Here is a 56,724-nt window from a genome sequence, read left to right on the forward strand (position 1 = left end):
CCCACAGCACGGCCATCGCGAAGTTCGCCGCGAGGCCCGCGACGGCGACCTTGGCGAGATCGCGCTTGGGATGGCGCAGGCGCGAGAAATCGACCGGAATCGGCTTGGGCCAGCCCATCAGGAAACCACCGAGCGTGATCAGCAGGCCCGGGATCAGCAGCGTGCCGAGCGGATCGACATGGCGCAGCGGATTCGGCGACAGCCGCCCGAGCGCGGTGCCCGTCATGTCGCCACAGGCGCGCGCCGCATAGCCGTGCGCGATCTCGCGAATGGTGATCGCCAGCAGTACCGGCAACGCCCAGACCGCGAGTTTCTGGACCAGTGAAAGCTCATCGAACATGTAAGGCCAGGCCCTTATTCCGAGAAAATGCCCTGAACGGGGCCCTTGCCCTGACGCAGCACGCGAGCCTCTCCTTCCGACAGATCGACCACCGTGGTCGGCTCCAGCCCGCAGTTGCCCGAATCGAGCACCACGTCGACCTCGCGCAGCAGGCGCTCCTCGAACTCGCGCGGATCGTTCACGGGCAGTTCCTCGCCCGGGAACTGCAGCGTGCAGCTGATCAGCGGCTCCCCGAGCGTGGCGAGCAGGCCCTGGGTGACCGGATGCTCCGGAATGCGGATGCCGATGGTCTTGCGCTTCTCGTGCGCGACCCGGCGCGGCAGCTCCTTGGTCGCGGTCAATACGAAGGTGTATGGGCCCGGCGTGAGCTGGCGCAGCAGCCGGAACTGCCAGTTGTCGACGCGCGCGTAGGTCGCGATCTCGGACAGGTCGCGGCACATCAGCGTGAACTGGTGGTTCTTGTCGAAGCGGCGGATGCGCCGCAGCCGCTCGGCCGCGTCCTTGTCGTCGAGGTGACAGCCGAGGGCGTAGCAGGAGTCGGTCGGATAGGCGATCACCGCGCCCTGGCGCAGATGCACGGCGGCTTGCGCGAGCAGGCGGGATTGGGGGTTTTGCGGGTGGACTTCGATCCAGTTCGACATTCGTCATTGTACCGTCTGAGCCTGCCTGCGGCCCGGGCGCGCGCAAACCGGCCCGCGGGACGGCCGCCCGGTATACTGGCGGCTTATGAAACCCCTGCTCGATCTCGCCCCCTTCCTGGTGTTCCTCGCGGTCACGCTGTCGACCGACATCTACAAGGGAACGATGGCGCTGATGGCCTCGCTGCTCGTGCTGATCGCCTTCTACCGGCTCAAGTTCGGCGAGTGGCACAAGATGCACCTCGTCGCGGCCGGCATCACGCTCGTGCTCGGCGGCATGACTCTTTATTTCCACGACGCCAACTTCATCAAGCTCAAGCCGACGATCCTGTTCGCCGGCTTCGCGGTGGTGCTGCTCGGCAGCCAGTTCATCGGCGAGAAGACTCTCGTCGAGCGCGTGGCGGGCCATGCGATCTCGCTGCCGCCCGCGATCTGGCGCAAGGTCAACGTCGCCTGGGTGATCTTCTACGCCGCCTGTGCGGTGCTGAACCTCTACGTCGCCCACATGTACAGCGACAAGGTCTGGGCGATCTTCAAGTTCGGCGGGCTCACCGTGCTGCCGCTGCTGTTCGCAGCCGCGCACGCCCCGTTCCTGTCGCAGTACCTCAACGACTCGACCCAGGACAAGGGAACGACCTAACGTGCTTTACGCCATCATCGGCCAAGACGTCGACAACAGCCTGCCGGCCCGCAAGGCCGCCCGCCCGGCGCACATCGAGCGCCTGCGCGAACTCCAGAAACAGGGCCGCCTCGTGCTCGCCGGACCCTGCCCGGTCGCCGATGCGCCCGACCTGTCGGCCGGCGCCACCGGCAGCCTGCTGGTGCTCGAATTCGACAGCCTCGCCGAGGCCACCGAGTGGGCCAATGCCGATCCGTACGTCAAGGCCGGCGTCTACGCGAGCGTGACGATCAAGCCCTTCATCAAGGCCCTGCCGGAATGAGTTCGCCGCGCGTCGAGCGCATCCGGATCGCGCTGCAGAATGCGTTCTCTCCGCAGTTCCTAGAAGTCGAAGACCAAAGCCATCTGCATGCCGGTCATGCCGGTGCGGCGACCGGACGCGGCCACTTTCACGTGCGCATCGTCGCCCAGGCCTTCGACGGCCTGTCGCCGATCCACCGCCACCGCGCGGTCTACGCGGCGGTCGGCGATCTCATGCAGACCGACATCCACGCGCTGTCGATGGAGACGCGCTCGCCGGCCGAGGCTGCATCGTCGGCCGGCTGAGGCTGCGGTTTCTCAGCAAGCCGGCTCGCTGACCGCTAGGCCGATCTCCGACGCATTGAGCGTTCCGCTGTTGCCATTGCTGAGTTCGTAACGGGCGCTGCCGTCGGCGGCGAAGGTGATCGTCGCCAGGCCGCGGTCGGACTCGATGCGCAGGCGGCCGGCGGTGAAGCCATCGGTGCTGATCGCCAGCGGCGTCGGCGTGCTGACCTCGGCGTAGGTCCAGTCGCAGATCGAGCTGTGATAGCGGTACGGGCCGCTCAGGCTGAGCGTCTGGCTGCTGGTGTTCTCGGCGATCGTGAACGGGCCGCTGCCGTTGCCGAGGTCGAGATCGAGCAGGTAGTCGTCGCTCTCGGCATTGAGCCGGAAGCTCAGGATCGACCGCTGTTCCTGCTGGTTGGTCGCGGACCGGAACTCGAAGCGGCCGAGCGTGAAGAACTCGGTGAGTTCGGTGCGCGAACCGACCGGCTCGTAGCGGCGATACAGGTGCGGGGTGTCGCCCGAGCCGAGCAGGCTGTAATCGTAGGTTTCGTTGCTGGCGTTCGGCGTGCCGCTGCCATTCTCGACGCGGCCGTCGTCGTAGCTGGACCCGTTGCCGCTCTCGTCGTCGATAGTGCAGTCGTCGTAGTTGTAGATGCGGAAGCTGACCGCGCGCCGCGTGCCGTCGAAGTAGCCGAAAGGCTCCTGGCCGCTGCCTTCCTCGAGCGTGTACGAGCCGCTGTCGCAGTCATGGCGGGTCGCCGCCTTGAGCAGGCTCGGATTGCGCGCGGAATACCGGCCCCAGTGTCCGCTCGGAACGCCGGCCGCCTTGAACAGGGCGGAGCTCGGCTCGGCCAGCCCGTCGCCGTAGCCGAACAGCTGGGCCACGTTGGCGACGATGCTGATCTCCCGCAGCACGTCGGATTTGCCCGACAGCGGCGCCGGTTCGCCGTCGTCACCGCCATCGTCGTAATCGCGGCCGTCGCTGCCGCCGCCACAGGCGCTCAGCAACAGCGCCGAAGCCGCCAGACCGATCGCCGCCCCGAAATTCCACATGGCTTTCTCCTCCTTGAGTCGGCCGCCGGCCGGCGGCAGCCAAACAGTAGCATTGACGCCCGATTTACGGCTGCGGCCGGGGTTTTCCCGGACCGGCTCAGGGCGCCAGTGCCGGGGCGTCGGTCCTTGCTTCGCTCGGGCCGTCGGCCCGGCTCAGGTGATTGTCGCCATCGGCCGTGAAGTAGGCGGCGCCGAAGCTCTCGGCCTCCGAGCTCTCGGCGATCGTCTGCGAATACCACCATTCGCCCTGCAAACGCTCGGGCGTGACATCGAGCAGCAGATACCCCTTCCGCGCGAGGTCCACGTACTTCATGTGCGGATTCAGCAGCTGCAGCAGCGACTGCAGCGGAGCGAGCTGATCGAGCCCCGGCGAGGTCACCGAGGTGGCGACGAACTCGACCGCCAGCGAACCCGAACCGTTGAGCGGGTTGTAGACCAGCGGATTGTTCGGATCGCGCGACAGGTCCATCGCCCAGGAGGTGTGGATGTCGCCCGTCAGCACCGCCACGTTGCCGCCGGCGCTTTCGATCAGGCCGAACAGACGGTTGCGTTCGGCGCGATAGCCGTCCCATTGATCCGGGTTGAGGATGATTCCACCGGTGCTGACGACCGGCAGCGAATTGACGAGATCGCGCAGCTGCTCGATCGGCAGCCCGCTCAAGCGCGAAAGCTCGGGCAGGCCAAGGATGCGCAGCTGGCCGAACATCACCTGCTGGCCGAGCAGCTTCCATTTGGCGGTCGTGGTCGACAGCGCGTTAGACAGGAAATCGAACTGCGCCGTGCTGATCAGATGCCGATCGGCGTCGTTGATGCTCGAAGCGTCCGCCACGGCGGCCTGTTCGTCCCGCCCTTCGAGGCGCGTGTCGAGCATGACGAATTCGGCCAGGTCGCCATAGCGGAACTGGCGATAGATGCGCTGAGGATCGGCCGCGTCGGGCAGCCGGATCGGCAGCCACTCGGCATACGCCTGCACGCCCCAGGCCTTGCGCTGGGCCCAGACGCCTTCGCTGCCCTCGGTGTGGTTCTCGGCGCCGTCGCGCCAGGAGTCGTTGGCGGTCTCGTGGTCGTCCCAGACGGTGATGAAGGGGTGCTGGCGATGCACCTCCTGCAGGTCCGAATCGAGCTTGTAGTGGGCATGGCGCGTGCGGTAGTCGTCGAGCGTGGTGATCTCGTGCGAGGGCTGGTATTCGCGCGCCTCGCCGTATTCGCCGGTCCCGTATTCGTAGATGTAGTCGCCCAGGTGCAGCACCACGTCGATGTCGGCGCGCCTGGCCAATGCCTTGTAGGCGCTGAAATAGCCATGCGCGTAGCTCGAGCAGGACACCACGCCTACGCGCAGCCGGTCGAGCCCGCCGCTGGCGGCCGTGCGCGTGCGCCCGATCACCGATCGGGTCTGTCCGACCGCGAAGCGATAGTAGTAAGTCGTCGCCGGCGCGAGCCCGCCCTGGTCGACCTTGACCGTGTAGTCGCGGTCGGCGTCGGTCGAAAAGCGGCTGGTCTGCACGATCCGCGTGAACGCCGGATCGCTCGCCACCTGCACTTCGCCCCGGATCGTCCCGTCCGTGGCCGGGGTCACGCGGGTCCAGAGGATCACCCTGTCCTGCAGCGGGTCGCCCGAGGCGACGCCGTGCCTGAACTCGACGCTGCCGGGCTCGCTGCCCGGATCCGGATCGCGTCCACCGCCGCCGGCGCTGCAACTGGCGAACAGCGGAGCGGCGGCGACCGCGGTCGATGCGAAACCTGCGCGCCGCAGAAAATCACGGCGCGACCAGCCGCGCTTGCGCGGCCGCTGACGGCGGGCTCTGCCCATGGTGGAAATCCCCGAGATCGAAGCGCCGGCGAACGCGGCGCGAATCGCACAACGCTAAGGCTCGGGAGTTACAGCGGGGTTACGGGCGAAGGCGCGGCAGCTGGTAAATGTCGCTTAGGCGCGGAGCATGCGGGCGAGCCCGCCCGGGAACTCAGGCCGACTGGCGGCGCAGGTTCTTTTCCTGCAGCACGATCGCCGCGATCTCCTCGATCGACATGTTCGCCGAGTTGATGAACGGCACGTTCTGCTTGCGATACAGGCTCTCGGCCTGTCGCAGCTCGTAGGCGCACTGCGGCAGCGAGGCGTACTTGGAGCCCGGCCGACGCTCGGTGCGGACCTGGTGCAGTCGATCCGGATCGGAGGTCAGGCCGAAGCACTTCGGCGCCAGGCCCTTGAGCGAGGCCGGCAGCTTCTGCGCCTCGAGGTCTTCTTCGGTCAGCGGGAAATTGGTCGCGAAGATGCCGTACTGCAGGGCCAGGTACAGCGTCGTCGGCGTCTTGCCGCAACGCGAAGGAGCGATCAGGATCACGTCGGCCTTGGAGAGGTCGCGCGTGCTCTGCCCATCGTCGTGCTCCATGGCGTAGTTCATGGCGTCGATGCGGGCGTTGTAGCGTCGGGCGTCCGACAGCCCATGCGCTCGGCCGGTGGCATGGATCGACTTCAGACCCAATTCAGCCTCGATTGCTGGAATGTAGGCGTCGAAGAAATCCATGAACAATCCCTGGCATTGCCTCAGAATGTTGCGGATTTCATCGTTGACTGTGGTCGACAGCACGATCGGCCGGCTACCCTGAACAGCCAGGTGATTGATATAGTCGACGGTATTGCGGGCCTTGTCGGGGGTATTGATGAATGGCAAGGTCGTTTTCTTGAATTCGACGAATTCGAACTGGGTCAGCAGGGTGGCTCCCAGGGTCTCGGCCGTAATGCCGGTGCCGTCCGAAAGAAAGAAAACGTATCGCTGATCAGCCATGTCTAGGGGTGTTGCCCAAGTCGTTCGTCGTGTTGCATAGATAACAGAGTCAAGTACATCTCACCACCCGTCATTTCTGAGCCCTGACCGGGCTACTTCATTGGTCGCGCATGGAACTGCGCAGGCCGTTTTTGCTGCAACTGCCTTAGTTCGATCGATCTTCGATCCCGATATTTCGATCCTGATTTCGATCTATTTTCCGAACCACGAATCACAGCCGCCGGAGTGCAATCAAACATGGGAAGCGACCACAACCTGGGTGCCATGAGCAATAACGTCCTGTGGTACTCACAACTCGGCATGAAGGACGTCGAGATTGTCGGTGGCAAGAACGCTTCGCTCGGCGAAATGATCGGCAACCTCGCCGCTTCCGGCGTCAAGGTGCCCAACGGCTTCGCCACCACGGCGTCGGCCTATCGCGAGTTCCTGGCCTTCGAAGGCCTGGCCGATCGCATCAACGGCCTGCTCGACGCGCTCGACGTCGACGACGTGCACGCCCTGGCCAAGACCGGCAAGGAGATCCGCGAAGCCGTCATCAAGGCGCCGTTCCCTGCCGAACTCGAAAAGGAAATCCGCGCCGCCTACGACGTGCTGCTCGCCGAGAGCACTTCGGAGATTTCGGTCGCCGTGCGCTCGTCCGCCACCGCCGAAGATTTGCCCGACGCGTCGTTCGCCGGCCAGCAGGAAACCTTCCTGAACGTGCAGGGCATCGACAACGTGCTCAAGGCGATCAAGGAAGTGTTCGCCTCGCTGTTCAACGACCGCGCGATCAGCTACCGCGTGCACCAGAACTTCGCGCACAGCCAGGTCGCACTGAGCGCCGGCGTGCAGCGCATGGTGCGCTCCGACCGTGGCGCCTCGGGCGTCATGTTCACGATGGACACCGAATCGGGCTTCCGTGACGCCGTGTTCATCACCGCCAGCTACGGCCTCGGCGAAGCCGTGGTCCAGGGCGCCGTGAACCCCGACGAGTTCTACGCCTACAAGCCGGCGCTCAAGAGCGGCAAGCCGTCGGTGCTCAAGCGTGGCCTCGGCGAAAAAGCCAAGAAGATGGTCTACACCAAGGACCGCATGCTCGGCCGCACGGTCGAGTTCGTGCCGGTGTCGACCGAAGAGCGCCAGAAGTTCTGCATCACCGATTCCGATGTCGAGGAGCTCGCCAAGCAGGCGCTGATCATCGAGAACCACTACGGCCGTCCGATGGACATCGAGTGGGGCAAGGACGGCGTCGACGGTGGCCTCTACATCCTGCAGGCGCGTCCCGAAACCGTGCAGAGCCGCGCTTCGGCCAGCACGCTGCGCCGCTACAAGCTCAAGGGCAAGAGCACGGTGCTGTCCGAAGGCCGCGCGATCGGCCAGAAAATCGGCGCCGGCCCGGTGCGCCTGCTCAAGTCGATCGACGAAATGGCCCGCGTGCAGGTCGGCGACGTGCTCGTCACCGACATGACCGATCCCGATTGGGAGCCGGTGATGAAGCGTGCGAGCGCCATCGTGACCAATCGCGGCGGCCGCACCTGCCATGCCGCGATCATCGCGCGCGAGCTCGGCATTCCGGCCGTGGTCGGCTGCGGCGACGCCACCAGCGTGCTCAAGGACGGCCAGCTCGTGACCGTGTCCTGCGCCGAAGGCGATACCGGCCATATCTACGACGGCAACATCGACTTCCAGGTCGACGAAATCGCCCTCGACAAGATGCCCGAAGTGCCGGTCAAGATCATGATGAACGTCGGCACGCCCGAACAGGCGTTCGACTTCGCCGCGCTGCCGCACAAGGGTGTCGGCCTGGCCCGCACCGAGTTCATCGTCAACCGCCAGATCGGCATTCACCCGCAGGCGCTGCTCGAACTCGACCAGCAGCCGGCCGACGTCAAGCGCACCATCGATTCGATGATCGCGGCCTACGCTTCGCCGAAGGACTACTTCGTCAAGCGCCTCGCCGAAGGCGTCGCCACGATCGCGGCCGCGTTCGCGCCGGAACCGGTGATCGTGCGCATGTCCGACTTCAAGTCCAACGAGTACGCCAATCTCGTCGGCGGCAAGCGTTACGAGCCGCACGAAGAGAACCCGATGATCGGCTTCCGCGGCGCCTCGCGCTACATCAGCGAGAGCTTCCGCCCGTGCTTCGACATGGAATGCGAAGCGCTCAAGTTCGTGCGCGACGAAATGGGGCTCACCAACCTCAAGATCATGATTCCGTTCGTGCGCACGATCAGCGAAGCCAAGCGCGTGATCGAGATCCTCGCCGAGAACGGCCTCAAGCGCGGCGAAAACGGCCTGCAGGTCATCATGATGTGCGAGCTGCCGAGCAATGCGGTGCTGGCGGACCAGTTCCTCGAGTACTTCGACGGCTTCTCGATCGGCTCCAACGACATGACCCAGCTCACGCTCGGTCTGGATCGCGACTCCGGCCTCATCGCGCACCTGTTCGACGAGCGCAACGACGCGGTCAAGGTCATGCTGTCGATGGCGATCTCGGCGTGCAAGAAGCACGGCAAGTACGTCGGCATCTGCGGCCAGGGCCCGTCGGATCATCCGGACCTCGCCAAGTGGCTGCTGGATCAGGGCATCGAATCGATGTCGCTGAACCCGGACACGGTCGTCGAGACCTGGCTGTTCCTGGCCGGCCAGAACGTCAGCTAAGGGACGGCACCGATGCGCTTCGGCGCGTTGGTGGCAACGGCGCTGCTCGCATTCTGCGGCAGCGCCGTTTTCGTTGATGAGGCTCGCGCGGACGGCGTCCCGCGCGGCTTCGATGGACACTTTGATTATTGGGTACTGGCACTGTCATGGTCTCCGCAGCATTGCGCGACGACGCAGAAGCCCGATACCACCCAGTGCGGAGCCCAGCGCTCCTACGGCTTCGTCGTGCATGGCCTTTGGCCGCAGTACGAGCGCGGATTTCCCAGCAGCTGCGGCAAAGCGGCCTACGTCCCAGAGGCGCTGATCGACAGCCTGCTGCCGATCATGCCGAGCAAACCGCTGATCCTGCACGAGTGGCGCAAGCACGGGACCTGCAGCGGTCTCGATGCGCAGCATTATTTCGGCAAGCTGCGGCAGGTCTTCGAGAAGTTGAGGATTCCTTCGGTATATCGCGCTCTCGATCAACCGCTGCTGCAGGCACCGCAGCAGATCGAATCCGAGTGGATGCGCAGCAATCCCGGCCTGCGGGCCGATGGCATCGCCCTGCAATGCAGCGGGCGCTATTTTTCCGAGCTGCGCATCTGCTACGACCGCCAGATGGACCCGCGCGCCTGCGGCCGCGACCTCGACGATCGTTGCGACGCGCAGGCCTTGTTCAGGCCGCTGCGCTGAAGCGCGGTCAGTGCACCGCCGCGAGTCGCGGCACGCTCGGCGAGGTCGGCATGATGGGTTCGCGCGGCAGGCGAACATGGAACTCGGTGCCCTCGCCGACGCCGGGCGACTCGGCCCAGATTTCGCCGCCGTGGTGGCGCACGATCTTGCGGCAGATCGCCAGGCCGATGCCGGTGCCCTCGTAGTCGTCGGCGGAATGCAGGCGGCGGAACACCGCGAAGATCGTTTCGAGCTGGTCTTTCGGCACGCCGATGCCGTTGTCCTTGACCAGCAGGTGCCACTGCGAACCTTCCGGCCAGATGCTCACGTGCACCTCGGGCACCACGCCGGGCTTGTGGAATTTGGTGGCGTTGTCGATGAGGTTCTGGAACAGCTGGGCGAGCAAGCTGTGATCGGCCTTGATGCTCGGCAAGCCTTCGTCCACTTTGACCACCGCCTCGCGGCTGCGAATCACCGGATCGAGCGCGGCCAGTGCGCGATCGATCGGCGCTTTCAGCGGACCGACCGTGAACGTGGCTTCGCCGCGGCCCACGCGCGAAAGCGAGAGCAGATCGTTGATGAGCGTCTGCATCTGGCGCACGCCCTTGTCGATGAAGTCGAGGAACTCGACACCGTCGCCATCGAGCTTGTCTTTATAGCGGCGCATGAGCAGCTGCGAAAAGCCCGAGACGTTGCGCAACGGCGCCTGCAGATCGTGCGAGGTGATATAGGCGAACTGCTCGAGTTCCTGCACCGCACGCTTGAGCTCGGACAACGAACGGTGCAGATCGTTTTCGGCGCCCTCGCGCAATTTGATCTCTTCGCGCAGGCGCTGATTCGCCGCTTCGAGTTCCTGGGGCGAGCGCATCGACAACAGCTTGGGAACAAGCGGCAGAATCGCGATCGCCGTCGCGAGCGATACCAGCGCGGTCAAAGCGCGCTCCCAGCCCTGCAACCAGTACAGCGGCTTCCAGATCACCAGGATATCGAGCAAATGCCCGGTACCGCACAGAATGATGAAAGCTGCGAACAACACGATCGCCCAGTTGAACGAGAGCTTGGCGCGCGCGCGCCGCACCAGATACAACAGCGAAATCGGGATCATGAAATACGCGAGCGCGATGATCAGATCGGAGATCACGTGCAAGGCAATCAAGTCGGGCTGCCGCAGATAGCAAACTCCGTGCGGCAGAAACGCGCCAGTGTCGAGCAGGGCTCGCATGCAGATGTCCTTCTAGCGTCTGGTCTTCGGGTACGACTCTTTACTGAGTGGCGACGGCATGCACCGAGCGTTGCACCGGCTTAGCCGGCCTTATCAAAGGCCGGCCGGCGTCATTGCGAGCCTCGCAGGCAGATCACCTGCACTTTCGAATCCGCAAAAGAGCTGTCCCTGCATCAACACGCAACCCATCATCTGCAGCATGACACGATCGTCCACACTTTCGACACCCGTGGCGATCACCGGCACTCCCAGCGCGCTGGCCGCACCGAGCACCGCCGTGGTGAAGCGGCGCATCGAGCCCTGCAAGCCTTCTTCGTTGAGCGCGCGCAGCACATGGCGGCCAAGCTTGAGTCCATCGAACTGCACCGCGGTCAGCCATTTGAGCGATTGGCCGTCCGGCCCGAACTGATCGAGCACCACGCCAAAGCCCTGGTCACGCGCCCTCCGCAAATGCGTGATGATCCGATGGCTGGTCTCGCCTTCGAGCGCCGGCATCGGCACTTCGAGGCGCACTTCACCGGGCTTCACGCCAGCGGCTTCGGCGACCGCGAGCAACGAAGGCACGAGTCGGTCGTCAGCAAGTTCGATGGCCGAGAGATTGATCGCGATCTGGTCGGCGACAATGCCTTGTGCTCGCCAGGCATGCCATTGATAGAAAGCCTTTACCGCGACGTGCAGGCCGATCTCGACGAGATAGCCGCTGCTCTCGGCGCTGCGCAGGAACTCGTCCGGACGCTGCACGCCATCGCCCCGATTCCAGCGCAGCAAGGCTTCGACGCCGACGAAGCGCTGCTCGACCGCGTTGACCCACGGATGAAACAACAACAGGAACTGATCGTTTTCGAGCGCATCGCTGAGCTCGACTTTGATGTCGGCCGCGCGCGCCGGGCTGTCGACGTCCTGCGCGTCGTAGATGGCGACGCCACCGCCACCGCGCTTGGCCTGGTACATCGCGCGATCACCGCGCTCGAGCAGCTCGTCGAGCGTGTCGCCATGCTGCGGATGGAACACCACGCCGACGCTGGCATCGAGATCGATGACGTGGTCGCCGATCTGGCGGATCGCCATCACGCGCTCACGCAAGCGATGCGCAATGACGCCGGCCTCGCCGTGATCTTCGACCGGCCAGAGCAGCACCAGAAACTCATCGCCACCGACGCGCGCGACGGTGTCGGTGGCGCGCACCGATTCGTTGAGCACCTCGGCCACGCGAATCAGCAGCTGATCGCCGATCTGGTGGCCGTGCTGATCGTTGACGCGCTTGAAGCCATCCAGATCCAGATAGCAGATCGCGAACGCGCGGCCGGCACGTTGAGACTGCGCAAGCAGCTGGCGCACGCGATCGTAGAACAGCTCGCGATTCGCCAGACCGGTGAGGCTGTCGTGGCTGGCCCGATGGAACTCGCGATGGCGTTGATCCTCGAGCTCGTGCACGTGCTTGTTGCGCTCGATCGCATGGCGCAGCAGGCGAACCATCTTGGCACCATCGAGATGGCCCTTGATTAGGTACTCCTGGGCACCGAGCCGAATCGCCTCGGCGGCCAGATGCTCGTCGTCGTTGCCGGTCAGCACGATGATCGCGGCCCTGCGATCGATGGCGCGCAGCGCTTCGACGTTGCCGACTCCGCGCCCATCCGGCAGACCGAGATCGACGAGCACGCAGGTGAAGCTGTAGCGGCTCATTTCGGCGCAGGCTTCGGCCAGCGTGCGTACGGTGCGAATGACGATGTTCTCGACGCCGCCGACTTCCTTGAAACTTTCCGCGAGCAGCCGCGCGTCGGCCGGGTTGTCCTCCACCAGCAACACGCCCAATGGAGGCAAGCGGCCGCTGGCGCTCACACCGGGCTCCGCTGCGGCAGCTGCACCGCTCCGAGCCAGAAATCGCGAATCATCATCGCCAGCCGGGAGAATTCGAGCAGATCGACCGGTTTGGTCAGAAACGCATTCGCATGCGCTTCGTAGCAGGCGGCGATGTCACTTTCGGCGCGCGAGGTGGTCAGCACGATCACGGGAATGCGGCGCAGGCCCGGCGTCTGTTTGATCTGCGCCAGTACCTCGTGGCCTGACAGCCGAGGCAGGTTCAGATCGAGCAGGATCAGGTCAGGGCGCGGAAGATTGGCGTACTCGCCTTCGCGACGCACCATGCGCATGGCCTGGTCGCCATCGCGCGCCACGAGCATGCCGTCGGAGACTCCCGCCTCCTCGAGCACTTCGCAGGCCAGCCGGACGTCGGCCGGATTGTCCTCCACCAGCAGGATCACCGGCTTGCCTAGTTGAGAGAGACCCGTCATGTATTTTTAACCTCATCTGCGGGCTGAACCCGGCAGATTTACCGAGCATCGGCACGAATCGTATTCCAGGCGTCTGACGGTGAGGTCACCATCGGCCGGCCCGGCCCTGCCGTCAGTCCGCTTTCCCTTCAAAGCGCCGATTCAGGCGGAAGCGTCAAATCCTCGACGACGGCTCCGGGATGTTGCAACAGGCGTTCCCGGAACCAGCGAAACGCCCGCGCCGCCTGCTCCGGCTGGCCCTTGATGCCGAACTCGATGTGCCGAGTCCGCTCGCCGTTGCCGCGGCTCGGCAGGCTCGACAGGCTTACGCCGGGAAATTCGGCGAGCACCTGCTCCATCAGGTACAGCAGGTCGCCCTCGCCCGAGGTGCCGAGCGCCCTGAGCGTGTACTCGACGCGCGGCTGCTCGCGATGCAGGTGCTTCAGATGGGTATCGAGCACCTGCTCGAGCATCGGCCAGGCCATTTCGGGAAAGCCCGGCACGCAATAGATACCGGCGATGTGAAAGCCCGCTACCCGATTGATCGGATTGGGAATCAGCCCGGCACCCTGTGGAAACTCGGCCATGATCACGCGGTTCGGAAACGCGCGCTCTCCGTATTCGTTGACGATCAGGGCCACCGCTTCCTCGTGAGGAACCACGGGCAGATTCAGCGCCCGGGCGACTGCCTGGCGAGTGCGATCGTCCGGCGTGGCGCCGATGCCCCCGCAGGACAAAACCACGTCGCCGCGCCCGAGCAGCTGGCTCACGGTTTCGGCGATCCGGGCTTCGTCGTCTCCGACGATGCGCAGCTCGTCGAGCTCCATGCCGCGAGCCGCCAGCAATTCGCGAACCTTCGAAAAATGGCGGTCCTGTCGCTTGCCCGACAAAATTTCGTCGCCAACGATCATCAGGGTGATGGCCATCGAGCTTCTCCGTGTGCCGGACTTCCGGCGGGGCGTAAACGACGATGCCCGCGACTGGCGCGGGCATCGAAGGCGGGATCTGCGGCTTTCAGCGTCGAAGCTCAGGCGGCCTTGGCGGTCGCAGCCTCCTGCAACATCTTCTGCAACTCGCCTGACTGATGCAGGTCGAGCGTGATGTCGCAGCCGCCGACGAGTTCGCCCTTGACGTACAGCTGCGGAAAGGTCGGCCAGTTGGCGAACTTCGGGAGGGCGCGGTAGATCTCCTCGTCCTCATAGATATTCACGAAGGCGTACTCGACGCCGCAGGAATTGAGCGCCTGAGTGGCGCGGGCCGAGAACCCGCATTGCGGGAAATCCGGCGTGCCCTTCATGTAGATGATGATGGGGTTGTCGGTGACTTGCTTCTTGATGCGTTCCAGAGCATCCATGACACCCTCCAGTGAGTGCGTAGGGGAGGAATTGCGGCCGCGGATTATAAGCGGCTTGGGCGAACCCCGCTGAAAACTCGCCGGAACGCTCATGAGCAAGAACCATTCCCGCCCGCGCCGCGACAGCAAGCCTGCGTCAAGCCAGCCTGTTGAAACTGATGGAAGGCGGCTTTATCGTGTCGCCGCGCGTCCACCCGCTGTCTAGTGGTCTATCCAAGTGGGACGCTCAGGATCAACCCCATCATCGAGCCAGCTGCCAAGCACCATTGGCCCGCCAGAGACAAGGAATATCATGGCCCTCACGCTTCCCGAACTGCCCTACGCCAAGGACGCCCTCGCGCCGCACATGTCGGCCGAAACCCTGGAATATCACTACGGCAAGCACCACAAGGCTTATGTCGACAACGGCAACAAGCTGATCGCCGGTACCGAATTCGAAAACCTGAGCCTCGAAGAAATCGTCAAGAAATCCTCGGGCAAGATTTTCAACAACGCGGCCCAGGTCTGGAACCACAACTTCTTCTGGAATTCGCTGACGCCCCAGCAGACCCCGCCCGGCAAGAAACTCACCGACGCGCTCGTCAAAGCCTTCGGTGGTGTTGAAGACTTCAAGAAGCAGTTCACCGAATCCGCCATCGGCAACTTCGGCTCGGGTTGGACCTGGCTGGTCAAGAATGCCGACGGCAGCTTGGCCATCGTCAACACCTCGAATGCGCAGACCCCGATCACCGAAGGCAAGACCCCGCTGCTGACGGCCGACGTCTGGGAACACGCGTACTACATCGACTACCGCAACGCCCGCCCGACCTACCTCGAGCACTTCTGGGCGCTGGTGAACTGGGAGTTCGTCGAGAAGAATCTGGGCTAATCTCCAGAGCGTCAGCCGCTGCGGCAAGCCGCAACGACTGAGGGCCGCGCTTGATGGCGCGGCCCTTTTGTTTTTCAGCTATCAAGCGTTTTCCCTCGGTATTTTCCATTTCGGATTGCTTCACTCCGCGACAACAGGCTACGAACATGACGCGCCATTTCCTCAAGCTCAGCGATCTCTCCCCGGCCGAGGCTCTTTCGGTGGTGAAGCGAGCCCAGGAACTGCGCCGTTCCCCCGACCCCGGCTATCGCCCCTTCGTCGGCCGTACGCTGGCGATGATCTTCACCAAGAATTCCACCCGCACTCGCGTAAGCTTCGAGTCAGGCATGGCCAAGTTCGGTGGCCATGCGCTGTTCCTGCACGCGGGAACCACCCAGCTCGGCCGCGACGAGCCGATCGCCGACACCGCGCGCGTGCTCTCGCGCATGTGCGACGCGATCATGATCCGCAACAACTCGCAGGCCGATCAGACCGAGCTCGCCTTGCATTCGCGCGTACCGGTCATCAATGGGCTGTCGGACATCCACCACCCGTGTCAGCTGCTCGCCGACATCCAGACCTGGATGGAGCACCGCGGCGACATCCGCGGCAAGACCGCGGCCTGGGTCGGCGACGGCAACAACAACGTCTGCCATTCGTTCATCGAAGCGGCGCAGCTGTTCGGCTTCACGCTCAACGTTGCGGCCCCGCAAGGCTACGGGCCGCTCGAAAACATCGTCTCCGCGGCGAAGGGCTCGGTGCGCATTTGCCGCTCGGCGGCCGAGGCGGTATCGGGTGCCGACCTCATCGTCACCGACACCTGGACCAGCATGGGCCAGGAAGCCGAGCAGCAGCGCCGGCTCAGTGCCTTCGCGGACTACCAGGTCGACCTGCCGCTCATGCAGGGCGCTCATCCGGATGCGATCTTCATGCACTGCCTGCCCGCGCATCGCGGGGAGGAAGTGACCGCGGCGGTCATCGATGGCCCTCAATCGGTGGTCTGGGATGAAGCCGAGAACCGGATGTGGGCGCAAATGGCGCTGCTGGAATTCTTACTTCTGAGCTGAGGGCTCCGGCGGGCGGTCGTCCTGGCCCGATAAAATTTGCTATTACTGGTTCAAGGCTTGCTATGGTTGACTGCGGATGATCGAAGCCAGATTACCCGCCGCCGATCCGAGTCATGAGCCATGCAAGATTTCATCGTTGCCGAAGCCATCAAGGCCGCCGACACCATTGAGCGGGCTTACGCCGAATGCCGAGGCGTGGCTCAGTTGCTCGGCTTCCGACATTTCCTGCTCGGCTTCCGGCTTCCGGTCCCGCTGACCCAGCCGATGCAGCTGATCCTGAGCGGCTATCCGGCCGCTTGGCGAGCCCGCTACGACGAGCAGCGCTACATGCTCATCGATCCGGTACTCAAGCAGGTGGTGACCTCGACGCTGCCGATCGAGTGGGATCAGGTGGATCGCAGCCATCCGGCCGTGAGCCAGCTGTTCAGGGAAGCCGCCGAGCACGGCCTGGCGCATGGGCTGACGATTCCGCTACATGGGGCCCAGGGCGAATCCACGCTGCTGAGCCTGTCGCGCGACACGCCGTTGCCCGAAGACCGGATCGAACGGGCGCGCCTGGCAAGCCGGGCCCAGTGGTTCACGATGCATCTGCACGAATGCGTTCGCCGGATCGCACTGGCGCCGACCTCCGAGTTGCGCGGCGAGCCTCCGCAGCGGCTCACCGAGCGCGAGCGCCAGTGCCTGCGCCTCGCCGCGGAAGGCTACAACGCGGGCGAGATCGCCTCGGAGCTCAACATCACCGAGCGCACCGTGGTGTTCCACTTCGCGCGCTGCCAGCAGAAGCTCAGCGTCAGCAACCGCGGTCAGGCCATCGCACGCGCGATCGCGCTCGGCGAAGTGGCTCCGAACATCTACCCGGACCGGCTCTCGCACTCCAAGCGTCTGCTCGAAGACCGCGTTCACTAGCGCGGCAAGTTCGCCCGCGGCCGGATTGATGAGGATTCGCAGGCCTCGCCGGACCTGCGGCGATGAAGAAATTTTTACATTCCCGGCGTTTCGACCGTTCGTCTGCCAAACGGCTACGCAATACAAATCACTGTAAGAAATTACAGGCTACGACCTAGTTGATAAGCGGTTTCCTATGGGCCTCTTCCCGCCCATCGGAGTCACCGTCCATGTCTCAGGTCATCACCGGCTCGCTGCAGGATCCGCAGTTCGCCCAGTCCCACGCGCAGTCGATGTTCCGCATGCGCTATCGCGTTTTCCACGAGCGCCTGCAGTGGGAAGTGAAGTGCAGCGACGGAATGGAGTCCGATCAGTTCGACGACCACTACAGCCTTTACGTCGTTATCGCCGATGAAGACGGCAAGGCCCAGGGCAGCTGGCGCCTGCGCCCCACCACCCTGCCCTACATGATGGCCGACGTTCCGGCTTTCGAGCCCCTGCTGCACGGCCACCGCGCCCCCCGCGCACGCCGAATCTGGGAAATCAGCCGCTTCGCCGTCGACGCCGAAGAAGAGCGCAGCGCGTTCGGCCTGAACCGCGTCGCCCGGGCGCTCGTTGAAGCCTCGACCCAGCTCGCGGTCGACAACGGCATCGACCAGTACGTGATCGTCGTCAGCGTGGCGATCGAGCGCCTGCTCAAGAACCTGGGCCTGGTCTTGCATCGTTACGGCCCGGCCGTGCGTATCGGCAAGGTCACCACGGTGGCCTGCCGTATCGAGGTCGATGCCCACACCCGCCACGTGATCCTCGGCCACCCGATGCCGACCCCGATCGAAGACCTCAAGGTGGCCGCATGAGCCGGCTCCTGGTCCTCGGCAGCGGCGAGCAGGCCAAACGCTGGAGCAATCTGCTCGAAGGACGCCGCACCAATCGGCGCAAATCGACCACGGCCGCGGGCTGCGACGCACTGGTGGTCGTCAACGACCACTCGGCAGCGGCCGTACACAGCCTGCGCCATGCCCTGCAGTTGCGCCGCCGCCAGCCCGGCTTGTCGGTAGCGGTGCTGAATCTGGTCGAGAACGAGCCCGACGCCGACCACGGCGATGCGCATACCCTTGCGCGAGCCCTGGCGACCGAAGACTCGCAAGGGAAGCCCCATGTGTCCACCGACCAAGCCGCTGCGCTGATGAGCACCTCGTTGCCGAAGGTGCAGGTGAGTTTCAGCGACGACGTGTTGAGTTTCGAGTATGGCGCCGATTAATGCAGACCGCCGGCCGGACTGGGTCAGCCCCTCGAGGCGCGAGCGCGCCGCCGCCATGAGCGATCAATCACCATCGAGCCTCAAACGTTCGGAACTCGCACCGAACCTGCTCGCGGGCCGGGAGCTGCAAAACGAGATTCGCACGGGCGCTCGCCTGGGTGAATTCTGGCTCGCTTATCAGCCTATTCTCGACATGCACGGCGAGGTCTGGGGCGCGGAAGCCCTGATGCGGTGGGCGCATCCGATGGGCGCGCAATCGCCTGCTCTGTTCGTTCCGGCGATGGAGCAGTGCGAGCTCATCCATCAGCTCGGTGCCTGGACGCTCACCGAAGCCTGCAAACAGGCTCACGCCTGGCGCAAGACCCGGCCCGACTTCCGCCTCAACGTCAATGTCTCGCCCGTGCAGCTGCGCGATGCGGCTTTCATCGACCGGGTGATGGACGCCCTGCACGTCAGCGGCCTGTTGCCCGGGGCGCTGTCGCTCGAGATCACCGAGAACGTGCTGATCGGCCACGATGGCCATGTGATCGAGCGCCTCCATCATCTGGCCTCGCTCGGCATCGGCCTGTACATGGACGATTTTGGTACCGGCTTCTCGTCGATCGGCAATCTGCGGCACCTGCCGTTCACCGGCATCAAGATCGATCGCAGCTTCGTCCACAACCTGAGCCAGGATCCGCGGGGCCAGGCGGTGATGCGCTGGGTGGTCGGACTGGGTCGCGAACTCGGGCTCGACCTGATCGCCGAAGGTGTGGAGACCCACGAAGACGCACGCATCGTGGTCGCGCGTGGCGTCGCCAAGCTGCAGGGCTTCCTGTATTCGGAAGGACTTTCGGCGGTCGATTTCGAACGGCAGTTTTGAAGTGGTTTTAAGCGGGCATCGATGTACGGCCGGACAGCGCACAACGTGAGCATGATGGGAGGCGACTAAACTAAGCGCCCTTTTCGTCAGACGCTCACGCCCCATGTCCCACAGCGGCCCCTCGATCAGCCCCGACTGCGCAGCCGGCATCGCCGACAGCGTGCGCCTAGCACTTGCCGAAGACGTCGGCACGGGTGACGTGACCGCGCGCCTGATCGCCGCCGACAAACAAGCCAGCGCCCGCGTGATCTCGCGCGAAGCCGCCACCGTCTGCGGCCGCGACTGGGTCGATGAAGTGTTTCGCCAGCTCGATGCACGCGTGCGCGTGCAATGGAACGTCGCCGACGGAGAGCAGGTTGCGCCCGATCAAGTGCTGTTCACGCTGCAAGGTCCGGCCCGCGCGATGCTCACGGGCGAACGCACCGCGCTGAATTTCCTGCAGACGCTCTCGGGCACCGCGACCAGCGTACGCCAGTACGTCGACGCCGTGGCCGGCACCGGCTGCCGCATCGTCGACACGCGCAAGACCTTGCCGGGGTTGCGCCAGGGGCAGAAATACGCGGTGGTGTGCGGCGGCGGTTACAACCATCGCATCGGGCTCTACGACGGCATTCTCATCAAGGAAAACCACATCGCCGCGGCCGGTGGAATCGCGGCCGCGATCGCGCAGGCGCGCGCGCTCGAATCGGGCGTGCCGCTGATGACCGAAGCCGAAACCCTCGATGAGGCGCGCATCGCGATCGCCGAGAACGTCGACCTTTTGCTCGTCGACGACTTCACGCTCGACATGCTGCGCGAGGCTGTACAGCTCGTGCGTGCGCATCGCGCGGCTGGCGGCAGGACGCAGCTCGAATATTCGGGCGGCGCGACGCTCGCGACCGCGCGCGGCTACGCCGAGACGGGCATCGATCGGATCGCCATCGGCAGCCTGACCAAGCACCTGCGCGCGGTCGATTTGTCGATGCGCTTCGCCTGATCGTCGACTAGGCAGATAGATTCCAGAGCCGTCCGATCACCGGCATCACAAGCGCCGCATCACCGCTGGTCTCGAAACTCACGTCGCCGACCGCTGCGGGCGCGTTCTGCAAGCCTTCGCGCTCGAGCACGCGCGCGGTCTGCCTCGCCACCGCCGCGCCGGTGTCGATCAGCTGCACGCCCTCGCCCGCGATCTCGGCGATCGCCTCGCGCAGAAACGGATAGTGCGTGCAGCCGAGCACGAGCACGTCGGCGCCCGCCGCGATCAGCGGATTCACGTAGCGCCGCAGCAGCGCGCGAACCTCATCGCCATCGATCTCGCCGCGCTCGACGTGCTCGACGAGCCCCGGGCATGGCTGCGTGATCATGCGCACGCTGCTGGCGTGCTGCTGGATCAGCGTATGGAATTTCTGCCCCGCGAGCGCGGCGCCGGTCGCGAGTACGCCGACCACGCCGCTGCGTGTCGCCGCGACGGCCGGCTTGACGGCGGGCTCCATGCCGATGAAAGGAACCGGATAGGTCGCGCGCAAATGCTCCACGGCCGCGATCGTCGCGGTATTGCAGGCGACGACGATGAGCTTGGCCCCCCGTTGCAGAAAACGCTCGGTGATCTCGCAGGCGCGCGCCTGGATCTGCGCCTGCGTCTTGCCACCGTACGGACAATGGCCGCTGTCGGCGAAATAGCGCAGCGATTCGGCCGGCAGCTGCCGGCGCAGCTCCCGCAGCACCGACAGCCCGCCGACGCCCGAATCGAAGACGCCAATGGGATCGGCGCCCGGACCCGCGCTCGGCGCTGGACTCACCGCGTCGCTCAGTGCCGCGTCTGGCTGCTCAGCGCGGGCTCGCAGAAGCAGTAGGCGTACATGCCGCGGCGATCGCTCAGCAGCGCGAGCGCCTGGTTGACGTCCGCATGCTCGAGCCAACCCTGCAGCGGCAGGCGGATGCCGCTCGGCAGCCAGTCGAGGCGAATGCCGGCCGAGCCGAAGAACTGCGCGAGCATCGACAACGGGCCACCGGCGGGATGCTCATAGGGCTTGAGCTTCCAGCTGCCTTCGCTCAAGCCCGCGAGCAGCGCGGCCGAGGCCGCCGCCTGCTCCAGGCCGCCGAATTCGTCGACGAGCCCGATCTGCTTGGCATGCTTGCCGCTCCAGACCCGACCCCGCGCGATCTCGTCGACGCGCTTGACCTCGAGCTTGCGCCCGGCCGCCACGCCTTCGATGAAGTTGTGATAGCCCTTGTCGATCTGCGACTGGATGATGGCCTTGACGTCGTCGGACAGCGGGCGATCCATGCGGAAGGCGCCGGCCAGCGGCGTGGTGCCGACACCGTCGGTGTGGATGCCGAGCTTGGCGAACGGCTTGTCGAGCGTCGGAATCAATCCGAAGATGCCGATCGACCCGGTGATCGTCGACTCGTGCGCGAAGATGCGGTTGGCGTCCATGCTGACCCAGTAGCCGCCCGAGGCGGCCATCGAGGACATCGATACCACCACCGGCTTGCCGCCGGCCTTGAGCTCCTGCACGCCACGGCGAATCTGCTCGGACGCCCAGACGCTGCCGCCGGGCGAATCGACGCGCAGCACCACGGCGGCGACCTTGTCGTCGCGGCGAGCCTCGTCGAGCAAGTCGGCGATGGTGTCGCCACCGGCCTGACCGGCTTCGCCGGCGCCGTCGACGATCTCGCCCTGCACCGCGATCATCGCCACCTGGCTCTTCTTGCCGCTGGCGTCGGTGCCGCGCCGGTCGGAGCGGACCGAGCGCAGGTATTCGCCGTAGTGAATCTGGCGGAAGCTGCCGTGATCCTCGTCCTCGCCGACCTGCTCACCGATGCGGCGGCGGAACTCGGACAGGGTTTCGAGACGCGTCACCAGCTTGGCGTCGAGCGCGAGCTTGGCGGTATCGCCTTCGTGCGCCTTCAGCGCGTCACGGAAGCCGGCGACGTAGCGGTCCGAGAAACCAGCCTCGAACTGGCGGTTGCCCGCCACCACCTGGTCGTAGTTCTTCCAGAGATCGCCGAGCCATTCGCGATTCGCGGCGCGCGCCTCCTCCGACATGTCGTTGCGCAAAAACGGCTCGACCGCCGACTTGTATTCGCCGACGCGGAACACGTTGATCTCGACGCCGAGCTTGTCGAGGCCGTCCTTGAAGTAGTTCTGGTAGACCGACAGCCCCTCGAGCATCACGCTGCCGAACGGGTCCATTGAAATATCGTCGGCCAGCGAGGCCGCGAAATAGCCGGTCTGGTCGTAGGACGGGCCGTAGGCGTAGATCGGCTTGCCCTTGTCGCGGAATTTCTTCATCGCGGCGCCGAGCTCCTCGAGCTGCGGCATGCTCGCGGCGGTGAGATTGTCGAGCTTGAGCACGGCCAGCGGAATGCGGCTATCGTCGGCCGCGGCCTCGATGGCCTCGACCAGATCGCCGAGGCGGGTCTGCGACGGCGGTTCGCCGTTGAACTGTTCGAGCAGGCGCTGGCCCGGATCGCTGTCGAGTTGGTCGACGAGCGCCCCGCTGGGCCATAGCACCAGCGCCACGTTGTTCTCCACCTTCTTGCTGCCGCCGCCCGTGAGCGCGCTCCAGATCAGGTAGATCGAGAACAGGAAGCTGATGATGATCACGCCGCGGTAGAGGTTGACGATCAGCGACCACAGGCCGCCGAAGGCGCGGCGGATGAAGGATTTACGCTCGGGCTGGTTGTCGCTCATGGGCACCTGGAGTGGGCGAATGACGGTCGGGGTGACGCCTGGACTGGGATGGCGGCAGGCGCGGGACTAGCGATTGGGCAGGAAGGGAACCGGGTCGATCGGGCGGCCGCGCTCGCGAATCTCGAAGTGCAGCACTGGTTTGTTCTCGGGACCGACGCCGAGTTCCGCGATCTGCTGGCCGGCGACGACGACATCCCCGTCCCTGACCAGACGCTTGCGGTTGTAGCCGTAGGCCGACAGGTGCAGATCGTCGTGCTTGATGATGACGAGTTCGCCATAACCCTTGAGCGCGCTGCCGCTGTAGACCACCTTGCCGGCCGAGGCCGCGACCACCGGCTGGCCAACGGTGCCGGTGAAATCCAGACCGCGCGAGCCGCTGGCCGGGTTGAAGCCACGAGCGACGACACCGTCGACCGGCCAGCGCCAGCCGGGCTGGCCACCGGTGCCGGCCGGCGTGGCGATGATCGGCGTGGTCGCCGGTTGCGTCGGTGTCGGGGTCGGAAACGGCTCGGCCGATGAGGCGACTGGCACTGGCCCGGAACTCGGAGCCGGCATCGGCGCGACCAAGACCGGCGTGCGCTGGGTCGACAGGGCCTGCGGCCGGGCGGTCTCGTTGAGGTCGACGCCCTGCACCGCTACGCGCGTGCCGGTCGGGGCGAGTGCACCCGGCGGTGTAAGCCGGAGCACCTGGCCCGTGTAGATCGTGTAGTCGGAGCCGACGTTGTTCCAGCGCGCGAGCTCGCGATAATCGAGCTGGTTGCGGAACGCGATCGAATAGAGCGTGTCGCCCTTCTTGACCAGATGATCCGTCGGACCGACCGGGCGCTGCGGAATCGGCTGGCTTTCGCGCTGCACCGGCGCCGGAAGCTCGTTGTTGTAGCTCTGCTGCTCGGCCCCGCCATCGGTTTCCCAGCTCGCCATGCCGGCGCAGCCAGCCAGCGGCAGCACGAACGTCAAAGCCATCAGGCGCAGCGACTTGCCAATCTCGATCATCAGTCTCTAGGCGCCGGGGCTCGGCGCTTCAGCAGGAACCACGCGATGAAAACGGCCATCGCAGCCACCGCGACCAGGGTCGCCTCGTGCGTGTAAGTCTTCACGACGGCGACCACGGGTTCGCCGAAGTAATAGCCCAGAGCCACCAGAAAGCCGCACCAGAGCCCCGAGCCGACCGTCGTCAGCACGGCGAACGGTATCAGCCCCATGCTGAACACGCCCGCCGGCAGGGAAATGAGGTGCCGGACGACCGGAATGAAGCGTCCCACGAAGGTCGCCAGCCTGGCGTTGGCCGAGAACATCGCCTCGGCTTCGGCGTACTTGACCTGGTCGATCAGCAGATAGCGCCCGTAGCGCAGCAGGAACGCCCGGCCGACGTAGCGGCCGATCATGTAATTGACGCTCGCACCGACCAGCGAGCCGCCCGCACCGCACAGCGCCGCGAGCCAGGGGTTGAGGTCTCCGCGCGCGGCCAGATAGCCGGCCGGAATCATCACGAGCTCCGAAGGCACCGGAAACAGGCTCGATTCGAGGGCCATCAGCAAGGCGATCTCGAGATAGCCGAGCCGACTCACGAGCTCCTGCAACCAGATGCCGAACTGTTCCATCAAATGCGCCCGGCCAGCAGCGGGACGAAGGTCACGTCGGAGAGCACGGTTTCGCTGTAATAAGTCGCATGGCGCTCGATCAGCAGCAACTTCTGCGCCTTGCCGGCACCGACCGGAATCACCAGCCGGCCGCCGAGAGCGAGCTGCTCGGGCAGGCTCGGAGGCACCGTCTGGGCGGCCGCGGTGACGACGATGGCGTCGTAGGGCGCATAGGGCATCCAGCCCTGCATGCCGTCGGCGTAGCCGAAATGCACGTTGCGATAGCCGAGCCGCTGCAAGCGCTGGCGAGCCGATTCGGTCAGCGGACGGATGCGCTCAACCGTGAAGACCGCCTCGACGAGATCGGCGAGCACAGCGGTCTGATACCCGCTGCCGGTGCCCACTTCGAGCACGCGCCGCGGCTTGGCGGTGCCCGGCGCGCCGAGCGCGGCCTGCGTCATCAGCGCGACGATGAAGGGCTGCGAAATGGTCTGCGCATGGCCGATCGGCAGCGAGCGGTTCTTGTAGGCCTCGGACGAGAAGGCCTCTTCGACGAACTCGTGGCGCGCGATTCGCCCCATGACCTCGAGTACTTTCTCGTTGTGGATGCCGGACAGCCGCAGCTCGTTGAGCAGCTTGCTGCGCATCGACGCCGAGGTCAGCCCCAGACCACGGGCGTGATGGTGGCGCTGCACCGTCACAGACCGCGCACCCAGGTCGACAGCGATTCGAGCGCCGAGTGACGCGTGAGATCGACGAGCAGCGGGGTGATGGCGACGCGGCCGTTGTCGATCGCATGGAAATCGGTGCCCGGCCCGGCGTCGGCACCGGGGCCGGCAGCGTTGATCCAGTAGATCGTGCGACCGCGCGGATCGGCCGTCCTGGTCACCGATTCGGCCCGATGCCGATGGCCGAGCCGGCAGACTTCGAAGCCCTTGAGCTCGTCGAACGGCAGATCCGGCACGTTGACGTTGAGGATGGTGTCCTTGGGCAGCGCCTCGCGGCCCAGGCGCTCGACGAGGATCGCGGCGACTTCGGCCGAGGTTTCCCAGTGCTTGGGCGCGATCGAGACGTTGGAGATGGCGATGGCCGGAAACCCGAGCCAGCGCCCCTCCATCGCCGCGGCGACGGTGCCCGAGTAGAGCGTGTCGTCGCCCAGGTTGGCGCCCGCGTTGATGCCCGAGATGACCATCTGCGGGCGCTCGTCGAGCAGCCCGTTGAGCGCCAGGTGCACCGAATCCGAGGGCGTGCCGTCGACGCAGATCACGTCGTCGCCATGCCGGTGCACGCGCAGGGGATTGAGGATGGTCAGCGAGTTGCTCGCCCCGCTGCGATTGCGGTCGGGAGCGACGATGGTGACGTCGTGCTGTTCAGCGAGCCGCTTGCGCAGGGCCAGCAGGCCCGGCGCGGTGCAGCCGTCGTCGTTCGAAAGGAGGATCCGCATGGCCTCGATGGAGGTCAGAAGTTCGGCTAGTGTACCAACCGAGCGTGTCGATCCGCTGACCTTCTCCGATTCAATTTCCCGCAAAATCGCCGCCATGAGCGCCCACGACGATGATGAGGACCTCAGCGCCTTTCGCAAGGCGATGGAAGGCGTGCAGCGTTCGCCCGAAACCACGCGCATCGTGATCGAAAAGCCGCTGCCCTCGGCCCAGCCAAGACAGGCGCGACTCGACGAACTTGCGGTGCTTGCCGAAATGCTCGACGGCCCCGACCCCGAGACCTTCGAGAGCGGCGACACCCTGAGCTACCGTTCGCAGGGTATCCAGGACAGCGTGTTCCGCAAGCTGCGCCGCGGCAGCTACCGGCTCGAAGGCGAGGTCGACCTGCACGGCCTGAATCGGGACAAGGCCAAGGGTGCAGTCGCGGTCTTTCTGGCGCATTGCCAGGACCGCGGCTGGCGCTGTGTGCGCATCATTCACGGCAAGGGCAACGGCTCGCCGAACTCGGGGCCGGTGATCAAGAGCCTGCTCGACGGCTGGCTGCGCAAGCGGCGCGAGGTGCTCGCCTTCTGCAGCGCGAGGCCGCACGATGGCGGAACCGGGGCGATTTACGTGCTGTTGCGCGCCAACTGAAGGCGCGGCGCGAAGCTCAGCTCAGGCGGCCTGGCTGACCGCGTCGCTCCGCTTGGCCGACGCCGGCTGCAAGCCGAGCGCGATCTGGCGGAACACCTGCTCGAAACGCTCGCGGCCCGCGATGCTCGCGAACTGCAGGGCACCCTGCAGCGCAGCGGCGACTTCCATCGCCTTGTCGCGCGAATCACCCTCGTAGGCGATCGAACCGTCGCGACGGCCTTCCTGCAAGGTCATCACCATCCACTCGTAGACATCGCGCATGAGCATCTGCGCTTCCCGACGCATGAGATCGGGAATGGCGTCGAACTCGGCACCGAAGATGCCGACCGGGCAAATGCGCCAGCGGCCCTCGAGGTAATCGATATAGGTCTGCAGATACGAAACGAGTTTCTCGAATGCGCTGACCTGGGTCGCCGCCGTTTCATCGGTCCAGGACAGAAAACGCAGGCGATACCGGCGCACGAGCGCCACGCCGAGGTCTTCCTTGGTCGTGAAGTGGTAGTGAATCGCCGCGTTGCGGATGCCGAGCTTGACCGCAATGTGCTGGTAGCTGAATCCGTTGAAACCGCGCTTGAGCAACAGCTCCTCGGCCGAGGCCAGGATCTCCTCGCGGGTGTCACGACCTCCCCTCATGGGGCGACGCCGTGCCGGCTTGGTGGGCGCAGTCTGCATCCCCGGATTATAGGCAGGCCGATATGGTCAGAGCCAGCACGCTGATTTTGATCGTCATTTTTTGACGCACTGCAGCAAAACCACCGCATGGGCGGCGATGCCTTCGCGCCGGCCGAGATGGCCCATGCCCTCGTTGGTCTTGGCCTTGAGGTTCACGCGTTCGGGCTCGACCCCGAGTTCGGCCGCGAGCGTGTCCTGGATCGCGCGTGCATGCGGGGCCATGCGCGGCACTTGCGCGATCAAGGTCATGTCGGCGTTGACGACTTCGTATTGCTGCTCACGAACCCGGCGCATGACTTCGCGCAGGAAAATGCGCGAATCCATGCCCCTGTTCTGCGGGTCGTTGTCCGGAAACAGGCGGCCGATGTCTCCTCCGCCGATCGCGCCGAGCAAGGCATCGCAGAGCGCATGGATCAGCGCATCACCGTCCGAATGCGCCACCAGCCGCCAGTCGCAGGCGATCCAGACGCCGCCGAGGCGCATGCCCTCGCCCGCTTCGAGCCGGTGGGAATCGAAGCCGTGTCCGATGCGCATGCTCATGGTCTTCTCAGGGTTGCAGCTCTTGTCGTTGCAGCCAGAAGTCGGCGAGCACGAGATCTTCGGGATACGTGACTTTGAGATTGCTCTCGCGACCGCGCACCAGACGCGGCTCGTAGCCGGCACACTCCATCGCACTGGCCTCGTCGGTGACTTGCAACGAACGCTCGGAGCACTCGCGCAGCGCCGAAGTCAGCAGGTCGAGGCGGAACAGCTGCGGGGTCTGCGCGCGCCAGTAGAAGGCGCGATCGACCGTCTCCTTGACCTTGTTCTGCTTGGCTTTCTTGAGCGTGTCGCTCATCGGCAGCGCGAGCAGGCCGCCGTGCTGATCATCGGCCTCGTCGCGCAGGCGATCGAGATCGGCCCAGTCCAGGCAGGGGCGCGCCGCGTCGTGCACGAGGACCTGCACGGCTGCGGCCAGAGTCCGGGTCTTCTCGGCCACCGCTTCGAGGCCGGCCATCACCGAGTCGGCGCGCGCACCGCCGCCCTGGGCGATGACGATCTTCGGATGTCGTGCCACCGGCAAGCGGGCGAATTCGTTATCCGACTTGGCGAGCGCCACGACGACGCCGTCGATCCAGCCGCAATCGAGAAACGGAGCCAGGCTCCATTCGATCAGAGTGCGACCGCGCAGCGGCAGGTACTGCTTGGGACGCGCAAGTCCCATGCGCGAGCCCCCGCCGGCAGCGGGAACCACGGCCCAGTAACGCTGGGGACGGCCGCTCATGAGGGCTGCGGACGCTTACTCGACGACGAGATAAAAGGTTTCTTCGGGGCGGATCATGCCCATCGCCACGCGGGCGCGTGATTCGATGGCGGCCTTGCCCGAATTGAGATCCTGCACTTCGGCTTCCAGCGAAGCGTTGCGGACGCGCAGCGTCTGCAGCTCCGCTGCCGCCACTGCCGCCTGAGCCTTGAGTCGGCTGGTATGCGCGACGCCACCGTCGGCCACCCACAGCCGCCACTGCAAAACAGTGAGCAGCGCGGACAGCACGACGATGGCAACGGTTTTGCGCATTTGGGCGCGAGCTTAGCCCAGCTTCACCGGGAAAGCAGCAGCACCCGGATAACGCGCGCGGCTGCCAAGCGAACGCTCGATGCGCAGCAGCTGGTTGTACTTGGCCATGCGATCGCTGCGGCACAGCGAACCGGTCTTGATCTGCGTCGCCACCGTGCCGACCGCGATGTCCGCGATCGTCGCGTCTTCGGTTTCGCCCGAGCGATGCGAAACCACAGCCGAATAACCCGCGTCGGTCGCCATGCGGATGGCATTGAGCGTCTCGGTCAGCGTGCCGATCTGGTTGGGCTTGATCAGGATCGAGTTGGCGATGCCCTCGGCGATGCCGCGCGAGAGGATGCGCGTGTTGGTCACGAACAGATCGTCACCGACCAGCTGCACCTTGTTGCCCAGCTTCTTGGTCAGCAGTGCCCAGCCTTCCCAGTCGTTTTCGGCGCAGCCGTCCTCGATCGAGAGGATCGGATAGCGGTTGACGAGGTCGGCGAGATAGTCGACGAATTCGGCCGAGCTGAGCTTCTTGCGCTCGCCTTCGAGGTCGTACTTGCCGTCCTTGAAGAACTCGCTCGAGGCGACGTCGAGGCCCAGATAAACGTCCTTGCCGACCTTGTAGCCGGCCTTGTCGATCGCCTCGACCAGCACCTTGAGCGCGGCTTCGGTGGACGGCAGGTTCGGCGCGAAGCCGCCTTCGTCGCCGACGGCGGTGTTGTGGCGGTTTTCCTTCAGCACCTTCTTCAAGGTGTGGAAGATTTCCGCGCCGCAACGCAGGGCTTCGCCGAAGCTCGGCAGGCCCACCGGCAGGATCATGAATTCCTGGATGTCGATGTTGTTGTCGGCGTGGGCGCCGCCGTTGATGACGTTCATCATCGGAACCGGCAGCGTGTCGGCCTGGATGCCGCCGAGGTGGCGGAACAGCGGCAGATCGTTTTCGGCAGCGGCGGCGTGCGCGTTGGCCAGCGAAACCGCGAGCAGCGCGTTGGCGCCGAGGCGCTCCTTGTTCTCGGTGCCGTCGACTTCGATGAGCGCCTGATCGATCACGCCCTGATCCTGTGCGTCGAGGCCGAGCACGGCCTTGGCGATCTCGGTATGCACGTTGTCGACGGCCTGCAGCACGCCCTTGCCGAGGTAGCGCTTCTTGTCGCCGTCGCGCAGCTCGACTGCCTCACGCGTGCCGGTCGAAGCGCCGGACGGAGCCGCCGCACGGCCGACCGCGCCGGACTCCAGCACTACTTCGGCTTCCACCGTGGGGTTGCCGCGGGAATCGATGATTTCGAGTGCGGAGATTTGGACGATCTTCGACATGCGTCAGGCTTTCCTGGTTGTTTGGGACGAAAGGGGGGTGAACCCGAATAACCGGTGAATTGTAGCGGGGGGCTCCCTGTACCGCCAAAGATTGAAAGCGCGCTCGATTAACCGCTCCGCTGACTGAACCGCAGCGTCAGCGCCTGAGGCGACGCCGACGAAGATGTAGAGGTTGTTTAGCGGAGCCAAGGCGCGTCCATCAAATGCCGGCCGGGCTTCGATGCCGACGACGTCGTCGACGACATGAGCGTCGGTTGCAGCGACGCGCACGGTCAGCGTCGACTCGATCGGCAGCAGTTCGGGTGACGGAGGAATCGGCGGATCGAGCGGCGGCACCTTGAACTGCTTGCTGCTGGCTCCGCTCGCGACCGTCGGCCCGCTGCGCCCTCGCAAGCGCTGGCCACTCGCTCGGCGACAAAAAAAAGCGGCCTTCAATGCCTTATTGGTTTTGCTGTCGGCATCGAATCCGTCAGAAGTAGTGGAGCCAGATCAGCTCCGCGCTGCCGTCGTCGCTGTCCTTCGTCTGCGCGCCAGCGAGTTGCAGGCGCAGCCCCTGCGTCGGAATGAACTGCCACTGCGCACCCCAACGCAGCCGCATCACATCCATTGCACCGCCGGCCAGATCGGACAGGGCATCGAGCTCGAGCTGCTGAGTCCATCGCGTCGACCATTGCGCCGAGACGCCAGCGCGCAAACCTCCGGCCAAGGCATAGCCCTGCCCGCGATCACGATTCACATCGACCTCCACGAACGCGAATCCATAAGTCTGCACACCGACGACCGGCGCCCAGGCCAACCCACCGCCGCCATCGGCATAAGCACCCAGGGAGCCGCCGGCGCGCAGAGTCGGCAAGGCCGAGCGCCGCACCCCGGCCGAAGCCTGCCAAGACCAGGGCCTGAATGCGACATCGCGAGGGGACACCGCCTGCACGCTCAGCAAGCGAAGGCTGTCGAGATCGACACCCTGCTCATCCGCGAGCAGGCCGAGATCGAAGAACTCCAGTTCACCCCCCGCCAGATAACCGGCCGGGGGATCGAGCCGATCGTGGTAGGCAGGGCGTATCCGCAGCAAGGCCGCGCTGTCGGCTCCATCATTTCGCAGGCCCAGGCCGAAGCGGCCGCTGCCATGCCCTTCATCGGGCGAGAAGGCCGGACGGGGAACGGCCTCGAAGTCGGCCGGCTCGGCGATACGCGAACGCGCCACCAGCGCCTCGCGTGAGCGCCGGATGCCCGATTCTCGTTGCACGGCACCGCTACGAAAAAGGAAATAAAGCTCGTCCTGCGCCGTTTCCAGCATGCGAGTCCGAGCCGCTGGCTCGGCCCGGGCGAATCGCGAATCATCGAACCCGGCGTCCCCGCGCGCGTAAGCGACCGCCCATTCGCGATCGGCCCGCGGCATGCGCTGCAAGCGATAGCGCAGCTGCTGGGCCAGCGCAGCCCGATAGACCGGAGCGCCGAGCAGGTGCTGCCGGCGCAGTTCGCGTACGGTGTCGATCGGAATGGCATACGGAACGCCCCCATCGAAACGGCCGACCAGCCGCAGATCCGGCCGCGCCACTTCGAGCAGGCTCAGTAGTTGATAGGAGCAGTTTTCAGTGAAGAAGTAGTAATCGAATTCGACGCCGCGCAGCTCCCACAAATGCCGAAGCAGGCGCTGCACCGCGGCGTGGTCGAGTTGCAGCGGGTATTCCCAGAGATCGCGATGCTCGAAGCGCGCGTATTCCTTGACCTTCTCGTAATAAGGGTAGATCGAGAACGTGCCCGCATAGGAACCTCCGAGCCCGCGCACCGCGTAGGTGAGTCCGTTCTGCTCACCGGTATTGGCCGCGTAGTTCACTGCGTAAGCCAGCAGCCGATCGTCACCGCCTTGGCCATGCGCATCGACACGCAACAAGGTGTGGCCGAACATCGACGACGGGCTGTACAAATCGTTGGATGCGAACACCACTGCCAGTGCCGCCGCATCGAGCCCGCGCAACCATTCATCGAACCGCTCGCAGACCTGCTCGGGCAAGCGTCGCGAATCGAAAGCCAACTCATTCTTGAGCCATTCGTAGCGTGCCTTGGCCCGGCATTGCGCAGGCTCGCCCTCGCGCTGCCCTTCGCCGAAGAAGGAATCGAGCGTCGTATCCAGTTCGGCTCGCGGATCGTGCTTGCCGTCGGCAGCCAGAAAAAACTGGGGGAAATCGACCGTACTCTCGACACCTCCAGGCCAGCTGCTCGGCCGATAGTGCAGCAGGCGCTGCCACATCGGTGCATGGTCGAGCCGGCGCTCGTGCGCCTGCTGCTTGAGTTCGGCGAGGTAACCAGCATCGGGCACCACCACCGCAGCGTCTGCGGCCACGGCGAAAGCGGCCTGACTCAGCAGGCCCAACAGAGTCAGCAGAAAAAGCTGGCGCATAAAAAAGGCGGCGACCGAAGCCGCCGCCCATCTTCGATATGCCTCAGGCGACGTAGCGGCTCAGGCGCGCATCGCGAGCCATTACCCTTTCGACGTGCTGCAGCACATCAGCGGCGGCCACATCGGCGCTGCTGAAGATTTCGGCATAGTGCGCTTGCAGCGTCGCATTGAATGCAGCGCGATCCTGCGCATCGACGTTGTAGAGCGAGGCCAGCGTGCCGAGTGCCTCGCCCTGTCCGGCCGCCATTTCGGTGGCGAGTTGATCGAGGTTGGCACCGGCGAACATCGGCAGGCGGTCGGCCGCCGTGATCACGCCGTCCTTGGAGCAACCGAGCGTGCCGGAGCTGATGCCGAACGTCTGGTTGCCAAAGGTTCCGTTGGTGGTCGCTGCCAGAACCTTGGCGGCGAGGCCGGACTTACCCTCCCAGATCTGCGTTCCCAAGCCGCAGCCCACGTCTTTATCGGCCATCGCGCTACCGACCGGCAGCAGGAACAGGCTCGCGACGATCGCGTATTTTTTCATCATGGTGAATATCCTTCTCGTGTAGTCAGTCCACATCCGTGGCGATGGAATCGCCACGGCTCCCTAGGTCCGGCACTTCGGACCCAGTCGGACCATACCACCCCAAAAAAGAAAAAAGCGCTCTGCGAAACGGCCTAATGAAAACATCATGGTCACCGCAGAAACCAAAAGCGCCCCGAACCGGAACCGGCTCGGGGCGCCTCTGGTCGACCGCTTCAAACCGTCTTGAGCTGATGCACCAGATGCTGCTCGCGGGCCGCCTTGACGAACCCTTCGAAGAGCGGATGACCGTCACGCGGAGTCGAGGTGAACTCCGGGTGGAACTGGCAGGCGACGAACCACGGATGCTCCGGCAGCTCGATCATCTCGACGAGTTCTTCGTCTTCCGACACACCGACGATGTCCAGGCCCTTTTCGGTCAGGGTCGACCGATAGTTGTTGTTGAACTCGTAGCGGTGACGGTGACGCTCGGCGATGGTTTCGGCGTTGTAGAGCGCGCGCGATTTGCTGCCGGCCTTGAGACGGCAGTTCTGGATGCCCAGGCGCATGGTGCCGCCCATGTCCGACTTGTCGTCGCGGCGCTCGATACGGCCGGTGGCGTCGATCCACTCCGTCACCAGGCCGATCACCGGATGGGGACTGGCCGGGTTGAACTCGGTGGAATGCGCACCGGCCAGGCCGACGACGTTGCGCGCGAACTCGATCACCGCCACCTGCATGCCGAGGCAGATGCCGAGATACGGGATCCTGTTCTCGCGCGCATAGCGGGCGGCCATGATCTTGCCTTCGATGCCGCGCTCGCCGAAGCCGCCCGGAACCAGGATCGCGTCAGCGCCCTGCAGCACGCGTGTACCCTGGTGCTCGAGCGTCTCGGACTCGATATAGCGGATCTTCACGCGCGTGTGCACGTGCAGGCCGGCGTGGGTCAGCGCCTCGTTGAGCGACTTGTAGGCGTCGGCGAGGTCGACATACTTGCCCACCATCGCGATCTGCACTTCCACGTCCTGCTGATCGCGAGCTTCGACGACGCGCTCCCAGCTCGACAGGTCGGCGCGACGCGCTTCGAGGCCGAAGTGCTCGACCACGAGGTCGTCCAGGCCCTGCTGATGCAGCCAGTTCGGAATCTTGTAGATGTCGTCGAGATCGATCGCCGAGATCACCGCGTTGTACGGCACGTTGGTGAACAGGCCGATCTTGCGCTTCTCGGCGTCCGGCAACGGGCGCTCGGATCGACACACGAGGATGTCGGGCTGGATGCCGATGCCGCGCAGTTCCTTGACCGAGTGCTGCGTCGGCTTGGTCTTGAGCTCGCCCGAGGCCTTCACGAACGGAACGAGCGTCAGGTGCATGTACATCGCGTTGCGGCGGCCGAGCTCGACGCCCATCTGGCGGATGGCTTCGAGGAACGGCAGCGATTCGATGTCGCCGACGGTACCGCCGATCTCGACCATGCAGATGTCGGCGCCTTCGGCGCCGCGGCGAATCGCGGCCTGGATTTCGTCGGTGATGTGCGGAATCACCTGCACGGTGCGGCCGAGATAGTCTCCGCGACGCTCCTTCTCGAGCACGTTGCGGTAGACCTGGCCGGTGGTCAGGTTGGAATGGCGGTTGGTCTTGCCGCGCAAAAAGCGTTCGTAGTGTCCGAGGTCGAGGTCGGTTTCGGCGCCATCTTCGGTCACGAACACCTCGCCGTGCTGGAACGGGCTCATCGTTCCGGCGTCGACGTTGATGTAAGGATCGAGCTTGATCATGCGCACCTTGAACCCGCGCGATTCGAGAATCGCGGCGAGCGAGGCAGCGGCAATACCTTTACCGAGCGAGGACACCACGCCGCCCGTCACAAACAGAAAACGCGTCGAACTGGCGTTCGGCATGGATAGGGTCAGGCTGGGGGTTTCGCGAATTTTACGGCATGGGCCCTTTGCCTGCCATGCACAGTCGACTTGCTCGCATACGCGCGGGGGCATCCTGCATGCGTTTCGGGGCCTGTTGCGTATCCCCTCTCCCGCGGGCGGGAGAGGGTCTGATGGAAACGCGTCACTTCTCGCAGGCCCGCTCTCTCTCCTCGCCTCCGACGGGACGCCCGCCCGCTCGCGGGAGAGCGACAGCCAGCTCGCCGATTCGAATGCGTCCGATCGCCCCCTCAACCCGCCAGCTTGTAATCCGAAAAGCTCTGGCGAAGCTTGAGTTTCTGCACTTTCCCGGTGGCGGTGTGCGGCAATTCGTCGACAAAGGCGACGTCGTCGGGCAGCCACCATTTGGCGATCTTGCCGTCGAAATGGGCCAGAAGCTCCTCCCGCGTGACAGTCGCGCCCTGGCGCAGCACCGCGACCACGATCGGTCGCTCGTCCCATTTGGGGTGCGCGACGCCGATCACCGCGGCCTCGGCCACGGCCGGATGGCTCATGGCGATGTTCTCGAGATCGATGGAGCTGATCCATTCGCCGCCGGACTTGATCACGTCCTTCGATCGATCGGTAATGCCGATGAAACCGTCCGCATCAATGGTGGCGACGTCGCCGGTGGGGAACCAGCCGTCGACCAGCGGGCTGCCCTCGCCTTTGTAGTAGCGCTCGATGACCCAGGGGCCGCGCACCAGCAGGTCGCCGAACGCCACGCCGTCGTTCGGCAGCGGCTTGCCGTCGCCATCGACGATCTTGGCCGCGACGCCGAACACCAGCTTGCCGGCCTTGAGCGCCTGCGCCCGGCGCTGCGCCTCGGGCAGGGCCTCGTGCTTTGGGGCGAGCGAGTTCACCGAGCCGAGCGGCGACATTTCGGTCATGCCCCAACCCGGCTTCAGCAGCACGCCGAGTTCCTTTTCGAAGGCTTCGAACAGCGACGGCGGGCAAGCCGAGCCGCCGACGATGCAGCGCTCGAGCGCCTCGGGCTTGATGCCGGTTTCGCGCACGTACTGGAGCATGCCGAGCCAGACCGTCGGCACGCCGGCCGAGAAAGTCACGCCTTCGCGGTTGAACAGCTCGCAGAGGCTGGCGCCGTCGAGCGCCGGCCCCGGCAGCACGAACTTGCAGCCGACCAGGGCCGCCGAATACGGCATGCCCCAGGCGTTGACGTGAAACATCGGCACGATCGGCAGCGCCACGTCGCGCGAGGAGATGTTCAGCGCGTCGGGCAGGCAGGAGCCGTAGGCGTGCAAGAGCGAGGAGCGGTGCGAATACAGCACCCCCTTGGGGTTGCCGGTGGTGCCCGAGGTGTAGCAAAGGCCGGCGGCCTGTTTTTCGTCGAACTGCGGCCAGGCGTAGTCGTCGTTCTCGGCCGCGATCAGGTCTTCGAAGCAGACCAGGTTCGGGATCGCCTGCGTCGGCTTGTGGGCCGCATCGGTCATCGCCACCCAGGTCTTCACGCTCGTGCACTGCGGGGCGAGCTTCTCGACCAGCGGGGCGAGGTTGATGTCGAAGAACAAGACCTTGTCTTCGGCGTGGTTGATGATCCAGGCGACCTGATCGGGGAACAGCCGTGGATTCACCGTATGGATGATCGCGCCCGAACCGGAGACCGCGTAGTAGAGCTCCAGGTGTCGGTAGCCGTTCCAGGCAAGCGTGCCGACGCGGTCGTCGGCTTTCACGCCGAGCCGGCTGAGTGCATTGGCGAGCTGACGCGAGCGTTTGGCCGCCTCGCGCCAGGTGTAGCGGTGGAAGCGCGCATCGCCTTCGCCGCCTTCGACCCGCCGTGAAACGATTTCGACGTCGCCGTGGCAGCGCTCGGCATGCTCAAGCAGCGTGCTGATCAGCAGCGGCGCGTCCATCATCAATCCGTTCATGATTGTCTCCGTCCTTTATCGATCTTTCGTTGTTATGAGTGCAGCCATTCGATCCGGGCCTCGGCGGGTTGCCAGGGCAAGCCACCGACCCAGACCAGCTCGCCGTCCTCGAATACCAGCGGAGTGCGGCACCGCTTCCACGGCGGAATACCACGCTCCTGAAACAAATTCTTGAGGCTGCGGCTCGGCTGACCGGCCTCTGTCCGAAACCGCTCGCCTCCGCTCGCGAAGCGCACCGTGTAGCGGCGCTGCGCGGAAGCCCTCAACTCACCGCAGCCCGGCGGCAGGTTCAGCGCCGCGCCCCCGTCCCACTCCACTTCGAACCCTTCGGGCGCCGGCGGCAGCGGACGCATCAGATGCAGATGCTTCCGATACCGTCGCAGCTCCACTCCAGGCCAGCTCAGCAGTGGCTCCGCATCGGGCGGCGCCGCCAGCAATTCCGGCAAACGCGCGAACGCCGTCCGAGGCGCAGGCGGCAGGCCTTGCTGTTCGAGGTGCCAACGCAGCAGATTGCGCCGACGCGCAGCGCTCAGCGCCGCGAGGCCGCGCATCGACAGGCCCTGGGCTTCGATCACGCTCGCGGCATCCAGACCCGCGAGCTCGTCGAGCAGATCGTCCGCCTCGGCGCACCAATGCGCCGATTGCGCGAGCGATTCGGTCGCCGCGGGCCAGCGATGATGCAACAGCGGCAATACTTCGCGACGCAGGCGCACGCGCTCGTAACGCGGCTCGGCATTGTGCGGATCATCGACCCAGTCGAGCCCCCGTGCCGCTACCCAGTCGAGTAGTTCGGAGCGCCGCACATCGAGCAGCGGACGCCAGAGCCAGCCCTCGCCGAAGCGGCGCAGCGCCCGCATGCTGCCGAGTCCACGAACGCCCGAGCCGCGCAAGGCGCGCATCAGGAAGGTCTCGGCCTGATCGTCCCGGTGATGCGCCATCGCCAGCACCTCGCCCGGCTGCAGCGCTTGTATCAGCGCCCGATGCCGGGCTTCCCGAGCCGCGGCTTCCGGGCCCAGCGCGTCGTCAGGCTCGATGTTCACGTGCAGCACCTGCAGCGGAACCTCGAGCTGCCTGCAACGGCGCTCGCAGTGCAGCACCCAGTCATCGGCGATCGCCTGCAGCCCGTGATGCACGTGCACCGCACGTAGCGCGGGCAGGCCCAGCGTCGACAAGGCCAGCAGCAGCGCCGTCGAATCGCCGCCGCCGCTGTAAGCGACGCAGAATCGTGTCGCCCCTGTCGGGGCGGTGAGCCGCAATCGGGCAGGATCGAATGCCATGCGGTGCATCATAGCGAGCGATCCCGCGAGTTCACGCTGCGGTTCACCAAAGCGCCGCTAAGCTTGCGAAAACACCGTTGCATGAAAAATGACATGCGGCAAAGGGAGACACGATGCAGATGCGGATGCGGTTGATCACGATCACGACGCTGACCCTGATACTCGGCCTCGCAGGGCTGGCACGGGCCGCCGACAACAAGCCGCTGCCGACCAAACCGATGGCGGTCTGGTTCTATGCGGACTGGTGCATGAACTGCAAGCTCATCGCGCCGAAGATCGCCGAGGTGAAACCGGATTTCGAGCGCAGCGTCGAGTTCGTCAGGCTCGATGTGACCAACGAGGAGCGCAAGGCCAAGTCGCGCGAACAGGCGCAAAAGCTCGGCCTCTACTCGCTCTACATGAGCAACAAGGCCACCGGCTGGCTCGCGCTGATCGACTCGTCCGGCAACAAGGTGGGCGAGCTGCATCAGGAGATGACGGTCGATCAGATTCGCAAGGAGCTCTCGAAGATCGCCTTGCCGACGAGCACGCCGGCGACGCCCGATTCCGCGGCTCCGGTCGAGGGGCTTTCGCCCTGATCGCCTGACCGCGCTTCAACGAAAAAGCCCGCTTTCGCGGGCTTTTTCGTGAGCGGCGAGGCGATGCGGTCAGTGGCGCTGATCGTAGGCGCCGTACGACATCAGGCGCTGGTAGCGATCGGCGAGCAGCTTGGTCATCGGCACCGAGCGCAGGCGCTCGAGGTTGGCGACCAGGCGATTCTTGACCGCCGCCATGGTGCTTTCGTAATCACGATGCGCGCCGCCCAGCGGCTCGGGCACGATCTCGTCGATGAGCTTGAATTCGTAGAGATCCTTGGCCGTCATGCGCATGGCTTCGGCCGCTTCGCTCGCGCGCGAGGCCGACTTGAACAGGATCGAGGCGCAGCCCTCGGGCGAGATCACCGAGTAGATGCTGTGCTGGAGCATCATCACGTGATCGCCGACACCGATCGCGAGCGCGCCGCCCGAGCCGCCCTCGCCCGTCACCGTCGCGATCACCGGCGTACGCAGGTTCGACAGCTCGAACAGGTTGCGGGCGATGGCTTCGGACTGGTTGCGCTCTTCGGCGCTGATGCCCGGGAACGCGCCCGGGGTGTCGATGAAGGTGAGAATCGGCAGGTTGAAGCGCTCGGCCATCTTCATCAGGCGCAGCGCCTTGCGATAGCCCTCGGGCATCGGCATGCCGAAGTTGCGATGCACGCGCTCCTTGGCGTCGCGGCCCTTCTGCTGGCCGATGACCATGACCGCCCGGCCGTCGAGACGCGCCATGCCACCGACGATGGCCGGGTCGTCCATGAAGTGACGATCGCCGTGCAGCTCTTCCCAGTCGGTGAACAGGGTCTTGATGTAGTCGAGCGCGTACGGACGCTGCGGATGGCGGGCCAGCTGGGCCACCTGCCAGGGATTCAGGTTGGAGAAGATCTGGCGCGTGAGCTCCTTGCTTTTGAGCTCGAGACGGCCGATTTCCTCGGTGAGGTTCACTTCGCTGCCCGCGGTGGCGTAGCGCAGCTCTTCGATCTTCTGCTGCAGATCGGCGATGGGTTGTTCGAAATCCAGATAATTCAGGTTCATGCGGCAGTCCGGCCGGTGGAGACAGTTCCCGTATGTGCCGATGCTACAACGAGTTGCGCCGAGTTTCGAATCCCGGCTGAACGCCAAAACCCTACGCGAGCGCATGGCGCCGAGAGTCTGCGTCCAGTTCGACCTGTGCCTCAGTTCAGGGAATCCGGATCGGCGATGCTGGGCGCGCTGCACCGATCGAGCGCATTGCCATGATCGGGTCGGCACGGGGCCCGCATCTGCGGGGAAATTCCGGCCATCGGTCGGAACGACATCAAATTGGGGGATCAGCATGCATCGTTTCATCAAGCCCGCGTTGGGATCGACCGGTCTCGTCTTGGCTCTGGCCGCCTGTGGCGGTAGCGGTAGCGGTGGCGGCGAAGCTCCGCTCGGCAGTAAAGAGAATGTGGCTCACGAACTCGCCGTGCTCGGCTCGCTCTTCATCACCAGCTTCGACGCCGGCCCGGCAGACTTCGCGACCGGCAAGGCTTTGGCATCGAGCCCTTCGCGGGCCAAGGGCTGGTCGCACGGAACACTCCCGCGCGCGGCCGCCCGCCCGGCGAAGTCGAGGATGGGATCGGGCTCAAGACTCAAGACGTCGACTTCGAGATGCTCCGGCGACGGCACTGCGTCCCACGATGACGGGGCCAAGATCGTCAACTACGCCTTCTACGGCAATGTATCGGCCAGCACCGATTACGATCAGTTCGTCTACAGCAATTGCGTCGAAACCTATGACTCGACGACGTTGACGACCAACGGCTTCTCGGAGACCGGCGAAACGCCCACTGCCATGTCCGGCTACTACTACGCCTACGACAGGGCCGGCCAGGGTTCAACACCGCTGACTTGGCGCTACGTAGAAGAAACGGGCAACAAGACAACCACCGATATCACCCAGCGCGCACTCGGACTCATCGAGTACAGGAACGCTTCGAACGGAAGCTCCACTTCGTACAAGCAGCTCGGCTCCTTCGAGGGACAAGGCACCATCGACGGCGAGGACGGCAGCGTCGTCATCGATTACGGTCGTGGCAATACCCCCATCACCTACACTGAAACCGCAGCCGGCGAGAGTGTCGATGGCGATTACGCCTATAGCAGCGCAGGCTGCGAAGGTGCCGAAATCAACATCGCAACGCTCACTCCGATCGCCTTCGGCACCACCTACGCAACGCCGGTAGCCGGCAAAATCAAGCTCACGTCGGACGCACACAGCGTCACCATCACCTTCCAGTCCAACGGCAGTGCGACGCTGCAGTTCGGCAACGGTGACAGCGCAACGCTGACCCAGAGCGAAATCGAGCGCGCGGACCCGGACAATTGCTGATGCCCACCGCAGGCTGGGGAGAGGCGCCTGCGCCCCAGCCTTCCGCTCACTCGTCGTCGCCAGCCCCCGCGCTCGCGAACCTGGCCTTGCGCTCGGGTTGCGGGGCGACGTACTTCTTGTAGCTGACCTTGATCTGGTCGGCGGTGAACAGCTTGCCGATCGAATCGAGGCTCGCGGGCTCGATGCGCACTCGCCATTCGGGCGGGAAATCCAGCGTCGCGCGCGCGCGACCGTTGACGTAGTCGATGGTCACCGCCGCTCCGTTCTCGGAGCGGAACGGCGCAAGCGCATTGCGTAGCGCGATGACGTCGCGCGGCGGGCGCTTCCAGGCCAGCCAGATGCGCGTCGCGTATTCGGACATCAGCTGCGCGGGCGACAGGAACTCCGGGTTGTAGAGGCGCGGCTCGGGCTCGCGTCCGTCCTTGCCGGGCGACAGGCCGATTTCGGCGATCACGAAGACCAGCGTGTCGACGCGCATGAAACCCTGCAGCCTGGGCCACTTGTCGACGTCGATCCACGTCGACAGCTGGCGGCTGCCGTCGCCGATGGTGATCTTGTAGCTCGATCGGCCGAACTTGCCGTCGCCCTTGAAGAAGCGAAGATCGGTCACCCAGGCGCCGAACAGGCATTTGGTGCGCGGCGTCCATTGCGGCTTGCCGTCGGCGGAGACCGGCGTCGGCGTCGCGTATTGCTGGATCAGATCGCGCAGGTTGCCCGAGCAGACCTGGTCGATGACCTCGGCCCAGGCTTCGATCGGATGGCCCGACAGATAAAAGCCGAGCGTATCGCGCTCTTTTTCGAGCAGTTCCTGGCGCGACCAGTCGGGCACGACTTCGGCCTGCACCTGCTCGTGCGGTGTCGGCTCGCTGCTGCCGAGCCCGAACATGTCGAACATGCCGGAACTCTGGCTCGCTGCAGCTTTCTCGGCCACCTGCAGCGCTTTGGGCAAGGTCGCCATCAGCGAGGGACGATTGAGCTTGAAGCTGTCGAGCGCGCCCGAGCAGATCAGCGCTTCGAGCACGCGCTTGTTCGCTTTCTTGAGATCGATGCGCTTGCAGAAATCGAACAGGTCTTTGAACGGGCCATTGGCCGCGCGCTCGGCGAGAATGCCTTCGAGCGCGCCCTCGCCCACGCCCTTGATCGCGCCGAGGCCATAGGCGATTTCGCCCTTCGCGGGCACCGTGAAGCGCAAGAAGCAGCGATTGATGTCGGGCGAGTGCACCTTGAGCTTCATGCGCTTGCACTCGTCGAGCATCGCGACGACGGTGTCGGTGTGGTCCATGTCGCAGGACATCACCGCGGCCATGAACTCGGCCGGATAGTGCGTCTTGAGCCAGGCGGTCTGATAACTGACGAGCGCGTACGCGGCCGCGTGCGACTTGTTGAAGCCGTAGTTCGCGAACTTCTCCATCAGGTCGAAGACCTGCGTGGCAATGCTCTCGTCGATGCCGTTCTTTTGCGAGCCTTCGGTGAAGATGGCGCGCTGCTGCGCCATTTCGTCGGCCTTCTTCTTGCCCATCGCGCGACGCAGCAGGTCGGCACCGCCGAGCGTGTAGCCGGCCAGGCGCTGCGACATCTGCATGACCTGTTCCTGGTACACGAAGATGCCGTAGGTGGGCTGCAGAACGGATTCCATCTCCGCGTGCAGATATTCCACCGGCGAATCGCCGCGCTTGCGCGCGCAGTACTCCGGAATCAGGTCCATCGGGCCGGGTCGATACAGCGACACCAGCGCGATGATGTCTTCGAAGGTATCGGGCTTGAGGTCGCGCGAAGCCTTCTGCATGCCCGGCGATTCCATCTGAAACACCGCGCTGGTATCGCCGCTCGCGTAGAGCTTGTAGGTCTCGGCATCGTCGATCGGCAGTTTGAGCACGTCGATGGCCTCTTCGCCGGTGCTCTTGGCGATGTTCTCGACGGCCTCCTGGATCACCGTGAGCGTCTTCAAGCCCAGGAAGTCGAACTTCACCAGGCCGATCGATTCGACGTCCTTCATGTCGAACTGCGAGCGCATGCCGGCGCCGCCCGGTTCGCAGAGCAGCGGTGCGTAATCGGTCAGCGGATTCGGCGCGATGATGACGCCGCCCGCATGCACGCCGACACCGCGCGTCACGCCTTCGAGTTCGAGCGCCAGATCGAGCACCGCGCGCACGTCTTCCTCAGTCTCGTAGGCCTGCTTGAGTTCGGGCACTTCATCGACCGCGTCGGCCAGCGTCGCGCCGGGCGTGCCCGGAATGAGCTTGGCCAGACGATCGCCGAAACCGTAGCCGTGACCGAGCACACGGCAGACGTCACGCACCACGCCGCGCGCGGCCATCGTCGCGTAGGTGACGATCTGGCCCACGCGCTCGCGGCCGTATTTCTCGGTCACGTAGCTGATCACGCGATCGCGATTGTCCATGCAGAAGTCGACGTCGAAGTCGGGCATCGACACGCGCTCGGGGTTCAGGAAGCGCTCGAACAGCAGGTTGTACGGCAAGGGATCGAGGTCGGTGACGCCGATCGAATACGCGACGAGCGAACCCGCACCGGAACCGCGGCCCGGGCCGACCGGACAGCCGTTGTTCTTGGCCCACTGGATGAAGTCGGCCACTACGAGGAAGTAGCCCGGAAACTTCATGCGCTCGATGATGCCGAGCTCGTAGTCGAGGCGCTTGCGGTACTCCTCCTCGGTCGTCGCCGGCGTGATCACCTGCAGGCGGCGCGTGAGCCCTTCGTGCGCCTGCAGGCGCAGCCAGCTGTTGCTGTCGTGGCCTTCGGGTACCGGGTATTCGGGCAGGTGATACGTTCCGAACTTCATCGACAGCGTGCAGCGGCGCGCGATTTCGAGGGTGTTCTCGATCGCCTCGGGCAGATCGGCGAACAGCGCGATCATCTCCTCGCTGCTCTTGAGATATTGCTCCTCGGTGTAGTCGCGCGGGCGCTTGTCGTCGTTGATGACGCGGCCCTGCGCGATGCAGACACGCGCCTCGTGCGCGGCGAACTCGGCGCGCGTCAGAAAGCGCACGTCGTTGGTCGCGACCAGAGGCAGCGAACGATGCTTGGCGAGCGCGACGGCCGCGTCGACCCAGGCATCGTCGCCCGGCCGCTGGCAGCGCGAAATCTCCAGGTACAGGCGATCCGGGAACATCGCCTGCAGTTCGTCGAGCGCCGACAAGGCGAGTTCGACGTTGTCGTTCTGCGAGGCGCGGAAGGTGGTGCCGTCGCGGCCCGTCAGCGCGATGAGGCCTTCGTTGGTCGTCGCGAGCCAATCGCGCTCGACGAGCGGGTAGCCCTTGCTCTGCCCTTCGGTGTACGCACGCGAAATCAGCAGCGTCAGATTGCGATAGCCGGTTTCGTTCTGCACGAGCAGCGTGATCCGCTCGGGTCCTTCTCCCTTCAGGCGTTCGGCGAGCCACAGATCCGCGCCGACGATGGGCTTGATGCCCGCGCCTTCGGCGGCCTTGTACATCTTGACCATCGCGAACAGGTTCATGCGATCGGTCAGCGCGACGGCTGGCTGCCGGTGCGCAGCGACGGCCTTGGTCAGCGTGCCGCCGCTGCCGCCGCCCTTGCGTTTGGGTGGCTCGATACGGACGATCGAATCGGTCAGCGAGAACTCGCTGTGCAGGCGCAGGTGAACGAAGCTCAAGCGTAGGCTCCGTCGAGCACGTCGCCGCCTTCGGCGGTGAGGTCGACCAGACCCGACGCGAACAGATCGCGCTGCGCGCACGGCGCAAAACCCATGCGGTGCTGCACGCAGACGCCGAGCGCCTTGAGCGCCTGCAGATGCATCGGCGTGCCGTAGCCCTTGTGCTGGGCGAAACCGTAGCCCGGATGCTCGGCGTCGAGCCGCTGCATCTCGCGGTCGCGCGCCACCTTGGCGAGGATCGACGCGGCCATGATCGAGCTGTGGATCGCGTCGCCGCCGATCACCGCATCGGCGCTGCAGAACAGCTTGGGCAAGCGGTTGCCGTCGACGAGGCAGTGATGCGGCACCGGATTCAGCGCTTCGGCGGCGCGCTGCATCGCGAGCATCGAGGCATGCAGGATGTTGAGGCGCTCGATTTCCTCGACCGAAGCCGAGGCGATCGCAAAAGCCACCGCACGCTGCTGGATCCTGTCGAACAGCCGGTCGCGCTCGATCGGCTTGAGCTTCTTGGAATCGTCGAGCCCGCGTATGCCGTGGCGCGGTCCGAGGATCACCGCCGCGGCATAAACCGGCCCGGCCAGACAGCCGCGACCGGCTTCGTCGAGCCCGGCCACCAAACGCAGGGGCTGCGCGGGACCGGTCGAAACGGCGGACGAAACGGAGGGCGAAACGGCGGAACTCATGGCCGGCATTTTACGGTCCGCGGCCGGGCCGTGGTTATGTTAGGGACTGTCGCAAGCCCGTAGAGCTAGACGCCGGAGCGAGCCAGCAAGGCCGCGACCGCGTCTGCCGCGCGCGCCGCGGCGCAGCAGCGCAGACGCTCGCGAATGCGGTCGAATTCATCGAGCTGGCGCGCGCGCGCGGCCGCATCGGTCAGCAGCGGCAGCAACTGCTGGCCGAGCTTTTCGGGCACCGCCTCGTCCTGCAGCAACTCGGGCACCGTCGGCGTCTCGCCGAGCAGGTTCGGCAGGCTCACGTGATCGACCTTGAGCAGGCCGGCCTTGAGCATCAGCCAGGCCGTCAGCGGCGAACCCTTGTAGGCGACCACCATCGGCCGGCCGAGCAGCAGGCATTCGAGCGTCGCCGTGCCCGAGGCGATCAGCACCGCGTCGGCCGCCTGCATGACCTCGCGCGAGCGGCCGTCGACGAGTGTCCAGTCCAGCCCCGGCGCCAGCTCGGCGATGGTCTTCTGCATGCCTTCGCGCAACGACGGCTTGGCGATCGGCGTGACGAAGCGCAGCCCCGGCACGCGCGAGCTCAGCCATTGGGCGGTCTGCACGAAGGGCTCGCCGAGATAGCGCAGCTCGCTGCCGCGACTGCCGGGCAGCACCGCGAGCACCGGCCCTCGCCCGTCCAGCCCGAGTGCGGCGCGCGCCTGTTCCGGCGGGGTGCGCGCGTCGAGCTCGTCGGCGAGCGGATGGCCGACGTAGGTGGCGTCGAACGGCCGCCGGGTATCGAGCGCCCGCTGGCGAATCTGCTCCGCATAGAACGCGGGCTCGAACGGAAACAGGCACAGCAGCAGATCGACCGAGCGCACGATCCCCTTCACGCGCCCGCTGCGCCAGGCCCAGACCGTCGGGCTGACGAAATGCGCGGTGCGCAGCCCGCGATCGCGCAGCCGGCGCTCGAGGCCGAGGTTGAAATCGGGCGCATCGATGCCGATGACGATGTCCGGCCGGTCGGCGGCAAAGCGCTCGACGAGCCGGGCGCGCAGCTTGAACAGCCGGGGCAGCGCAGGCAACACTTCGGCAATGCCCATGACCGAGAGCGCTTCGATGCTGTCGATCGCCTCGCAACCGGCGGCGACCATGCGCGGCCCGGCCACGCCGTAGAAACGCGCCTGCGGGAAGCGCTCGCGCAGCGCCTGGATCAGCGCGGCGCCGAGCAGGTCGCCCGATAGCTCGCCCGCGACCAGCGCGATGGTGGGAGGAGAGGAAGCCGTCATGGCCGCGAGTATGCCAGCCGTCCGCCGCCGCGCGCTCGCAAGCGCTTGTTTCGCAAGGCGCATCGGCGGCCTCACGAAAACCTCATCAATTCCTCAGCCTGGCTCAAAGACCCAGCCGGATGTCGGCGGTAAGGTCGGCCCGTCTACACCGACCCAGGGGGATGTCATGAAGCACGAGAAGCGGAGTCGTCGTCGGCTGGCCGGGTGCCTGTTGGGAGCAGGCGCCGCGGCCTTGCCGCCATTGGCCGCGGCGCAGACCGAAGCGCCGGTTGCCGAGACCGATGCATCGGCCGAGATCGAAACCATCGTCGTCACCGGTTCGCGCATCCGCCGCACCGACGCCGAGACCGCCTCGCCGGTCCAGGTGCTCACGCGTGAGGACATCGACCGTTCGGGCAAGCAGAACATCGCCGACGTGCTGCGCAGCGTTTCGGCCGACAACCAGGGCTCGCTGTCGAGCGCCTTCAGCGGCGGCTTCGCTTCGGGCGCTTCGGGTGTCTCGCTGCGCGGCCTGGGCTTGAACTCCACGCTGGTGCTCGTCAACGGCCGGCGCATGGCCACTTATGGGCTGGCCGACGACGGCCAGCGCAGCTTCGTCGACCTCAATTCGATCCCGCTCGAAGCGGTCGAGCGCGTCGAAGTGCTCAAGGACGGCGGCTCGGCGATCTACGGCTCGGACGCGGTCGGCGGCGTCGTCAACATCATCCTGCGCAGCAATTACCAGGGCGCGCAGCTGGGCGGCAATTTCGGCAGCTCGTACATGGACGACGGCGACTACAAACGCTTCCACGGCAGCTTCGGCACCGGCGACGAGCGCTACAACATTTTCGCGACGATCGAAGGCTCGACCACGCAGGCGATCGGCAATGCGGACCGCGAAGGCTATCTGGGGACCAACGATCTGCGCCGCTACGGCTGGTACGACAATCGCCAGGGCGGCCGACCGGCCGGCGCCGGCGCCTTCACATACATCGATGCCGACGGCGAAATCGCGCACTCGCCCGCCCTGCTGTCGGCCACGCCCTGGGGCACGATGCGCCCGCTCGTGAACGGCGCGACCGACCGCGACCCGAGCCATCGCATCAACCTCAAGGCCTGTCCCGAAATCTCGGGCGACACCGGCGTCTGCCTGTTCGACACGGTGGGCTATTCGCAGATTCAGCCCGAGCAGGACCGCATCAACCTGTTCAGCCGCGGCAGTCTGTTCCTGAACGACGAAACGCAGGCCTATTCCGAGCTCGGCTGGTTCTTCGCCAAGACCCAGAGCATCGGCACGCCGGGCGACGTCATCGACAACGGCGTCTACAACGCGGCCGATCCGGGCAATCTCAAGGTGCACACGACGATCATGCCGGCGAATCATCCGGACAACCCGTATGGCGTCGCGCGCGGCTTTCGTTTGCTGACGACGGATTTCGGCGGTCGCAACGGCGAGCAGACCAGCAACGTGATCCGCGCGATCACCGGCGTGCAGGGCAAGCTCTCGGATTGGGATTGGGACGTCGGCCTCGGCTACATCCGAAGCCAGCTCGACGACGAGCACACCGGCTACATCGTCGCCGACCGGCTGCAGGCGCATCTCGACGACGGCAGCTATCGCATCATGGACCCGAGCGTCGATCGCAGCGTGCTCGATGACATTTCGCCGACGCTCAAGCGCAAGGCCAAGAGCTCGATCGCGCTCGTCGACGCCAAGCTGTCGGGCTCGCTGTTCGAGCTGCCCGGCGGCGATTTCGGCCTGGCCTTCGGCGCCGAGGCGCGCAACGAGAAAACCGACACGCCGCCGCTGCCGTTCACCGCGACAGGCGACATCATCGGCCTGGGTTATTCATCGTTCAAAGCCGATCGCGATGTCGTCGCCGGCTATACGGAAATCAACGCCCCGGTGGCGAGGTTCGTCGAGCTCAATGCGGCGCTGCGCTACGACCACTATTCGGACTATGGCCATTCGACGACGCCGAAAGTCGGCATCAAGATCAAGCCGCTCGATGAGCTCGCGCTGCGTGCCACTTACGCCGAAGCGTTTCGCGCGCCGGGGCCATCGGAGAGCGGCAACAGCTCCACGTACGGCTTCACGGGCATCGGCCTGCTGACGATCGGCAATCCGGACATCAAGCCCGAGCGCGCCAAGAGCTATACGGCGGGACTCGTGTTCGAGCCGGTTCGCGGAACCAGCGCGACGCTCGACTATTACCGCATCGAACGCCGCGACGAGATCGTCGGCGCCGATCAGGCGCTCATCATCGGCGATGCTCCTCAAAGTGGGCAGACGCCCAATTCGCAGCGTCCGGGCGAGTTGCCGAACTCGACGATCTACTACAACGAAGACGGCGACCTCAGCGCGGTCTCGGCGCCTTACGTCAATGCCAACAAGACCACGACTTCGGGCTTCGATTTCGAGTATCGGCAGAAGCTCGACCTCGGCCGTTTCGGCAGGATCAGCGGCGGCTTCATGCTCACGCACGTGATCAGCTTCGAGCGCAGTTTCGACAGCGGAGAGAGCTTCGAATACGCCGGCACGCACGGGCCTTACGTGCTCAGTTCGGCCGGCGGCACGCCGAAGGATCGCGCTCGCCTGGAGCTGACCTGGGAACGCGCGCAGGTCTCGGTCACCGGCTCGGTGAACTACGTCGGCAGCATGGACATGATCGATCACAAGGGCTCGCAACTCGTCGACAACGAGGACGGCACCTGGTCGAGCGATACCTACGAGGGCGCGTATTACAACGTCGACCCGGACGGCAAAGTCTGCGGCGTCTACCGGCCCGATGGCTCGGCCTACAGCGGCTGCTCGCTGTCCTCGTTCACGACCGTCGATCTGTACAGCAAGCTCGGCGTTGACGAGCACTGGGAGTTCACGGCGTCGGCGCTGAACCTGTTCAACCGCATGGCCCCGTTCGATCCGTACACCTACGGCGGGCTCAACTACAACCCGTCGTTCCATCAATCGGGTGCGGTCGGGCGCTTCGTCACGCTGGGCCTGCGCTACACGTTCTGAAAAAGGTTTTGAAAAAGGTTTTGAAAAGGATTCCGAACACCTGAGCTCCGCGAAGAGAGCCCGGTTCAAACCTTTCGATCAGGGGCCGTATCTGACGACCAGTCCTTGATTGAATCACTCGGCAGATGGCGATTCCCTAAGCGCCATCTGCCGTTTTTTATTGATGTGTTTTTCGCGGATCAGCCGCGCGCGAGCGGACGCTTGCCGCTCAGGATGAAATCGAGCATGAGCCTGGCGTGCGACGAGGTCTTCGCCATCTCGGCAAGCTCGGTCTTCACATCGGCCATGACCTTGCCCGAGCGATAGATGAGCTTGTACGCCGCATCGATCTCGGCGATCGCCTCGGGCGCGAAGTTGCGGCGGCGCAGGCCTTCCTTGTTGATCGTGCGCGGTTCGGCCGGGTTGCCCTGCACCATCACGTACGGCGGAATATCGCCCGCGACGCCGGCGGAAAAAGCCGTGAACGCATGCGCGCCGATGCGGCAGAACTGATAGACCAGCGTGTAGCCGCCGAGAATCACCCAGTCCTGAATCTCGACGTGGCCCGCGAGGCTCGCATTGTTCGCGAAAATGGTGTCGCTGCCGATCACGCAATCGTGCGCGATGTGGCAGTAATTCATGATCAGGTTGCGACTGCCCACGCGCGTTTCGCCGCGCTTGGTGTCGAACTCCTTCATCGTGCCGCGCTGGATGCTCACGTACTCGCGGATGATATTGCCGTCGCCGATCACGACGCTGGTCGGATCGTCCTGCCTGGCGGTCTTGTCCTGCGAGATTTCGCCGATCGAGGCGAACTGGAAGATCTGGTTGTCGCGGCCGATGGTCATCGGTCCGGACAGCACCACGTGCGGCCCGATCCAGCTGCCCTCGCCGATCGTGACGCCTTCACCGATCACCGAGTACGGGCCGACGCGCACCGACTCGTGCAGCTGCGCCTTGGGACTGATGATGGCCGTCGGGTGCAGCTTGGGTTCGGTGCTCGAAATGCTCATCGCAGGCCTCTTGGCTTCCGCTTCAATGACGCTATGCGGCTTTGCTCGTGTCCTTGAGCACGCAGAGCAGCTCGGCTTCGCAGGCCAGTTCGTTGCCGACCATGGCTTTGGCGCTGAACTTCCACAGATCGCGCTTCTGCTTGTCGAGCGTGGACATCAGCGTGAGCTGATCGCCGGGTACCACCGGGCGCTTGAAGCGCGCGTTGTCGATGCCCGCGAAGTACAGCACCATGCCACCGTCCGGACGCAGGCCTGATTTGAGCGCCGCGATGATGCCGCTGGCCTGCGCGAGCGCCTCCAGCATCAGCACGCCCGGAAACGTCGGCAGCTCCGGAAAATGGCCAACGAAGAACTGCTCGTTGTACGTCACGTTCTTGATCGCCGTGATCGACTGCCCCGGCTCATGCGCGATCACGCGATCCACCAGCAAAAACGGATAGCGGTGCGGCAGCAGCTTCATGATGTCGCGAATATCGAACGGGAGCTGCTTATCCATTGTTGTGGACGTCGTCGTCATCGTCTTGTTCTTGTCCCTTGAGTCCCACGTGTTGCTCGACCGCGCGGACGCGATCTTCGAGTTTGCCCAGGCGGCGCACGCGCGCCACGGTCTTGCGCCAATCCTTCGCCGGAGCGATCGGAAGGCCCGAGCCGTAAACCCCTTTGTCCGGCAAGGATTGCGTCACCATCGCGCGTCCGAGGATGAAGACGTCATCGCCGATTTCGATATGTCCGTTGATGCCGACCGCGCCGCCGATCATGCAGCGGGCGCCGATCCTGGTGCTGCCGGCGATGCCGGTCATCGCCGCGATGGCGGTGTGCTCGCCGATGCGGCAGTTGTGCGCGATCATGATGAGGTTGTCGAGGCGCACGCCGTTGGCGATCACGGTGTCGTCGATCGCACCGCGATCGATCGTCGTGTTGGCGCCGATCTCGACGTCGCTGCCGATCACCACGCTGCCGAGCTGCGGCACTTCTTCCCAGCCCTTGGGCCCCATCACGTTGCCGAACCCCCGCGAGCCGATCACCGCGCCGGGCTGGATCTGCACGCGATCGCCGAGCGTGACGCCCGCGTTCAAATGCACGCGCGCCTCCAGGCGGCAGGCGGTACCAAGCGTCGTGCCCGACCCGACGAAACTGCTCGCCCCGATGTAGCTGTGCGCACCGACACGAGCGCCGCTTTCGACGATCACGAGCGGGCCGATGTAAACGCCCTCGCCGATCTGCGCATCGGCCGCGACGACGGCCGTCGCATGCACGCCGGGTTCGAAACGCTTGCTCGCGTCGAACAGGCGCGCGACCTGCGCGAAGGCGTAATACGGGTCACGCGCGATCAAACCGTTTCCGGTCAAAGAGCCGGCATCCTTGCGACCGACGATGACGGCCGAAGCCTGCGTCTGCGCGAGGGTGGATTTGTAACGTGGATTGGCCAGAAAGCCGATCCGTCCCGAAACGCCAGGGCTCAAGGTGCAAACGCCGCCGATATGCACAGCGGCGTCGCCTGCTACTTCAAGCCCGAAACGCTGTGCGAGTTCGCCCAGCGAGTAATTCATCTGCAAGCCTTACCTTACTTTGCGGCCTGCAGCTTCTTGAGCACGTCTTCGGTGATGTCGATGCCGGGACCGACGTACACCGGATCCTGCACCACGACGTCGACGCCCTTTTCCTTGGCTACGGTGACGACGACATCCTTGATCTTCGCCATCATGCTTTCGCTGAGTTCGCGATCGCGCTTCTGGAAGTCTTCGCCGAACTGGCGCTGCTTGTAGTCGAAATCGATGCGGCGCGTATTGAGATCCTTCTCCATCTTCGAGCGTGCGTCGGCGCTCATGACGTCCTGCTCACGCTTGAACTTCTGCAGGTCCTCGCCGAGCTTCTTGGCTTCGGCTTCGAGGTCGCTCTTGCGTTTGTCGAACTCGGACTTCATCTGGGCCTGGCCGGACTTGAATTGAGGCGAGCTCTGCACGAGTTCGGCTGCGCGGATGGTGGCGATCTTCGACTGCGCCTGGACAACGGCGCTCGTGAACATCAGGGTCGTGGCGATCGCGACAGCAAAGATTTTTTGGGCGTTACGCATGGCGTTTTTGTAGTACTGGTGGTGATTCCGGGGAGGAGTTTACTGGCCTTCAAACGGAACTGCGATCAGAAGCCGCTACCAAAGGTGATCTGGAAGCCCCTGGTATTGTCACCCGGCTTGTCGTTGAGCGGGAACGCATAGCTCATCTGCAGCAGGCCGAGGAACGGAGTGAACCACTGGAAGCCGACACCGGCCGCCGTCCTGAGTTCGTTGACGTCGAAATCCGACGGCCGCAGGTAAACCTGGCCGATGTCGTAGAACAGGCTCATGCGCGTCGACTTCTGATCGCTTTCGATCGGCAGCGGAATGATGAGTTCGTTCTGCATGGTCGTGCGCAACTGGCCGCCGAGCGCGAAGCCGAGCGAATCGCGCGGGCCCAGGCGTCCGTCGTTGTAGCCGCGCACGGTACGCGGACCGCCGGCGAACAGATACTCGTACGGCGGCACTTCGCTCGGGCCACCGCCGTAGTCGTCCACCATGCCGATGTTCGTATTCGCGCTGAAAATGAACTTGAACGGCAGCGGCACATAGAGTTCGCTGCGATAAGTGGCGCTGTAGAAACCCAGGTCGCTGCCCGGCAGCGATGCATCGACGAAGAACTGGTTCAACGAACCGCGCGTCGCGAAGAAGGTCTTGTTACGCGTATCGCGCGCGATACCGGTCCGGAACTGGTAGGTCGAGAAGCGCGAACCGTTGTCGCGCATGAACTGCAGCACTTCGTCGGACGTGCCACTCGAATACGCCTCGAGCGAGGTTTCCTCGATGCCGAAGCCGGCGCGCAGGCTCGTGTATTCGGACAGCGGGATGCCGTAGGTCAGGTTGAAACCCACGATGTTCGAGTTGAACCCCGAGCTGTAGCGGATCACCGACTCCGACTTGCGGTAGAACACCGAGGCGGTCTGGCTGATGCCGTCGTTGGTGAAATACGGATCGGTCCAGCTCACGTTGAAGACGCGCGAGATCTGGCTGTTGTTGACTTCGAAGCTGACGCGGTTGCCGGTGCCGAGGAAGTTGGTGTGCGTGAGGCTGCCCGACACCAGGAAGCCCGCCGAGCCCGAGTAACCGACACCGAACTGCACCGAGCCCGGAGCGCGCTCCTTGACCTTGAAGCTCACGTCGACGAGATCGTCGGTGCCCGGCACCGGCTGCGTATCGACTTCCGCTTCCTCGACGAACGGCAGACGCGTGAGACGCACGCGCGAACGCTCGACCGCGCTCTTGGAGAACGGAGCCGCTTCGAGCTGGCGCATTTCGCGGCGCAGCGTTTCGTCATGCGTATCGCCGTGGCCGGCGAAGTTGATGCGACGCACGTAGGTGCGCTTGCCCGGACGCACGACGTAATTCAGCGCGACTTCGCGCTTCTCTTCATCGACTTCCGGCAGCGGCGTGACTTCGGCAAACGCGTAGCCGATGTCCGACAGCGCAGCTTCGATGCGATCGGCGCTTTCGGTGGCGAGCTTGCGCGAGAAGATTTCGCCCGATTTGGTCGACAGCAGACGCTCGAGGAAATCCGTCTGCAGGATCGTGTCGCCGCTGATGCGGTTCGACTTGATCGTATAGACCTGGCCTTCCTCGATGTTGGCGGTGATGTAGAGATCGCGCTTGTCGGGCGACAGCTGCACCTGCACCGAGGAGATGTTGGCCTTCAGATATCCGCGATCCTGATAGTAGGAGCTCAACGCCTCGAGGTCGCCGCCGAGTTGCTGCTTCGAATACTTGTCGGTCTTCTGGAACGGCATCCAGTTGGTTTTCTTGAGCTGGAAAGCCTTGAGCAGTTCGTCCTTCGAGAACGCCTGGTTGCCGACGATGTTGATCTCTTTGATCTTGGTGGCCTTGCCTTCGGTCACCTGGATCTCGATGTTGACGCGGTTGTTCGGCTCCTGCTTGACCTCGGTGTCGATCTGGACGTCGTAGTAGCCGTTGGCGAAGTACTGGCGCTGCAGTTCCTGCTGCACCTCGGAAAGCAGGTCGCGCTTGAACAGCTCGCCCTCGGCCATGCCGGCGTCGGCGAGCGATTTCTTGAGCTCGTCGCCGCCGATCTTGTCGTTGCCTTCGATCTTGAAACCCGAGATCGCCGGACGCTCCTTGACCACGATCATCAGGGTGTCGCCGTCGCGCTCGAGACGCACGTCGTCGAACAGGCCCGAACCGTACAGGGCCCGCATCGCCGCGCGTGAAGTCTGCTCGTTGAGCTGGTCACCGACCGCGAGCGGCAGATACGTGAGCACCGTGCCGATCTCGAGACGCTGCAGGCCCTGGGCCTTGATGTCCTTGATCGTGAACGGTGTGAAGGCAAAGGCCGCCGGCAGCCACATCATGGCAGCGGCACCGGCAATGATCTTCAGTTTGAAGCGTGCTTGATTGGAGCCCATTTCGTGGGTCTGTGCTCTTGTCGAGAAAGTGTCAGATCAACCGCATGATGTCGTTGTAGAAGGCCAGCACCATCAGCGTGCCGATGAAGGCAAACCCGATGTACTGACTGGCCGCGACGAAGCGCTCGGACAACGGCCGACCCTTCACTCCTTCGATCGCATACAGCAGCAGGTGCCCGCCATCGAGCATCGGCACCGGCAGCAGGTTCAAAACACCCAGGCTGATACTGACGATGGCCATGAAGCTCAGGAACGATACGAGCCCGATCTGGGCGGAATCCCCGGCCACCTGCGCGATCGAGATGGGACCGCTGACGTTCTTGACCGACACGTCTCCAGTTACCATCCGACCCAGCATTCGCAGCGTCATCCAGCTCATTCGCCACGTCTGCGCGACGGCTGCCGGCACCGCATCCAAGGCATTCAGCCGGCGTTCGGCGCGCAAATCCTGCCACAAGTCCGGAGGCGTCGCTAATCCGGCACCGAGGCGCCCGGTAACCTGCCCGTCATTCTCGACGCGCGCGAGCACCACGGTTCGCTCGATCGGCGTTCCATTGCGCTCGGCCTGCACTTTGACGATCGCGCCAGGATGCTTCCGCACGAATTGGACCAGGGCGCGGGGGCTGGTCATCGTTTCGCCATCGATCGAGATCAGCCGATCGCCTTCGCGCAGGCCGGCCACCTCGGCCGGCATGCCGGCTTCGAGCTGGGTCAGTACCGGTGGAGCCTTGGGCTCATAAGGCACCAGGCCCAGATCGTCGAACAGGAACTCGGGGTCGACGCGAACGCGCGCCAGGTCGAGATGCACTTCGCGCGGCAGGCCGTCCAGGCCCTTGACCGTGAGTTCGAGACGCCCGCCGTCTAGACTGCCTTCGATCAGGTCGGTGCTGAGCTCGGCCCAGGTGTCGATGGTTTCGTCCTTGATCGACAGGATCTGCTCGCCCGCCTTGAGTCCAGCGCTCGCCGCCGCACTGCCGGCCGGCGGCTCGCCGATGACCGGCTTGATGCCCTGCACGCCCACCACGAAGATCGCCCAGTACAGCGCGATCGCGAGCATGAAATTGAAGATCGGGCCGGCCGCCAGAATCGCCATGCGCACCGGCACGGACTGGTTGTTGAACGCCATGTGGCGCTCGTGCGCAGGGACCGGGCCTTCGCGCTCGTCGAGCAGCTTGACGTAGCCCCCGATCGGATACGGGGCGATCGACCATTCCACGCCATCACGCGCGCGGAAGGTCTTGAACGGCTTGCCCCAGCCGAGCGAGAAGCGCAACACCTTCACGCCGAGCCGGCGCGCCACCCAGTAGTGGCCAAGTTCGTGGAAGCACACCAGTACCGAGATGGCGACGATGAAGCCGCCCACCTGCCAGACGATTTCAGGCATTGACCAGCGGCTCCTGCGTGGACAGACGGCCGGCGCACCAGCGGCGGGCCCAGGCATCGATCGCCAGAATGGATTCGAGATCGTCGGCGGCAGCCCTGTGCGTCTGCAGGCCGGCGTCGATGCAGGCTTCGATCATGGAGGAGAGGTCGTAAAAGCCGAGGCGGCCGTCGAGAAACGCTGAGACCGCGACTTCGTTGGCCGCGTTCAATAAATTTGGGGCGTTCTGCCCTTCCCGCAGGGCCGCTCTTGCAAGACCCAGGCACGGAAAGCGGTTCAGGTCCGGGGTTTCGAAGCGAAACCGGCCGACAGCGGCCAGGTCGAGTCCACCGACGCCCGACTCCCAGCGCTGCGGCCAGGCCAGCGCATGGGCGATCGGCACGCGCATGTCAGGCTGGCCGAGCTGCGCGAGCATCGAACCATCCACGTATTCGACGAGAGAATGGATGATGCTTTCGGGGTGCACGACCACGTCGAGCTGGTCGTCGCC

The 56,724-nt window shown here is 64.9% G+C and carries 54 protein-coding genes (2 of these 54 running past the window's edge); 16 read left to right on the plus strand and 38 right to left on the minus strand.

Annotation, left to right across the window (positions count from 1 at the left end; all coding sequences use genetic code 11):
* Together WQQ_RS22105 and WQQ_RS22110 are read right to left on the minus strand one after the other, a co-directional pair.
* A protein-coding gene (locus WQQ_RS22105; protein ID WP_007187507.1) for a site-2 protease family protein crosses the window boundary here: on the minus strand, positions 1–340 show its 5' portion. 326 nt of this gene lie to the left of the window's left edge; the window shows 340 of its 666 coding nt (coding positions 1–340); the start codon lies at positions 338–340; its stop codon lies beyond the left edge, outside the window.
* Between the two features lie 14 nt (positions 341–354).
* On the minus strand, positions 355–981 hold the full coding sequence (locus WQQ_RS22110) for an L-threonylcarbamoyladenylate synthase (protein ID WP_007187508.1): 627 nt from the start codon (positions 979–981) through the stop codon (positions 355–357).
* A gap of 85 nt (positions 982–1,066) precedes the next feature.
* Between WQQ_RS22110 and WQQ_RS22115 the strand changes: the two genes are divergently transcribed.
* The 3 genes from WQQ_RS22115 to WQQ_RS22125 are packed head-to-tail and all read left to right on the plus strand — an operon-like array spanning position 1,067 to position 2,203.
* Entirely contained in the window at positions 1,067–1,618 is a 552-nt protein-coding gene (locus WQQ_RS22115; RefSeq protein ID WP_007187509.1) for an inner membrane-spanning protein YciB, read from the plus strand.
* 1 nt (position 1,619) lies between these two features.
* Complete coding sequence (locus WQQ_RS22120) at positions 1,620–1,919, plus strand: YciI family protein (protein WP_007187510.1); 300 nt, start codon at positions 1,620–1,622, stop codon at positions 1,917–1,919.
* Positions 1,916–2,203, plus strand: coding sequence for a BolA family protein (locus WQQ_RS22125; RefSeq protein WP_007187511.1), 288 nt, complete (start codon positions 1,916–1,918; stop codon positions 2,201–2,203). The genes WQQ_RS22120 and WQQ_RS22125 overlap by 4 nt, the downstream gene beginning before the upstream one ends.
* Before the next feature lie 12 nt (positions 2,204–2,215).
* Here WQQ_RS22125 and WQQ_RS22130 read toward each other — a convergent pair whose 3' ends face one another.
* From WQQ_RS22130 to ppsR, 3 genes are all read right to left on the minus strand, one after another.
* Entirely contained in the window at positions 2,216–3,235 is a 1,020-nt protein-coding gene (locus tag WQQ_RS22130; protein ID WP_007187512.1) for a hypothetical protein, read from the minus strand.
* Between the two features lie 97 nt (positions 3,236–3,332).
* Entirely contained in the window at positions 3,333–5,045 is a 1,713-nt protein-coding gene (locus tag WQQ_RS22135) for an alkaline phosphatase D family protein (RefSeq protein ID WP_007187513.1), read from the minus strand.
* Between the two features lie 151 nt (positions 5,046–5,196).
* Positions 5,197–6,018 carry a posphoenolpyruvate synthetase regulatory kinase/phosphorylase PpsR gene (gene ppsR, locus WQQ_RS22140; protein ID WP_007187514.1) on the minus strand — a complete coding sequence of 274 codons (822 nt, stop codon included), beginning with the start codon at positions 6,016–6,018 and terminating at the stop codon, positions 5,197–5,199.
* A gap of 264 nt (positions 6,019–6,282) precedes the next feature.
* On the opposite strand from ppsR, the gene ppsA reads away from it, so the two are divergent.
* Positions 6,283–8,658 (plus strand): phosphoenolpyruvate synthase, encoded by a 2,376-nt coding sequence (ppsA, locus tag WQQ_RS22145; RefSeq protein ID WP_040455607.1) that lies wholly within the window; start codon positions 6,283–6,285, stop codon positions 8,656–8,658.
* Positions 8,659–8,670: 12 nt separating this feature from the next.
* Positions 8,671–9,330 (plus strand): ribonuclease T2 family protein, encoded by a 660-nt coding sequence (locus WQQ_RS22150; protein ID WP_007187517.1) that lies wholly within the window; start codon positions 8,671–8,673, stop codon positions 9,328–9,330.
* 7 nt (positions 9,331–9,337) lie between these two features.
* On the opposite strand, the gene WQQ_RS22155 is transcribed toward WQQ_RS22150, so the two are convergent.
* The 5 genes from WQQ_RS22155 to grxD form a co-directional block, all read right to left on the minus strand.
* Positions 9,338–10,531, minus strand: a complete 1,194-nt coding sequence (locus WQQ_RS22155) for a sensor histidine kinase (protein ID WP_040455315.1) — start codon at positions 10,529–10,531, stop codon at positions 9,338–9,340.
* Between the two features lie 93 nt (positions 10,532–10,624).
* Positions 10,625–12,370 carry a putative bifunctional diguanylate cyclase/phosphodiesterase gene (locus tag WQQ_RS22160; RefSeq protein WP_007187520.1) on the minus strand — a complete coding sequence of 582 codons (1,746 nt, stop codon included), beginning with the start codon at positions 12,368–12,370 and terminating at the stop codon, positions 10,625–10,627.
* Positions 12,367–12,822: a response regulator gene (locus WQQ_RS22165; protein ID WP_007187521.1), complete on the minus strand. Its 456-nt coding sequence runs from the start codon at positions 12,820–12,822 to the stop codon at positions 12,367–12,369. The genes WQQ_RS22160 and WQQ_RS22165 overlap by 4 nt, the downstream gene beginning before the upstream one ends.
* 128 nt (positions 12,823–12,950) lie before the next feature.
* On the minus strand, positions 12,951–13,727 hold the full coding sequence (locus WQQ_RS22170; RefSeq protein WP_007187522.1) for a competence/damage-inducible protein A: 777 nt from the start codon (positions 13,725–13,727) through the stop codon (positions 12,951–12,953).
* A 101-nt stretch (positions 13,728–13,828) separates the two neighbouring features.
* On the minus strand, positions 13,829–14,155 hold the full coding sequence (gene grxD, locus WQQ_RS22175) for a Grx4 family monothiol glutaredoxin (protein ID WP_007187523.1): 327 nt from the start codon (positions 14,153–14,155) through the stop codon (positions 13,829–13,831).
* A gap of 292 nt (positions 14,156–14,447) precedes the next feature.
* Here grxD and WQQ_RS22180 point away from each other — a divergent pair, with 292 nt between their 5' ends.
* The 7 genes from WQQ_RS22180 (at position 14,448) to nadC (ending at position 20,053) form a co-directional block, all read left to right on the plus strand.
* Positions 14,448–15,023: a superoxide dismutase gene (locus WQQ_RS22180; protein WP_007187524.1), complete on the plus strand. Its 576-nt coding sequence runs from the start codon at positions 14,448–14,450 to the stop codon at positions 15,021–15,023.
* Positions 15,024–15,169: 146 nt separating this feature from the next.
* Positions 15,170–16,069 carry an ornithine carbamoyltransferase gene (gene argF, locus WQQ_RS22185; RefSeq protein WP_007187525.1) on the plus strand — a complete coding sequence of 300 codons (900 nt, stop codon included), beginning with the start codon at positions 15,170–15,172 and terminating at the stop codon, positions 16,067–16,069.
* Positions 16,070–16,189: 120 nt separating this feature from the next.
* On the plus strand, positions 16,190–16,975 hold the full coding sequence (locus WQQ_RS22190) for a LuxR family transcriptional regulator (RefSeq protein WP_007187526.1): 786 nt from the start codon (positions 16,190–16,192) through the stop codon (positions 16,973–16,975).
* A 209-nt stretch (positions 16,976–17,184) separates the two neighbouring features.
* Positions 17,185–17,811 (plus strand): acyl-homoserine-lactone synthase, encoded by a 627-nt coding sequence (locus tag WQQ_RS22195; protein WP_007187527.1) that lies wholly within the window; start codon positions 17,185–17,187, stop codon positions 17,809–17,811.
* Entirely contained in the window at positions 17,808–18,215 is a 408-nt protein-coding gene (locus WQQ_RS22200) for a hypothetical protein (protein ID WP_007187528.1), read from the plus strand. Before WQQ_RS22195 ends, WQQ_RS22200 begins: the two co-directional genes overlap by 4 nt.
* A gap of 55 nt (positions 18,216–18,270) precedes the next feature.
* Positions 18,271–19,077 (plus strand): EAL domain-containing protein, encoded by an 807-nt coding sequence (locus WQQ_RS22205; protein WP_007187529.1) that lies wholly within the window; start codon positions 18,271–18,273, stop codon positions 19,075–19,077.
* Positions 19,078–19,180: 103 nt separating this feature from the next.
* The gene (gene nadC, locus WQQ_RS22210; RefSeq protein ID WP_007187530.1) at positions 19,181–20,053 is read left to right on the plus strand and encodes a carboxylating nicotinate-nucleotide diphosphorylase; all 873 of its coding nucleotides are present in this window, start codon (positions 19,181–19,183) and stop codon (positions 20,051–20,053) included.
* 7 nt (positions 20,054–20,060) lie between these two features.
* Here nadC and murI read toward each other — a convergent pair whose 3' ends face one another.
* The 6 genes from murI to surE all read right to left on the minus strand — a co-directional run bounded on the left by murI (position 20,061) and on the right by surE (position 25,777).
* Entirely contained in the window at positions 20,061–20,855 is a 795-nt protein-coding gene (gene murI, locus WQQ_RS22215) for a glutamate racemase (protein ID WP_007187531.1), read from the minus strand.
* Between the two features lie 8 nt (positions 20,856–20,863).
* A complete protein-coding gene (gene sppA / locus WQQ_RS22220) occupies positions 20,864–22,753 on the minus strand; it encodes a signal peptide peptidase SppA (RefSeq protein WP_007187532.1) in 1,890 nt (629 codons plus the stop codon).
* A gap of 66 nt (positions 22,754–22,819) precedes the next feature.
* Positions 22,820–23,746 carry a peptidoglycan DD-metalloendopeptidase family protein gene (locus WQQ_RS22225; RefSeq protein ID WP_007187533.1) on the minus strand — a complete coding sequence of 309 codons (927 nt, stop codon included), beginning with the start codon at positions 23,744–23,746 and terminating at the stop codon, positions 22,820–22,822.
* Complete coding sequence (locus WQQ_RS22230; protein WP_007187534.1) at positions 23,746–24,354, minus strand: DedA family protein; 609 nt, start codon at positions 24,352–24,354, stop codon at positions 23,746–23,748. The genes WQQ_RS22225 and WQQ_RS22230 overlap by 1 nt, the downstream gene beginning before the upstream one ends.
* Complete coding sequence (locus tag WQQ_RS22235) at positions 24,354–24,980, minus strand: protein-L-isoaspartate(D-aspartate) O-methyltransferase (RefSeq protein ID WP_007187535.1); 627 nt, start codon at positions 24,978–24,980, stop codon at positions 24,354–24,356. Before WQQ_RS22235 ends, WQQ_RS22230 begins: the two co-directional genes overlap by 1 nt.
* Positions 24,981–25,030: 50 nt before the next feature.
* On the minus strand, positions 25,031–25,777 hold the full coding sequence (surE, locus tag WQQ_RS22240; RefSeq protein ID WP_007187537.1) for a 5'/3'-nucleotidase SurE: 747 nt from the start codon (positions 25,775–25,777) through the stop codon (positions 25,031–25,033).
* Between the two features lie 94 nt (positions 25,778–25,871).
* Here surE and WQQ_RS22245 point away from each other — a divergent pair, with 94 nt between their 5' ends.
* The gene (locus WQQ_RS22245; RefSeq protein ID WP_040455319.1) at positions 25,872–26,408 is read left to right on the plus strand and encodes a Smr/MutS family protein; all 537 of its coding nucleotides are present in this window, start codon (positions 25,872–25,874) and stop codon (positions 26,406–26,408) included.
* A 21-nt stretch (positions 26,409–26,429) separates the two neighbouring features.
* On the opposite strand, the gene WQQ_RS23425 is transcribed toward WQQ_RS22245, so the two are convergent.
* From WQQ_RS23425 to tilS, 11 genes are all read right to left on the minus strand, one after another.
* Positions 26,430–27,041: a TetR/AcrR family transcriptional regulator gene (locus WQQ_RS23425; RefSeq protein ID WP_007187538.1), complete on the minus strand. Its 612-nt coding sequence runs from the start codon at positions 27,039–27,041 to the stop codon at positions 26,430–26,432.
* Between the two features lie 93 nt (positions 27,042–27,134).
* Positions 27,135–27,620 (minus strand): 2-C-methyl-D-erythritol 2,4-cyclodiphosphate synthase, encoded by a 486-nt coding sequence (ispF, locus tag WQQ_RS22255; RefSeq protein WP_007187539.1) that lies wholly within the window; start codon positions 27,618–27,620, stop codon positions 27,135–27,137.
* Positions 27,621–27,627: 7 nt separating this feature from the next.
* Positions 27,628–28,344, minus strand: coding sequence for a 2-C-methyl-D-erythritol 4-phosphate cytidylyltransferase (gene ispD, locus WQQ_RS22260; protein ID WP_040455321.1), 717 nt, complete (start codon positions 28,342–28,344; stop codon positions 27,628–27,630).
* A 15-nt stretch (positions 28,345–28,359) separates the two neighbouring features.
* Entirely contained in the window at positions 28,360–28,635 is a 276-nt protein-coding gene (locus WQQ_RS22265) for a septum formation initiator family protein (RefSeq protein WP_007187541.1), read from the minus strand.
* Positions 28,636–28,647: 12 nt separating this feature from the next.
* Positions 28,648–29,934, minus strand: coding sequence for a phosphopyruvate hydratase (gene eno, locus WQQ_RS22270; protein WP_007187542.1), 1,287 nt, complete (start codon positions 29,932–29,934; stop codon positions 28,648–28,650).
* Between the two features lie 3 nt (positions 29,935–29,937).
* Positions 29,938–30,270, minus strand: a complete 333-nt coding sequence (locus WQQ_RS22275) for a hypothetical protein (RefSeq protein ID WP_192813011.1) — start codon at positions 30,268–30,270, stop codon at positions 29,938–29,940.
* Positions 30,271–30,403: 133 nt separating this feature from the next.
* On the minus strand, positions 30,404–32,278 hold the full coding sequence (locus tag WQQ_RS22280) for an Lnb N-terminal periplasmic domain-containing protein (RefSeq protein WP_157534838.1): 1,875 nt from the start codon (positions 32,276–32,278) through the stop codon (positions 30,404–30,406).
* Positions 32,279–32,378: 100 nt separating this feature from the next.
* Positions 32,379–32,861 carry a DUF3015 domain-containing protein gene (locus tag WQQ_RS22285; RefSeq protein WP_007187545.1) on the minus strand — a complete coding sequence of 161 codons (483 nt, stop codon included), beginning with the start codon at positions 32,859–32,861 and terminating at the stop codon, positions 32,379–32,381.
* 212 nt (positions 32,862–33,073) lie between these two features.
* The gene (gene pyrG, locus WQQ_RS22290) at positions 33,074–34,732 is read right to left on the minus strand and encodes a CTP synthase (RefSeq protein ID WP_007187546.1); all 1,659 of its coding nucleotides are present in this window, start codon (positions 34,730–34,732) and stop codon (positions 33,074–33,076) included.
* A 269-nt stretch (positions 34,733–35,001) separates the two neighbouring features.
* A complete protein-coding gene (locus WQQ_RS22295) occupies positions 35,002–36,636 on the minus strand; it encodes a 3-(methylthio)propionyl-CoA ligase (protein WP_007187547.1) in 1,635 nt (544 codons plus the stop codon).
* A 32-nt stretch (positions 36,637–36,668) separates the two neighbouring features.
* Entirely contained in the window at positions 36,669–37,913 is a 1,245-nt protein-coding gene (tilS, locus tag WQQ_RS22300) for a tRNA lysidine(34) synthetase TilS (RefSeq protein WP_192813012.1), read from the minus strand.
* 113 nt (positions 37,914–38,026) lie between these two features.
* On the opposite strand from tilS, the gene WQQ_RS23430 reads away from it, so the two are divergent.
* Positions 38,027–38,491 (plus strand): thioredoxin domain-containing protein, encoded by a 465-nt coding sequence (locus WQQ_RS23430; protein WP_007187549.1) that lies wholly within the window; start codon positions 38,027–38,029, stop codon positions 38,489–38,491.
* Positions 38,492–38,560: 69 nt separating this feature from the next.
* On the opposite strand, the gene WQQ_RS22310 is transcribed toward WQQ_RS23430, so the two are convergent.
* Positions 38,561–39,523 (minus strand): acetyl-CoA carboxylase carboxyltransferase subunit alpha, encoded by a 963-nt coding sequence (locus WQQ_RS22310; RefSeq protein ID WP_007187550.1) that lies wholly within the window; start codon positions 39,521–39,523, stop codon positions 38,561–38,563.
* A 280-nt stretch (positions 39,524–39,803) separates the two neighbouring features.
* Between WQQ_RS22310 and WQQ_RS22315 the strand changes: the two genes are divergently transcribed.
* Positions 39,804–40,841, plus strand: a complete 1,038-nt coding sequence (locus WQQ_RS22315; protein ID WP_007187551.1) for a hypothetical protein — start codon at positions 39,804–39,806, stop codon at positions 40,839–40,841.
* Between the two features lie 46 nt (positions 40,842–40,887).
* On the opposite strand, the gene dnaE is transcribed toward WQQ_RS22315, so the two are convergent.
* From dnaE to lpxB, 3 genes are all read right to left on the minus strand, one after another.
* On the minus strand, positions 40,888–44,472 hold the full coding sequence (dnaE, locus tag WQQ_RS22320; protein WP_007187552.1) for a DNA polymerase III subunit alpha: 3,585 nt from the start codon (positions 44,470–44,472) through the stop codon (positions 40,888–40,890).
* Positions 44,469–45,155 (minus strand): ribonuclease HII, encoded by a 687-nt coding sequence (gene rnhB / locus WQQ_RS22325; protein ID WP_083844699.1) that lies wholly within the window; start codon positions 45,153–45,155, stop codon positions 44,469–44,471. Before rnhB ends, dnaE begins: the two co-directional genes overlap by 4 nt.
* A 65-nt stretch (positions 45,156–45,220) precedes the next feature.
* Entirely contained in the window at positions 45,221–46,417 is a 1,197-nt protein-coding gene (lpxB, locus tag WQQ_RS22330) for a lipid-A-disaccharide synthase (protein WP_007187554.1), read from the minus strand.
* Positions 46,418–46,649: 232 nt separating this feature from the next.
* Here lpxB and WQQ_RS22335 point away from each other — a divergent pair, with 232 nt between their 5' ends.
* Positions 46,650–49,415 carry a TonB-dependent receptor gene (locus tag WQQ_RS22335; protein ID WP_237715111.1) on the plus strand — a complete coding sequence of 922 codons (2,766 nt, stop codon included), beginning with the start codon at positions 46,650–46,652 and terminating at the stop codon, positions 49,413–49,415.
* Positions 49,416–49,594: 179 nt separating this feature from the next.
* Here the strand turns inward: WQQ_RS22335 and lpxA are convergent, their stop codons facing one another.
* From lpxA to WQQ_RS22370, 7 genes are all read right to left on the minus strand, one after another.
* Positions 49,595–50,407 carry an acyl-ACP--UDP-N-acetylglucosamine O-acyltransferase gene (lpxA, locus tag WQQ_RS22340; protein ID WP_007187556.1) on the minus strand — a complete coding sequence of 271 codons (813 nt, stop codon included), beginning with the start codon at positions 50,405–50,407 and terminating at the stop codon, positions 49,595–49,597.
* Between the two features lie 31 nt (positions 50,408–50,438).
* Complete coding sequence (gene fabZ / locus WQQ_RS22345) at positions 50,439–50,903, minus strand: 3-hydroxyacyl-ACP dehydratase FabZ (protein WP_007187557.1); 465 nt, start codon at positions 50,901–50,903, stop codon at positions 50,439–50,441.
* The gene (lpxD, locus tag WQQ_RS22350) at positions 50,896–51,957 is read right to left on the minus strand and encodes a UDP-3-O-(3-hydroxymyristoyl)glucosamine N-acyltransferase (RefSeq protein WP_007187558.1); all 1,062 of its coding nucleotides are present in this window, start codon (positions 51,955–51,957) and stop codon (positions 50,896–50,898) included. Before lpxD ends, fabZ begins: the two co-directional genes overlap by 8 nt.
* 14 nt (positions 51,958–51,971) lie before the next feature.
* On the minus strand, positions 51,972–52,481 hold the full coding sequence (locus WQQ_RS22355; protein WP_007187559.1) for an OmpH/Skp family outer membrane protein: 510 nt from the start codon (positions 52,479–52,481) through the stop codon (positions 51,972–51,974).
* Between the two features lie 65 nt (positions 52,482–52,546).
* On the minus strand, positions 52,547–54,853 hold the full coding sequence (bamA, locus tag WQQ_RS22360) for an outer membrane protein assembly factor BamA (RefSeq protein WP_007187560.1): 2,307 nt from the start codon (positions 54,851–54,853) through the stop codon (positions 52,547–52,549).
* A 31-nt stretch (positions 54,854–54,884) separates the two neighbouring features.
* A complete protein-coding gene (gene rseP, locus WQQ_RS22365; RefSeq protein WP_007187561.1) occupies positions 54,885–56,237 on the minus strand; it encodes an RIP metalloprotease RseP in 1,353 nt (450 codons plus the stop codon).
* A protein-coding gene (locus WQQ_RS22370; RefSeq protein ID WP_007187562.1) for a 1-deoxy-D-xylulose-5-phosphate reductoisomerase crosses the window boundary here: on the minus strand, positions 56,230–56,724 show its 3' portion. 708 nt of this gene lie beyond the right edge of the window; only the last 495 of its 1,203 coding nucleotides appear in the window; its start codon lies beyond the right edge, outside the window; it ends in the stop codon at positions 56,230–56,232. Before WQQ_RS22370 ends, rseP begins: the two co-directional genes overlap by 8 nt.

Origin of the sequence: Hydrocarboniphaga effusa AP103, from assembly GCF_000271305.1 — a bacterium.
GTDB classification, from domain to species: Bacteria; Pseudomonadota; Gammaproteobacteria; order Nevskiales; family Nevskiaceae; genus Hydrocarboniphaga; species Hydrocarboniphaga effusa.

Coding starts and splice junctions, on each gene's coding strand:
- WQQ_RS22110 (WP_007187508.1), bottom strand. CDS start 981: ATGTCGAACTGGATCGAAGTCCACCCGCAAAACCCCCAATCCCGCCTG.
- WQQ_RS22115 (WP_007187509.1), top strand. CDS start 1,067: ATGAAACCCCTGCTCGATCTCGCCCCCTTCCTGGTGTTCCTCGCGGTC.
- WQQ_RS22125 (WP_007187511.1), top strand. CDS start 1,916: ATGAGTTCGCCGCGCGTCGAGCGCATCCGGATCGCGCTGCAGAATGCG.
- WQQ_RS22130 (WP_007187512.1), bottom strand. CDS start 3,235: ATGTGGAATTTCGGGGCGGCGATCGGTCTGGCGGCTTCGGCGCTGTTG.
- WQQ_RS22135 (WP_007187513.1), bottom strand. CDS start 5,045: ATGGGCAGAGCCCGCCGTCAGCGGCCGCGCAAGCGCGGCTGGTCGCGC.
- ppsR (WP_007187514.1), bottom strand. CDS start 6,018: ATGGCTGATCAGCGATACGTTTTCTTTCTTTCGGACGGCACCGGCATT.
- ppsA (WP_040455607.1), top strand. CDS start 6,283: ATGAGCAATAACGTCCTGTGGTACTCACAACTCGGCATGAAGGACGTC.
- WQQ_RS22150 (WP_007187517.1), top strand. CDS start 8,671: ATGCGCTTCGGCGCGTTGGTGGCAACGGCGCTGCTCGCATTCTGCGGC.
- WQQ_RS22155 (WP_040455315.1), bottom strand. CDS start 10,531: ATGCGAGCCCTGCTCGACACTGGCGCGTTTCTGCCGCACGGAGTTTGC.
- WQQ_RS22165 (WP_007187521.1), bottom strand. CDS start 12,822: ATGACGGGTCTCTCTCAACTAGGCAAGCCGGTGATCCTGCTGGTGGAG.
- WQQ_RS22170 (WP_007187522.1), bottom strand. CDS start 13,727: ATGGCCATCACCCTGATGATCGTTGGCGACGAAATTTTGTCGGGCAAG.
- grxD (WP_007187523.1), bottom strand. CDS start 14,155: ATGGATGCTCTGGAACGCATCAAGAAGCAAGTCACCGACAACCCCATC.
- WQQ_RS22180 (WP_007187524.1), top strand. CDS start 14,448: ATGGCCCTCACGCTTCCCGAACTGCCCTACGCCAAGGACGCCCTCGCG.
- argF (WP_007187525.1), top strand. CDS start 15,170: ATGACGCGCCATTTCCTCAAGCTCAGCGATCTCTCCCCGGCCGAGGCT.
- WQQ_RS22190 (WP_007187526.1), top strand. CDS start 16,190: ATGCAAGATTTCATCGTTGCCGAAGCCATCAAGGCCGCCGACACCATT.
- WQQ_RS22195 (WP_007187527.1), top strand. CDS start 17,185: ATGTCTCAGGTCATCACCGGCTCGCTGCAGGATCCGCAGTTCGCCCAG.
- WQQ_RS22200 (WP_007187528.1), top strand. CDS start 17,808: ATGAGCCGGCTCCTGGTCCTCGGCAGCGGCGAGCAGGCCAAACGCTGG.
- WQQ_RS22205 (WP_007187529.1), top strand. CDS start 18,271: ATGAGCGATCAATCACCATCGAGCCTCAAACGTTCGGAACTCGCACCG.
- nadC (WP_007187530.1), top strand. CDS start 19,181: ATGTCCCACAGCGGCCCCTCGATCAGCCCCGACTGCGCAGCCGGCATC.
- sppA (WP_007187532.1), bottom strand. CDS start 22,753: ATGAGCGACAACCAGCCCGAGCGTAAATCCTTCATCCGCCGCGCCTTC.
- WQQ_RS22225 (WP_007187533.1), bottom strand. CDS start 23,746: ATGATCGAGATTGGCAAGTCGCTGCGCCTGATGGCTTTGACGTTCGTG.
- WQQ_RS22230 (WP_007187534.1), bottom strand. CDS start 24,354: ATGGAACAGTTCGGCATCTGGTTGCAGGAGCTCGTGAGTCGGCTCGGC.
- WQQ_RS22235 (WP_007187535.1), bottom strand. CDS start 24,980: ATGCGCAGCAAGCTGCTCAACGAGCTGCGGCTGTCCGGCATCCACAAC.
- surE (WP_007187537.1), bottom strand. CDS start 25,777: ATGCGGATCCTCCTTTCGAACGACGACGGCTGCACCGCGCCGGGCCTG.
- WQQ_RS22245 (WP_040455319.1), top strand. CDS start 25,872: ATGAGCGCCCACGACGATGATGAGGACCTCAGCGCCTTTCGCAAGGCG.
- WQQ_RS23425 (WP_007187538.1), bottom strand. CDS start 27,041: ATGAGGGGAGGTCGTGACACCCGCGAGGAGATCCTGGCCTCGGCCGAG.
- ispF (WP_007187539.1), bottom strand. CDS start 27,620: ATGAGCATGCGCATCGGACACGGCTTCGATTCCCACCGGCTCGAAGCG.
- ispD (WP_040455321.1), bottom strand. CDS start 28,344: ATGAGCGGCCGTCCCCAGCGTTACTGGGCCGTGGTTCCCGCTGCCGGC.
- WQQ_RS22265 (WP_007187541.1), bottom strand. CDS start 28,635: ATGCGCAAAACCGTTGCCATCGTCGTGCTGTCCGCGCTGCTCACTGTT.
- eno (WP_007187542.1), bottom strand. CDS start 29,934: ATGTCGAAGATCGTCCAAATCTCCGCACTCGAAATCATCGATTCCCGC.
- WQQ_RS22285 (WP_007187545.1), bottom strand. CDS start 32,861: ATGATGAAAAAATACGCGATCGTCGCGAGCCTGTTCCTGCTGCCGGTC.
- pyrG (WP_007187546.1), bottom strand. CDS start 34,732: ATGCCGAACGCCAGTTCGACGCGTTTTCTGTTTGTGACGGGCGGCGTG.
- WQQ_RS22295 (WP_007187547.1), bottom strand. CDS start 36,636: ATGAACGGATTGATGATGGACGCGCCGCTGCTGATCAGCACGCTGCTT.
- tilS (WP_192813012.1), bottom strand. CDS start 37,913: ATGGCATTCGATCCTGCCCGATTGCGGCTCACCGCCCCGACAGGGGCG.
- WQQ_RS23430 (WP_007187549.1), top strand. CDS start 38,027: ATGCAGATGCGGATGCGGTTGATCACGATCACGACGCTGACCCTGATA.
- WQQ_RS22310 (WP_007187550.1), bottom strand. CDS start 39,523: ATGAACCTGAATTATCTGGATTTCGAACAACCCATCGCCGATCTGCAG.
- WQQ_RS22315 (WP_007187551.1), top strand. CDS start 39,804: ATGCATCGTTTCATCAAGCCCGCGTTGGGATCGACCGGTCTCGTCTTG.
- rnhB (WP_083844699.1), bottom strand. CDS start 45,155: ATGAGTTCCGCCGTTTCGCCCTCCGTTTCGTCCGCCGTTTCGACCGGT.
- lpxB (WP_007187554.1), bottom strand. CDS start 46,417: ATGACGGCTTCCTCTCCTCCCACCATCGCGCTGGTCGCGGGCGAGCTA.
- lpxA (WP_007187556.1), bottom strand. CDS start 50,407: ATGAGCATTTCGAGCACCGAACCCAAGCTGCACCCGACGGCCATCATC.
- fabZ (WP_007187557.1), bottom strand. CDS start 50,903: ATGGATAAGCAGCTCCCGTTCGATATTCGCGACATCATGAAGCTGCTG.
- lpxD (WP_007187558.1), bottom strand. CDS start 51,957: ATGAATTACTCGCTGGGCGAACTCGCACAGCGTTTCGGGCTTGAAGTA.
- WQQ_RS22355 (WP_007187559.1), bottom strand. CDS start 52,481: ATGCGTAACGCCCAAAAAATCTTTGCTGTCGCGATCGCCACGACCCTG.
- bamA (WP_007187560.1), bottom strand. CDS start 54,853: ATGGGCTCCAATCAAGCACGCTTCAAACTGAAGATCATTGCCGGTGCC.
- rseP (WP_007187561.1), bottom strand. CDS start 56,237: ATGCCTGAAATCGTCTGGCAGGTGGGCGGCTTCATCGTCGCCATCTCG.